The 56,257-nt window shown below is 49.8% G+C and carries 59 protein-coding genes and 1 tRNA gene (1 of these 60 running past the window's edge); 30 read left to right on the top strand and 30 right to left on the bottom strand.

The genetic code is table 11. The annotated features are described in order from the left end of the window. The 9 genes from JNC80_RS09100 to JNC80_RS09060 all read left to right on the top strand — a co-directional run. Positions 1–822 carry the 3' portion of a L,D-transpeptidase family protein gene (locus tag JNC80_RS09100; RefSeq protein ID WP_075655656.1) on the top strand. Its footprint begins 486 nt before the window's first position, so the window shows 822 of its 1,308 coding nt (coding positions 487–1,308); the start codon falls outside the window, past its left edge; its stop codon occupies positions 820–822. Positions 823–1,379: 557 nt separating this feature from the next. After that, a complete protein-coding gene (gene glyA, locus JNC80_RS09095) occupies positions 1,380–2,687 on the top strand; it encodes a serine hydroxymethyltransferase (protein ID WP_022710481.1) in 1,308 nt (435 codons plus the stop codon). A gap of 213 nt (positions 2,688–2,900) precedes the next feature. Continuing rightward, the gene (nrdR, locus tag JNC80_RS09090) at positions 2,901–3,383 is read left to right on the top strand and encodes a transcriptional regulator NrdR (protein ID WP_022710482.1); all 483 of its coding nucleotides are present in this window, start codon (positions 2,901–2,903) and stop codon (positions 3,381–3,383) included. 220 nt (positions 3,384–3,603) lie between these two features. Further along, the gene (ribD, locus tag JNC80_RS09085; RefSeq protein ID WP_022710483.1) at positions 3,604–4,776 is read left to right on the top strand and encodes a bifunctional diaminohydroxyphosphoribosylaminopyrimidine deaminase/5-amino-6-(5-phosphoribosylamino)uracil reductase RibD; all 1,173 of its coding nucleotides are present in this window, start codon (positions 3,604–3,606) and stop codon (positions 4,774–4,776) included. A gap of 26 nt (positions 4,777–4,802) precedes the next feature. After that, a complete protein-coding gene (locus tag JNC80_RS09080; protein ID WP_075655652.1) occupies positions 4,803–5,411 on the top strand; it encodes a riboflavin synthase in 609 nt (202 codons plus the stop codon). A gap of 62 nt (positions 5,412–5,473) precedes the next feature. Then, positions 5,474–5,689 carry a hypothetical protein gene (locus tag JNC80_RS09075; RefSeq protein WP_139316379.1) on the top strand — a complete coding sequence of 72 codons (216 nt, stop codon included), beginning with the start codon at positions 5,474–5,476 and terminating at the stop codon, positions 5,687–5,689. Positions 5,690–5,824: 135 nt separating this feature from the next. Further along, the gene (locus JNC80_RS09070; RefSeq protein ID WP_028233523.1) at positions 5,825–6,286 is read left to right on the top strand and encodes a 6,7-dimethyl-8-ribityllumazine synthase; all 462 of its coding nucleotides are present in this window, start codon (positions 5,825–5,827) and stop codon (positions 6,284–6,286) included. 1 nt (position 6,287) lies between these two features. Further along, positions 6,288–6,794: a transcription antitermination factor NusB gene (gene nusB, locus JNC80_RS09065; protein ID WP_075655648.1), complete on the top strand. Its 507-nt coding sequence runs from the start codon at positions 6,288–6,290 to the stop codon at positions 6,792–6,794. A 448-nt stretch (positions 6,795–7,242) separates the two neighbouring features. Continuing rightward, positions 7,243–9,384: a sodium-translocating pyrophosphatase gene (locus JNC80_RS09060; RefSeq protein WP_116088170.1), complete on the top strand. Its 2,142-nt coding sequence runs from the start codon at positions 7,243–7,245 to the stop codon at positions 9,382–9,384. Between the two features lie 81 nt (positions 9,385–9,465). Here the strand turns inward: JNC80_RS09060 and JNC80_RS09055 are convergent, their stop codons facing one another. Continuing rightward, positions 9,466–9,978 (bottom strand): outer membrane protein assembly factor BamE, encoded by a 513-nt coding sequence (locus JNC80_RS09055; protein ID WP_075655863.1) that lies wholly within the window; start codon positions 9,976–9,978, stop codon positions 9,466–9,468. Positions 9,979–10,067: 89 nt separating this feature from the next. Between JNC80_RS09055 and JNC80_RS09050 the strand changes: the two genes are divergently transcribed. The 6 genes from JNC80_RS09050 to JNC80_RS09025 all read left to right on the top strand — a co-directional run bounded on the left by JNC80_RS09050 (position 10,068) and on the right by JNC80_RS09025 (position 15,456). Then, complete coding sequence (locus JNC80_RS09050) at positions 10,068–10,607, top strand: ubiquinol-cytochrome C chaperone family protein (protein WP_376710141.1); 540 nt, start codon at positions 10,068–10,070, stop codon at positions 10,605–10,607. A gap of 56 nt (positions 10,608–10,663) precedes the next feature. Then, complete coding sequence (locus tag JNC80_RS09045) at positions 10,664–11,239, top strand: YceD family protein (RefSeq protein WP_376710109.1); 576 nt, start codon at positions 10,664–10,666, stop codon at positions 11,237–11,239. Between the two features lie 335 nt (positions 11,240–11,574). Then, positions 11,575–12,651 (top strand): phosphate acyltransferase PlsX, encoded by a 1,077-nt coding sequence (gene plsX / locus JNC80_RS09040; protein WP_022710771.1) that lies wholly within the window; start codon positions 11,575–11,577, stop codon positions 12,649–12,651. Between the two features lie 456 nt (positions 12,652–13,107). Continuing rightward, on the top strand, positions 13,108–14,079 hold the full coding sequence (locus JNC80_RS09035; protein WP_022710772.1) for a beta-ketoacyl-ACP synthase III: 972 nt from the start codon (positions 13,108–13,110) through the stop codon (positions 14,077–14,079). A gap of 147 nt (positions 14,080–14,226) precedes the next feature. Beyond that, a complete protein-coding gene (locus JNC80_RS09030) occupies positions 14,227–14,553 on the top strand; it encodes an integration host factor subunit alpha (protein ID WP_022710773.1) in 327 nt (108 codons plus the stop codon). A 378-nt stretch (positions 14,554–14,931) separates the two neighbouring features. Beyond that, the gene (locus tag JNC80_RS09025) at positions 14,932–15,456 is read left to right on the top strand and encodes a MerR family transcriptional regulator (protein WP_022710774.1); all 525 of its coding nucleotides are present in this window, start codon (positions 14,932–14,934) and stop codon (positions 15,454–15,456) included. Between the two features lie 63 nt (positions 15,457–15,519). Here JNC80_RS09025 and JNC80_RS09020 read toward each other — a convergent pair whose 3' ends face one another. Then, complete coding sequence (locus JNC80_RS09020; protein WP_376710108.1) at positions 15,520–15,939, bottom strand: META domain-containing protein; 420 nt, start codon at positions 15,937–15,939, stop codon at positions 15,520–15,522. A 181-nt stretch (positions 15,940–16,120) separates the two neighbouring features. Between JNC80_RS09020 and JNC80_RS09015 the strand changes: the two genes are divergently transcribed. The 4 genes from JNC80_RS09015 (at position 16,121) to JNC80_RS09000 (ending at position 20,020) form a co-directional block, all read left to right on the top strand. Next, positions 16,121–16,564 carry a MarR family winged helix-turn-helix transcriptional regulator gene (locus JNC80_RS09015; RefSeq protein WP_075655637.1) on the top strand — a complete coding sequence of 148 codons (444 nt, stop codon included), beginning with the start codon at positions 16,121–16,123 and terminating at the stop codon, positions 16,562–16,564. A 283-nt stretch (positions 16,565–16,847) separates the two neighbouring features. Further along, on the top strand, positions 16,848–18,383 hold the full coding sequence (locus JNC80_RS09010; RefSeq protein WP_156831416.1) for an MFS transporter: 1,536 nt from the start codon (positions 16,848–16,850) through the stop codon (positions 18,381–18,383). Between the two features lie 27 nt (positions 18,384–18,410). Beyond that, positions 18,411–19,457 (top strand): HlyD family secretion protein, encoded by a 1,047-nt coding sequence (locus JNC80_RS09005; RefSeq protein WP_376710107.1) that lies wholly within the window; start codon positions 18,411–18,413, stop codon positions 19,455–19,457. A gap of 29 nt (positions 19,458–19,486) precedes the next feature. Further along, entirely contained in the window at positions 19,487–20,020 is a 534-nt protein-coding gene (locus tag JNC80_RS09000; RefSeq protein WP_376710106.1) for a GNAT family N-acetyltransferase, read from the top strand. A 16-nt stretch (positions 20,021–20,036) separates the two neighbouring features. Here JNC80_RS09000 and JNC80_RS08995 read toward each other — a convergent pair whose 3' ends face one another. Then, positions 20,037–20,348, bottom strand: a complete 312-nt coding sequence (locus JNC80_RS08995; RefSeq protein WP_376710105.1) for a hypothetical protein — start codon at positions 20,346–20,348, stop codon at positions 20,037–20,039. An 83-nt stretch (positions 20,349–20,431) separates the two neighbouring features. Next, the gene (locus JNC80_RS08990) at positions 20,432–20,683 is read right to left on the bottom strand and encodes a hypothetical protein (RefSeq protein ID WP_376710104.1); all 252 of its coding nucleotides are present in this window, start codon (positions 20,681–20,683) and stop codon (positions 20,432–20,434) included. A 173-nt stretch (positions 20,684–20,856) separates the two neighbouring features. Here JNC80_RS08990 and JNC80_RS08985 point away from each other — a divergent pair, with 173 nt between their 5' ends. Then, complete coding sequence (locus JNC80_RS08985; RefSeq protein ID WP_376710103.1) at positions 20,857–21,642, top strand: glycosyltransferase family 25 protein; 786 nt, start codon at positions 20,857–20,859, stop codon at positions 21,640–21,642. Positions 21,643–21,644: 2 nt separating this feature from the next. On the opposite strand, the gene JNC80_RS08980 is transcribed toward JNC80_RS08985, so the two are convergent. Next, positions 21,645–22,613, bottom strand: coding sequence for a glycosyltransferase family 8 protein (locus JNC80_RS08980; RefSeq protein WP_376710140.1), 969 nt, complete (start codon positions 22,611–22,613; stop codon positions 21,645–21,647). Positions 22,614–23,117: 504 nt separating this feature from the next. On the opposite strand from JNC80_RS08980, the gene JNC80_RS08975 reads away from it, so the two are divergent. Then, positions 23,118–23,194: transfer RNA gene (locus JNC80_RS08975), tRNA-Pro, on the top strand. 215 nt (positions 23,195–23,409) lie between these two features. Then, on the top strand, positions 23,410–23,694 hold the full coding sequence (locus JNC80_RS08970; RefSeq protein ID WP_022710782.1) for a hypothetical protein: 285 nt from the start codon (positions 23,410–23,412) through the stop codon (positions 23,692–23,694). A gap of 73 nt (positions 23,695–23,767) precedes the next feature. On the opposite strand, the gene JNC80_RS08965 is transcribed toward JNC80_RS08970, so the two are convergent. The 3 genes from JNC80_RS08965 to JNC80_RS08955 form a co-directional block, all read right to left on the bottom strand. Beyond that, positions 23,768–24,286 (bottom strand): DUF3060 domain-containing protein, encoded by a 519-nt coding sequence (locus JNC80_RS08965; RefSeq protein ID WP_376710102.1) that lies wholly within the window; start codon positions 24,284–24,286, stop codon positions 23,768–23,770. Between the two features lie 40 nt (positions 24,287–24,326). After that, complete coding sequence (locus tag JNC80_RS08960; protein WP_225687603.1) at positions 24,327–24,671, bottom strand: DMT family protein; 345 nt, start codon at positions 24,669–24,671, stop codon at positions 24,327–24,329. 247 nt (positions 24,672–24,918) lie between these two features. Next, the gene (locus JNC80_RS08955; protein ID WP_075655621.1) at positions 24,919–25,218 is read right to left on the bottom strand and encodes a hypothetical protein; all 300 of its coding nucleotides are present in this window, start codon (positions 25,216–25,218) and stop codon (positions 24,919–24,921) included. Positions 25,219–25,664: 446 nt separating this feature from the next. On the opposite strand from JNC80_RS08955, the gene JNC80_RS08950 reads away from it, so the two are divergent. Then, on the top strand, positions 25,665–27,299 hold the full coding sequence (locus tag JNC80_RS08950) for a phosphoethanolamine transferase (protein ID WP_376710101.1): 1,635 nt from the start codon (positions 25,665–25,667) through the stop codon (positions 27,297–27,299). Positions 27,300–27,363: 64 nt separating this feature from the next. Here JNC80_RS08950 and JNC80_RS08945 read toward each other — a convergent pair whose 3' ends face one another. Continuing rightward, the gene (locus JNC80_RS08945; protein ID WP_022710787.1) at positions 27,364–27,657 is read right to left on the bottom strand and encodes a hypothetical protein; all 294 of its coding nucleotides are present in this window, start codon (positions 27,655–27,657) and stop codon (positions 27,364–27,366) included. A gap of 53 nt (positions 27,658–27,710) precedes the next feature. Further along, positions 27,711–27,962, bottom strand: coding sequence for a GlsB/YeaQ/YmgE family stress response membrane protein (locus JNC80_RS08940; protein WP_022710788.1), 252 nt, complete (start codon positions 27,960–27,962; stop codon positions 27,711–27,713). Between the two features lie 351 nt (positions 27,963–28,313). Between JNC80_RS08940 and JNC80_RS08935 the strand changes: the two genes are divergently transcribed. Further along, positions 28,314–29,450: a GGDEF domain-containing protein gene (locus JNC80_RS08935; RefSeq protein ID WP_306400741.1), complete on the top strand. Its 1,137-nt coding sequence runs from the start codon at positions 28,314–28,316 to the stop codon at positions 29,448–29,450. 165 nt (positions 29,451–29,615) lie between these two features. Here the strand turns inward: JNC80_RS08935 and JNC80_RS08930 are convergent, their stop codons facing one another. From JNC80_RS08930 to JNC80_RS08915, 4 genes are all read right to left on the bottom strand, one after another. After that, the gene (locus JNC80_RS08930; protein WP_376710100.1) at positions 29,616–30,950 is read right to left on the bottom strand and encodes an O-antigen ligase family protein; all 1,335 of its coding nucleotides are present in this window, start codon (positions 30,948–30,950) and stop codon (positions 29,616–29,618) included. Beyond that, positions 30,947–32,491: an undecaprenyl-phosphate glucose phosphotransferase gene (locus tag JNC80_RS08925; protein WP_022710792.1), complete on the bottom strand. Its 1,545-nt coding sequence runs from the start codon at positions 32,489–32,491 to the stop codon at positions 30,947–30,949. The genes JNC80_RS08930 and JNC80_RS08925 overlap by 4 nt, the downstream gene beginning before the upstream one ends. A 243-nt stretch (positions 32,492–32,734) precedes the next feature. Next, the gene (locus JNC80_RS08920) at positions 32,735–33,874 is read right to left on the bottom strand and encodes a glycosyltransferase family 4 protein (protein WP_376710099.1); all 1,140 of its coding nucleotides are present in this window, start codon (positions 33,872–33,874) and stop codon (positions 32,735–32,737) included. Between the two features lie 46 nt (positions 33,875–33,920). Beyond that, complete coding sequence (locus tag JNC80_RS08915) at positions 33,921–34,484, bottom strand: polysaccharide biosynthesis/export family protein (RefSeq protein WP_116088154.1); 564 nt, start codon at positions 34,482–34,484, stop codon at positions 33,921–33,923. A gap of 437 nt (positions 34,485–34,921) precedes the next feature. On the opposite strand from JNC80_RS08915, the gene JNC80_RS08910 reads away from it, so the two are divergent. Next, positions 34,922–37,144, top strand: coding sequence for a Wzz/FepE/Etk N-terminal domain-containing protein (locus JNC80_RS08910; protein ID WP_376710098.1), 2,223 nt, complete (start codon positions 34,922–34,924; stop codon positions 37,142–37,144). Positions 37,145–37,151: 7 nt separating this feature from the next. Here the strand turns inward: JNC80_RS08910 and JNC80_RS08905 are convergent, their stop codons facing one another. Further along, positions 37,152–38,297 carry a GNAT family N-acetyltransferase gene (locus JNC80_RS08905; RefSeq protein WP_376710097.1) on the bottom strand — a complete coding sequence of 382 codons (1,146 nt, stop codon included), beginning with the start codon at positions 38,295–38,297 and terminating at the stop codon, positions 37,152–37,154. Positions 38,298–38,299: 2 nt separating this feature from the next. Then, entirely contained in the window at positions 38,300–38,512 is a 213-nt protein-coding gene (locus JNC80_RS08900; RefSeq protein WP_075655607.1) for a DUF2842 domain-containing protein, read from the bottom strand. A 264-nt stretch (positions 38,513–38,776) separates the two neighbouring features. Between JNC80_RS08900 and JNC80_RS08895 the strand changes: the two genes are divergently transcribed. Next, positions 38,777–39,790, top strand: coding sequence for a COX15/CtaA family protein (locus JNC80_RS08895; RefSeq protein ID WP_376710139.1), 1,014 nt, complete (start codon positions 38,777–38,779; stop codon positions 39,788–39,790). 30 nt (positions 39,791–39,820) lie between these two features. Here the strand turns inward: JNC80_RS08895 and JNC80_RS08890 are convergent, their stop codons facing one another. The 3 genes from JNC80_RS08890 to speB all read right to left on the bottom strand — a co-directional run bounded on the left by JNC80_RS08890 (position 39,821) and on the right by speB (position 42,764). Continuing rightward, positions 39,821–40,672, bottom strand: coding sequence for an aminoglycoside phosphotransferase family protein (locus JNC80_RS08890; RefSeq protein ID WP_376710096.1), 852 nt, complete (start codon positions 40,670–40,672; stop codon positions 39,821–39,823). 17 nt (positions 40,673–40,689) lie between these two features. Beyond that, positions 40,690–41,622, bottom strand: a complete 933-nt coding sequence (gene argC, locus JNC80_RS08885; protein ID WP_376710095.1) for an N-acetyl-gamma-glutamyl-phosphate reductase — start codon at positions 41,620–41,622, stop codon at positions 40,690–40,692. Between the two features lie 191 nt (positions 41,623–41,813). Continuing rightward, a complete protein-coding gene (gene speB / locus JNC80_RS08880; protein ID WP_376710094.1) occupies positions 41,814–42,764 on the bottom strand; it encodes an agmatinase in 951 nt (316 codons plus the stop codon). 178 nt (positions 42,765–42,942) lie between these two features. Between speB and JNC80_RS08875 the strand changes: the two genes are divergently transcribed. Beyond that, complete coding sequence (locus JNC80_RS08875; RefSeq protein WP_376710093.1) at positions 42,943–43,749, top strand: 5'-nucleotidase, lipoprotein e(P4) family; 807 nt, start codon at positions 42,943–42,945, stop codon at positions 43,747–43,749. Positions 43,750–43,760: 11 nt separating this feature from the next. Here the strand turns inward: JNC80_RS08875 and JNC80_RS08870 are convergent, their stop codons facing one another. The 4 genes from JNC80_RS08870 to rplM form a co-directional block, all read right to left on the bottom strand. Then, positions 43,761–44,219 (bottom strand): GNAT family N-acetyltransferase, encoded by a 459-nt coding sequence (locus tag JNC80_RS08870; protein WP_376710092.1) that lies wholly within the window; start codon positions 44,217–44,219, stop codon positions 43,761–43,763. Beyond that, on the bottom strand, positions 44,216–44,575 hold the full coding sequence (locus tag JNC80_RS08865) for an antibiotic biosynthesis monooxygenase family protein (RefSeq protein WP_376710091.1): 360 nt from the start codon (positions 44,573–44,575) through the stop codon (positions 44,216–44,218). The genes JNC80_RS08870 and JNC80_RS08865 overlap by 4 nt, the downstream gene beginning before the upstream one ends. A gap of 167 nt (positions 44,576–44,742) precedes the next feature. Next, the gene (rpsI, locus tag JNC80_RS08860) at positions 44,743–45,222 is read right to left on the bottom strand and encodes a 30S ribosomal protein S9 (protein WP_022710804.1); all 480 of its coding nucleotides are present in this window, start codon (positions 45,220–45,222) and stop codon (positions 44,743–44,745) included. Then, positions 45,222–45,686, bottom strand: coding sequence for a 50S ribosomal protein L13 (gene rplM, locus JNC80_RS08855; RefSeq protein WP_022710805.1), 465 nt, complete (start codon positions 45,684–45,686; stop codon positions 45,222–45,224). The genes rpsI and rplM overlap by 1 nt, the downstream gene beginning before the upstream one ends. Positions 45,687–46,053: 367 nt before the next feature. Here rplM and JNC80_RS08850 point away from each other — a divergent pair, with 367 nt between their 5' ends. The 3 genes from JNC80_RS08850 (at position 46,054) to JNC80_RS08840 (ending at position 48,295) form a co-directional block, all read left to right on the top strand. After that, positions 46,054–46,470 (top strand): CoA-binding protein, encoded by a 417-nt coding sequence (locus tag JNC80_RS08850; protein WP_376710090.1) that lies wholly within the window; start codon positions 46,054–46,056, stop codon positions 46,468–46,470. 194 nt (positions 46,471–46,664) lie between these two features. Further along, positions 46,665–47,951: an O-acetylhomoserine aminocarboxypropyltransferase gene (locus JNC80_RS08845; RefSeq protein ID WP_151159312.1), complete on the top strand. Its 1,287-nt coding sequence runs from the start codon at positions 46,665–46,667 to the stop codon at positions 47,949–47,951. After that, complete coding sequence (locus JNC80_RS08840; protein ID WP_306400751.1) at positions 47,951–48,295, top strand: cupin domain-containing protein; 345 nt, start codon at positions 47,951–47,953, stop codon at positions 48,293–48,295. Before JNC80_RS08845 ends, JNC80_RS08840 begins: the two co-directional genes overlap by 1 nt. Positions 48,296–48,352: 57 nt before the next feature. On the opposite strand, the gene JNC80_RS08835 is transcribed toward JNC80_RS08840, so the two are convergent. From JNC80_RS08835 to nrdH, 7 genes are all read right to left on the bottom strand, one after another. Further along, entirely contained in the window at positions 48,353–49,609 is a 1,257-nt protein-coding gene (locus JNC80_RS08835; RefSeq protein ID WP_376710089.1) for a cytochrome P450, read from the bottom strand. A 119-nt stretch (positions 49,610–49,728) separates the two neighbouring features. Beyond that, positions 49,729–49,890 (bottom strand): Flp family type IVb pilin, encoded by a 162-nt coding sequence (locus tag JNC80_RS08830; protein ID WP_084664739.1) that lies wholly within the window; start codon positions 49,888–49,890, stop codon positions 49,729–49,731. A 102-nt stretch (positions 49,891–49,992) separates the two neighbouring features. Next, the gene (locus JNC80_RS08825; RefSeq protein WP_022710810.1) at positions 49,993–50,181 is read right to left on the bottom strand and encodes a Flp family type IVb pilin; all 189 of its coding nucleotides are present in this window, start codon (positions 50,179–50,181) and stop codon (positions 49,993–49,995) included. A gap of 325 nt (positions 50,182–50,506) precedes the next feature. Further along, positions 50,507–51,481, bottom strand: coding sequence for a class 1b ribonucleoside-diphosphate reductase subunit beta (nrdF, locus tag JNC80_RS08820; RefSeq protein WP_022710811.1), 975 nt, complete (start codon positions 51,479–51,481; stop codon positions 50,507–50,509). A gap of 69 nt (positions 51,482–51,550) precedes the next feature. Continuing rightward, positions 51,551–53,656 carry a class 1b ribonucleoside-diphosphate reductase subunit alpha gene (gene nrdE, locus JNC80_RS08815; RefSeq protein ID WP_022710812.1) on the bottom strand — a complete coding sequence of 702 codons (2,106 nt, stop codon included), beginning with the start codon at positions 53,654–53,656 and terminating at the stop codon, positions 51,551–51,553. A 257-nt stretch (positions 53,657–53,913) separates the two neighbouring features. Next, on the bottom strand, positions 53,914–54,324 hold the full coding sequence (gene nrdI / locus JNC80_RS08810; protein WP_022710813.1) for a class Ib ribonucleoside-diphosphate reductase assembly flavoprotein NrdI: 411 nt from the start codon (positions 54,322–54,324) through the stop codon (positions 53,914–53,916). A 271-nt stretch (positions 54,325–54,595) separates the two neighbouring features. Beyond that, positions 54,596–54,817, bottom strand: coding sequence for a glutaredoxin-like protein NrdH (gene nrdH, locus JNC80_RS08805; RefSeq protein WP_022710815.1), 222 nt, complete (start codon positions 54,815–54,817; stop codon positions 54,596–54,598). Positions 54,818–56,257: the final 1,440 nt, after the last annotated feature.

Here is a 56,257-nt window from a genome sequence, read left to right as displayed (position 1 = left end):
CTGCCTGCTGACGGCGTGATGGGCGATGTGACCTATAAAGCGCTCAATGTCAGTGCCGATGTCCGTCTTGGTCAGCTGAATACCAATCTGCAGCGTCTTGGCTCGCTGGCCAATGTCGATCAGACACGCTTTGTCATGGTCAATATTCCGGCAGCACAGATCGAGGCGATTGAAAATGGCCGCGTAGTGCAGCGCCATACCGCCGTTGTCGGTAAGATCGATCGCCAGACACCGATCCTGACTTCTAAAATCCATGAAGTGATCCTCAATCCATACTGGACAGCGCCAAAGTCGATCATCCGCAAGGATATCATTCCTTTGATGCGTAAAGATCCGCAATATCTGACCAAGAACAAAATCCGTCTTTACGATGGTCAGGGGCAGGAAGTTCCGCCGGAAACCGTTGACTGGAACACGGAAGATGCAGTGAAGCTGATGTTCCGTCAGGATCCGGGCAAGATCAATGCCATGGCTTCGACCAAGATCAATTTCCATAACAGCCATGCTGTTTATATGCATGATACGCCACAGAAGGGCACTTTCAACAATCTGATGCGTTTCGACTCGTCAGGCTGTATCCGCGTGCAGAATATCCGCGATCTGGATGTGTGGCTGCTGAAAAATACCGGCGGCTGGGATCGTCAGACCATCGAAGACACGATTAAAAGCGGTCAGAATAATCCGATTCAGGTGGCTGACCCTGTGGCACTGTATTTTGTCTATATTTCCGCATGGTCTACCGGTGACGGTATTCCGCAGTTCCGTGATGATATTTACAAGATGGACGGTGCTTCGGAGCTGGCAATCGGTACAGCGATCTGATCTTGCACAGCCTGAGGTCGCAATAATGCTGGTGCAGTTGCAAAAAATGCACCAGCCGGATGGCTAAGCAGAAGCATGGTCTGTTAATAATCGTCTGAATTTAAAGCCGCCTTCGGGCGGCTTTTTTGTATTTAAACGATATAAATGGGACTTTAGCCGTTTTACGTCATGGCATATCGCCTGTTGGCCATGGAGCAGGTGTTACAAGTGTGATATTGCCACCCGACATAGGAATGGGCTAGAGCATTTCCAGCAAAAGTGCGAAGCGGTTTTGCGTAGGATAATGCGTAAAAAAGAGTTAGAGCGGCTCCGATAAATCGTTTACTGCCGGAGCAGCTTCAACCCTTAAACAGCATTGAATTTACGTGCTTTTTGTTTCGCATTTTGATATGCGGACAGACATTGAGCGTATCCCGAAAAGCGGGAACCGGTTTTCGGATAAGATACGCGTCAAAAAAATAGCGAGGAATTCCATGATCGTCGCATACAGGCGGCGGGAATGGTGTCTGATTGACTTTTGACTGGGAAATTGACCGGGAACCGGAAGGGAATAGGATATGTCGCAGGCGAACAGTGCTTCTCTCGAAGCATTCTTTAATAAGGGTCTTGAAGAAGCGGATGCTGAAATTTTCGGCGCAATCCGTAAGGAGCTTGGCCGTCAGCGTCACGAAATCGAGCTGATTGCATCGGAAAATATCGTTTCCCGCGCAGTGCTTGAAGCTCAGGGTTCAATCCTCACCAATAAATATGCCGAAGGTTATCCGGGTAAGCGCTATTATGGCGGCTGCCAGTATGTTGATATCGTTGAAGAACTGGCGATTGAACGTGCGAAGAAACTGTTCGGCGCAGAATTCGTCAACGTGCAGCCAAATTCCGGCAGCCAGATGAATCAGGCTGTATTCCTCGCGCTGTTACAGCCGGGCGATACATTCATGGGTCTGGATCTGAATTCCGGTGGTCACCTGACCCACGGTTCTCCGGTCAATATGTCCGGTAAATGGTTCAATGTCGTATCCTATGGTGTGCGTGAAGACGATCACCTGCTGGATATGGACGAAGTGGCACGTCTTGCCCGCGAACATAAGCCTAAACTGATTTTGGCTGGTGGTACTGCCTATTCCCGTATCTGGGACTGGAAGCGTTTCCGTGAAATCGCCGATGAAGTCGGTGCATATCTGATGGTGGATATGGCGCATATTGCCGGTCTGGTTGCTGCCGGTGTGCATCCGTCACCAGTGCCGCATGCGCATGTCTGCACCACCACCACCCACAAATCCCTGCGCGGCCCGCGCGGTGGTATGATTATGACCAATGATGGTGATCTGGCCAAGAAATTCAACTCGGCTGTATTCCCGGGTCTTCAGGGCGGCCCGCTGATGCACGTGATTGCCGGTAAAGCGGTTGCACTGGCAGAAGCACTGCAGCCTGAATTCAAGCTCTATGCGCAGAATGTTGTGGCAAATGCCAAGGCTCTGGCAGAGAACCTGAAGAAAAACGGTCTCGATATCGTTTCCGGCGGTACCGACAACCATCTGATGCTGGTTGACCTGCGTCCGAAAAATGCGACCGGCAAACGCGCTGAAGCAGCGTTAGGCCGTGCCAATATCACCACCAACAAAAACGGTATTCCGTTCGATCCTGAGAAGCCTTTTGTAACCTCCGGTATCCGTCTCGGCACACCGGCCGGTACGACCCGCGGCTTCGGTATCAAGGAATTCGAACAGATCGGTGATATGATCACTGAAGTGCTCGACGGTCTTAAAGCTGCCAATTCTGATGAAGGCAATGCGGCTGTTGAACAGGCTGTTCAGAAAAAAGTTGTGGAGCTGACCGAAGGCTTCCCGATGTATGGCTATCTGGGCTAAGCCGGTTGTGACTATGTTGTAATTTCAGACGCCGCGTATCACATAAGTGTTACGCGGCGTTTTTGTCTGTGCAGCTTGCCGGACATAGCTGATGACAAAGCAGCCTATCTGCTTTAGATAATTTCAATCTGAGTGAATTATAGTCGTTTACAACCTGTCAGGCTGGAATGGCTGCCGTGCTGCAAGGCGCGGTAACAAGTTGAGAGTTGAGCCATGCGCTGTCCGTTTTGTCAGTCTGAAGATACGCAGGTCAAAGATTCCCGTCCGGCGGAAGACGGTTCAGTCATCCGCAGACGTCGCGTCTGTTCTGTATGTGGCGGCAGGTTCACGACTTTTGAGCGCGTACAATTGCGCGAACTGATGGTGGTCAAGAAAAGCGGCCGCCGTGTGCCTTTCGACCGCGATAAGCTGATGCACTCAGTGCAGGTTGCGCTGCGCAAGCGTGAGGTTGACAGTGACCGCGTGGAACGCGCTGTTTCGGGCATCGTGCGCCAGCTGGAAAGTTCCGGCGAGGTTGAAATTCCGTCGGAAGAGATCGGCCGTCTGGCAATGGAAGCACTGAAGGGCGTGGACGATATCGCCTATATCCGTTTCGCTTCTGTTTATCGCAATTTCAGTGTTGCCAAAGACTTCCACAATGTCATTGATGAGCTTGGCCATCCGGAAAATGCTGCATCATCGAGCAATGAGGATTAAAGTTCAGAGCGCTTAATGTGCTCTGGCTTTGGGCAGAATTCTGCTTTTGAATAAGAATTTGAGGCATGGATGTTCGTTGAACCTGATGCCTCTTGTGAACTGAATGCATATTGGCAACTGAAAATTGTTTCGGGTCAGATGCGTGTTAAAGTAAATAGGTTTTGAATCTGTTTGGCTTAAAGGCAGGCGGTACAAAACACTCCGTACTGGAATTTGGCATATGAATGAACCTCAGAACGCGACAGCCCGTCAGACCCATTCTGGCGAGGGAAGTGCATCGGAGCTTGATAAGCGCTTTATGGCGGCTGCAATCCGCTATTCACGCCGCCATCTTGGTATTACGGGAACCAATCCTTCTGTGGCGACGCTGATAGTGGCGGATAACGGCCACGGGCCGGTGATTGTTGGTCGCGGTGTGACGGCTGAAGGCGGCCGTCCGCATGCCGAAACACAGGCACTGGCTGAAGCCGGAGAACTGGCAAAGGGCGCAACCGCCTATGTCACGCTGGAGCCTTGCGCCCATCACGGCCATACACCGCCTTGCGCATCCGCACTGGTCACTGCAGGCATCAAGCGTGTGGTTGCTTCCAGCAGCGATCCTGATCCGCGTGTTGCAGGGCGTGGTTATCAGATTTTGCGCGATGCAGGGCTGGAAGTTGTCACCGATGTTTGCCGCGAGCAGGGCGACGATGAGCTGGCAGGTTATCTGTCGCGCTCTTTCCGCAAACGTCCGGAAGTGATGCTGAAGCTGGCACTGTCGGTTGACGGCTATGTCGGCTGCGTCGGGCGTGGGCAGATTGCCATTACCGGTGCGGTCAGTATTGCGCAGGTGCATATGCGTCGCGCCCAGACCGATGCGATTATGATCGGTGTCGGAACAGTCATTGCGGATGATCCGGTGCTGAATACCCGTTTGCCGGGGTTGCAGGATCGTTCGCCGATCCGCGTTATTCTCGACAGCGAGTTGCGTATTCCGCTCACATCCAAACTGGTGCGTTCCGCGCGTCAGGTGCCTTTGTGGATTGCTGCCAGCAATAATGCTGATCCGGCAAAACGCCAGCAGCTGATTGAAGCCGGCTGCCGCATTCTGGCGACGGAATGCGAGGATGAAAAAATCGCTCTGCCGGAACTGCTGGATGACCTAGCAGCGCAGGGCATTGCCACAGTCATGGTAGAAGGCGGCGCAGTCGTTGCGCAGGCTTTTCTTGCACAGGGACTGGTTGATAAGCTGATGATTTTTGACGGGCCGAACCCGATCCTTTCCAACGGAGATGGTCAGGCGCTGGCGGTTGAGGGTTTGCAGGCTTTCATTGATGCGGATTTTGTCAAAACCGGCGAAAGCCATTTTGCGTCAGATGTTTTGAGTGAATACAAGCGCAAAGCAGGTTTTTGATAAGCAGGGAATGAGAAGGATTTCTTATGTTTACAGGCATTGTTACAGATATCGGTGAAGTTGCTGAAATCAGCCCGATGGATGAAGGTGTAAGACTGCGTATTGATACGCATTATGACCCGAAAACCATTGAGATCGGTGCATCTATTGCCTGTTCGGGTGTGTGTCTGACTGTGACCCGCCTGCCGGATATTGAAAGCAATGCCTGCTGGTTTGAAGTGGAAGCATGGGAAGAAGCCCTGCGTCTGACCACGATCAGCGAATGGAAAGCCGGACGCAAAATCAATCTGGAGCGTTCGCTGAAGCTTGGCGATGAAATGGGCGGTCATTTGGTATCCGGCCATGTCGATGCCATGGCGGAAATTATCAATATTCAGCAGGAAGGTGAGGCAGTGCGCTTTACCATCCGCGCACCGGAAAATCTGGCGCCGTTTATCGCGCAGAAGGGCTCCGTGGCACTGGACGGCACGTCGCTGACAGTCAATGGCGTTAACGGCAATGAATTTGATGTGCTGCTGATCCGTCATTCGCTGGAAGTGACCACATGGGGCACACGTCAGGTCGGCGATAAGATCAATATCGAGATCGACCAGCTGGCGCGTTATGCAGCCCGCCTTGCGCAGTTTAAGGCATAAATATCTTTTTTGTGACAACCGGACGGAATGCCGCTTATGCAGATAAGCGGCATCTTTGTTTTATGCGTGCGACAAAATCACTGAAAAGCTGCAAACAGGGATTACTTTTCAGCCGCAATGCTGTAGAGCAGCAGTCATTACCGTTCAGGCGTTGCTTTAACTCAGTTGTGCAGATTGATCTGTCGCAGCAGGGTCTCGCTGTTGTTGCGGGCAAAAAGCATATTGAAAAATGTATGGCTGCTTACATTGTAAGTGCCGCAGGTTTCTATAGAATATGATTTATATACGTTCCCGTAAGCAGCCTGTGCCTGCGGGAGAGGATACAGTGTTCTTGACCTGTGGCAGTTTCAGATAAACCGCTCTGGTAGTCGTGGATTCAATTGCTTTAAAGGCAGCTGATTATGGAGAATGAGATGACCGGAAATCTGGCCTATCCGCCGCATATTCTGATTGTTGAAGCCCGTTTTTACGATGCGCTTTCTGACGCGCTTCTGGATGGTGCCAAAGCGGCGCTGGATGAAGCCGGTGCGACTTATGATATTGTGACGGTCATGGGCGCTCTTGAAGTTCCTGCGGCTATCTCTTTCGCTCTCGATGCTGAAGCCGGTGGCGGCACAGAATATGATGGTTATGTTGCGCTTGGCACCGTCATTCGCGGCGAGACCTATCATTTTGAAATCGTTGCCAATGAATCCTCTCGCGCATTGACAGACCTGTCTGTGGCGGAAAGCATTGCGATCGGTAATGGCATTCTCACTGTTGAAAATGAAGAGCAGGCCTGGGCCCGCGCCAAACGCAGTGAAAAAGATAAGGGCGGTTTTGCAGCGCGCGCTGCCCTGACGATGATTGATTTACAGAAAAAATTTGGAGTCTGATATGACCGCCCCTCATGCGACGCCGCAGAATGCGCCGCGCACCGCCAATAAGCGAGGCGTTGCACGCCTTGCTGCCGTTCAGGCACTGTATCAGATGGAAGTCACCGGCACCGGCGTGCTGGACATTGCTGCTGAATATGAAAATTTCCGCCTCGGCAAAGATATTGACGGCGATCAGTATCTGGAAGCTGACCCGCAATGGTTCCGCGCTATTATTGCCGGCGTGGTTGCCGACCAGCGTGTGCTCGATCCGATGATCCGCCAGTCGCTGACCGAAGACTGGCCGCTGTCGCGCCTTGATTCGACCCTGCGTGCGATTTTGCGTGCGGGTATCTGGGAATTGCGCACTAAAAAAGAAGTGCCGACAGCCGTTATCGTCTCGGAATATGTAGATATTGCCAAGGCTTTTTACGAAGAGGACGAGCCGAAACTCGTCAATGCTGTGCTGGATCGTCTGGCATTTGAAATTCGTGGCGAGAGCCGCGGAACCAGAAAAACACCGCGCTGACGGTGTTTGGCAGAGGTGATTGCCTTTGCAATGCATTTTAAAGCCATCAGAGCCGGTACAATATTGTGCCGGCTTTTTTTATATTGCCGGTACTTGCGCTGTTACCGTTTTTAAAACAGGCACTTGACCTTTGTTACAGGCTTTCGCATCCTGCGCACAGAATACCGGAAGACAAGCCTGAAGCATGCTGATCAGACAGATGCTGAACGAAACATAATCCTGAAGACTGAGAGATTTCAGAGCAGGATTATGGGGTAAATCAAACTGCCGGACTCTGAACTGAAATAACTGCCCTCTGTTGCTGTCTGAACAGACTGTGAGCATTTTCAGAAGCGCACTTCGCGCTTTAAATGACTGCTGTACCTTGCTCCATGCCGTCCTCCGTTATCGGGAGATAATCCGGTTCTCATTCCGGAATTATAAAGGCCGAAGAATAAGGGGAATACGCATGGCAGTTCTCATACTCATTCTTATTTGTGGCATTCTCGCACTGGTCTATGCAGGCTGGGCAATCCGCTCGGTGCTGGCATCGGATGCGGGTAATGCGCGGATGCAGGAAATTGCAGGAGCAATCCGCGAGGGTGCACAAGCCTATCTTGCACGCCAATATATGACGATCTTTTTCGTTGGTGCGGTGGTCTTTCTCATTACATGGTGGTTGCTGGGTGCCTATGCGGCCTTCGGTTTTCTCATCGGTGCGGTTCTGTCCGGCGTGGCCGGTTTTATCGGGATGCATGTTTCCGTGCGAGCCAATGTGCGCACAGCACAGGCGGCTTCGATGAGTCTGGCAGGTGGGTTGGAGATAGCGTTTCGCGCCGGTGCAGTCACAGGCATGCTGGTGGCAGGTTTGGCGCTGCTTGGCGTTGCCGGTTATTACACATGGCTCACGGCGATGATGGGCTATGCTTCCGGTGACCGTGTGGTGATTGATGCCTTGGTGGCGCTTGGCTTCGGTGCTTCGCTGATTTCCATCTTTGCCCGTCTCGGTGGCGGTATTTTCACCAAGGGTGCCGATGTCGGCGGCGATCTGGTCGGCAAAGTTGAGGCCGGTATTCCCGAAGATGATCCGCGCAATCCGGCAACGATTGCCGATAATGTCGGCGATAATGTCGGTGACTGTGCCGGTATGGCTGCGGATTTGTTTGAAACCTATGCGGTAACTGTGGTGGCAACCATGGTGCTGGCGGCGATTTTCTTTGCCGGTACGCCATTGCTGCCGGTAATCATTCTCTATCCGCTGGCTATTTGCGGGCTTTGTATTCTCACATCCGTTGCCGGTACATTCTTTGTGCGGCTCGGTACGGATAACTCCATTATGGGGGCTTTGTATAAGGGGTTGATTGCGACCGGCCTGCTGTCAGTGGTGGGGCTTGCAGTAGCAACCACTCTGACCATCGGCTGGGGTGAGGTCGGTACTGTTGCCGGTATTTCCATCACCGGTACAAACCTGTTCATTTGCGGGCTGATTGGTCTGATTGTCACCGGTCTGATCGTGGTGATTACGGAATATTATACCGGCACTAACAAGCGTCCGGTCAACTCGATTGCGCAGGCCTCCGTCAGCGGACATGGCACCAATGTCATTCAGGGACTGGCTGTGTCACTGGAATCAACGGCACTGCCTGCGATTGTCATCGTATTCGGTATTATCACCACCTATCAGCTGGCCGGATTGTTCGGCACAGCGATTGCGGTGACAGCCATGCTCGGCATTGCCGGTATGATCGTGGCGCTCGACGCCTTTGGCCCTGTAACCGACAATGCCGGTGGTATTGCCGAAATGGCAGGGCTTGATCCGGAAGTGCGCAAGGCAACGGATGCGCTGGATGCTGTAGGCAATACGACTAAGGCGGTAACCAAAGGCTATGCGATTGGCTCAGCCGGTCTTGGAGCCTTGGTGCTGTTCGCAGCCTATTCCAATGATTTGGCATTCTTTGCAGCGAATAGTCAGAACTATCCGTATTTCAGCGATATGGGACCAGTCTCTTTTGACCTTTCCAACCCTTATGTGGTTGCAGGACTGATCTTCGGTGGTCTGATCCCTTATCTGTTCGGCGGTATTGCGATGACTGCCGTGGGGAGGGCTGCTGGATCGGTGGTGCAGGAAGTACGTCGTCAGTTCCGTGAAAAGCCGGGTATCATGAGCGGTACGGAGCGGCCGGATTATGCCCGTGCGGTGGATATTCTGACCAAGGCTGCGATCCGCGAGATGATTATCCCGTCTTTGCTGCCTGTGCTGGCGCCATTGGTGGTTTATTTCGGCGTATTGCTGATCTCCGGCTCCAAGGCTTCCGCTTTTGCGGCACTGGGTGCTTCTCTGCTCGGCGTGATCGTTAACGGATTGTTCGTGGCGATTTCCATGACTTCCGGCGGCGGCGCATGGGATAATGCCAAGAAGAGCTTTGAAGATGGCTTTACCGATGCCGATGGTGTGAAGCATATGAAGGGCTCGGAAGCGCATAAGGCTTCGGTTACCGGTGATACTGTCGGCGATCCTTATAAGGATACGGCAGGGCCGGCGGTCAATCCGGCAATCAAGATTACCAATATTGTGGCATTGCTGCTGCTAGCAGTACTGGCGCATCAGTAAAGCGTGCAGGTAAAGAAAAACGCCGGTGAGATATTCTCACCGGCGTTTTTGTTCTTATCACTGCAATCATGCAGAAATATTTTAGATCGTACCCGGCAGGGAGGTCGGCATTTTGCCAACGCCCTGAATGAGCTGACCGATAAAGCTCTGATCTTTACCGCCGGTTGGTGTTGTGCGGGAGATGAAGTCGAAGACTTTACCATCCTGCAGACCATAATGGGCGATCTGAGAAACTTTGCCATCCTTGTTGAAGTAAACAGCAAGAATGCGGCGGTCGATGATTTTAGGCGCCATGAACTGCGCAACACGATAACGCTTCTGCGAAATATAGTAGAAGACTTCATTATCAAATGTAGCAGTTGTTGACGGGGTGCCGAGCGTCAGCAGAACCTGCTCACGGCTGGAACCGACAGGAACAGAATCAAGTGCCTGTTCATCAAGGACGTAACCTTCAGTCAAAGTTTCTGAAGGATTGAGCGTGCTTGCGGTATTGCAACCGGCAAGCCCGAGCGAAAAAAGCACGGCTGCGCCTGTAATGAGCAAGCTTCTGCTGCGGTTTTGTGCGAAAATACGCTGCAACGACGACATCTCCATAACCATTATCCCAACGGTACTTCCGTATCCAGATGAACTTGGGTAAACCACCTTGCATCCGGATGCAACAAAAGCATGGGCGTTAAATGATGATTCTTAATTTATTAAGACGCAAATCCCGAGTAAATGAAGCAATTACACTGTCTGCTTATGAGAAAATCGTGGCGGCAGCACGACAAAAACGCTTTTACGCGGAGTTTCTTGTGCCCGATACGCCGATCGGCCGCTATGAAATGCTGTCTTTACATGTGTTTTTGCTGATGCACCGGCTGAAATCTGAAAATTCCGCGCTGAAAGAACTGACGCAAGACATTGCCGAGGAGTTCTTCAAAGATGTCGACCATTCCCTGCGCGAACTTGGTATCGGCGATCAGGGCGTGCCGAAGCGCATGAAAAAACTGGCGCGCATGTATTATGGCCGCGTACTCAGCTATGCTGAGGCAATCGACAAGAATGACAGCGCGGCATTGGCTGTCGCTCTCGGCCGTAATGTGCGTCCTGATCTGACCGAGGCCGGTAAAGAATGGGAGCATAGTGAGGCAATGGCCGCTTATGTGATGCAGGTTCATGCGCATTTACGTGAGCAGCCGGACAGCAGCTTCCTTGAAGCAAGCTTCAGCTTTGCATAAATAATACAAATACAAATGCCGGTATTGCGCCGGCGTTGAAACGAAATGGACTTATCATGACTAAACATAACGGGTCGGGCAATACAGGCTTAAGCCATCCGGTGCCGGTGGCGCATGTGCCGCCTAAGGGCATGACCGTTAAGATCGAAGCCAATGAGAAAGAGCGTGCTCTTCTGGCTGCCAATCATGAATTGCTGTCGGTTGATTCATTCACAGCAGATTTTCTGATTACACGTTGGAAGAAAGACGGCATTAAACTGCGCGGTCATATTGAAGCGCAGATCGTGCAGGCTTGCGTTGCGACGCTCGAGCCGATCAATGCAACGATCAGTGAAGAAGTGGATACGGTTTTCGTACCGGAAAACTCCCGCCTTGCACGCATCCGTCTGGATGAAAGCGGTGAAATGCTGATTGATGCCGAAGGGCCGGATATGCCGGAAACCTTTGAAGGTGACCGTATTGATATCGGCGCTGTGGCTGAGGAATTCTTTGAACTGGCACTTGATCCTTATCCGCGTAAAGCCGAGGCGGATTATATCGAAATCATCGAAGATGATGAAGATGAAGACACAAGTGACATCAAACCGGATTCGCCTTTTGCCGGTCTGGCCAAGCTGCGTGACAAAAACTGAGATTCTGTTTTCAAACGGCGGATGCCCCGCGTGATTTGAATAGTCAAAGCCTGTAAAGTGCTTTATATTCAAAAACATGCTGTGGGAGCTGCCGTTTCGCGGAATGTTGTCTGCGTGCCAAAATTAAAAATAAGTTGTGCGCGCAGGCAAAAAAGTTATTTTGCAAAATTCAGGGCGGGTTGCAGTGCTGTATAGGGCTGCAACTTCGCAGATGAAGAAGACGAAGATATTCACGTTTGCTGTGCGGGCGCGGAATATACATTTAAATCATGCCGGACAGGCAGCCTTTATGGCAAACCCGTGTGGTTTTGTGAGGACCGGTATAGGACGATCAAGTGGTCACAATTTCTATTGACGCTATGGGGGGCGATTTTGGCCCTGAAGTGGTTATCCCCGCTGCGGCGAATGCACTGGAGCGTCATCCTGACATCCGGTTTGTTTTTTATGGCTTAGCAGGCCAGGTCGAACCTTTTCTGGATAAATTTCCTAAACTGAAAGCTGTATCGGTGCTGCATATCAGCGAAACCGCGGTGCAGATGGACGATAAGCCTAGTCAGGCTTTGCGCAATGGTCGCGGCAAATCCACGATGTGGCAGGCGATTGAAGCAGTGAAAAACGGCGAAGCCGATGTTTGCGTATCTGCAGGCAATACCGGTGCGCTGATGGCAATGGCAAAATTCTGCCTGCGTATGATGGCCAATATTGAACGTCCGGCGATTGCGGCGATCTGGCCGACTACGCGTGGCGAAAGCATTGTACTGGATGTGGGCGCGAGTATTGGTGCGGATGCCCGTCAGCTGATCGATTATTCGGTGATGGGCGCCGGTATGGCACGCGCGCTGTTTGAAATTAAGCGTCCGACAGTCGGTCTGCTCAATGTTGGTGTTGAGGAAGTCAAAGGTCTGGATGCAATCAAGGAAGCGGGCGCTGCCTTGAAAGCAACACCGCTGCCGGGCTTTGAATATAACGGTTTTGTCGAGGGCGATGATATCGGCAAAGGCACCGTGGATGTTGTTGTGACGGAAGGTTTCTCCGGCAATATCGCGCTGAAAACCGCCGAAGGCACAGCCAAGCAGATTTCTGCCTATCTGCGCGGTGCAATGAGCCGCACATGGATGGCGAAGATCGGTTATATTTTTGCCAAAGGCGCGTTTAACCGTCTGAAGGAAAAGATGGATCCGAACAAGGTCAATGGCGGGGTGTTTCTTGGTCTCAATGGCGTGGTCATCAAAAGTCATGGCGGCGCCAATGTTGACGGCTTCTGCTCGGCGATTGAAGTCGGCTATGACATGGTGCGCAACGGTCTTATGCAAAAGATCGAGGCGGATCTGACCACATTCTACAGCCATTACAAAGCTGATGATGCTGAAGCGGCTGGCGATACGACAGACGCAACTGCAAAACCGGCCTGATCCTTTAAGTTCAAGCATTTCACAGTCAAGTTGGATCAACTTGACGGCAGTGATAATGCGACAAACTAAAGAATCTAGAGCGAGCGCCGTGATCCAATCTGGACGTAAATCGCTCTAGAGCATGTTGCGGAAAAGCGGGGATCGGTTTTCCGATAGTGACATGCGCAAAAACAAGGAGATAGAGCGAGTACTGTGATGTAACTTGCATGTAAGCCGCTCTATCGTAAATTCGCCTTATATGATTTCCATATAAGCTTTATTCTGTCAGTCATTGCTTTCCGTTCAGGCATTTGTAATGACTGACACTATATTGCAATTATCCGGCGATAAATTCACGCATGTGTCTCGCCGGACGAGCACGCACAATATCAATATATGTATCCGGTGTCGTCGGATGGCTTGCTTTGCGCCAGATGCCCGACAAGATGCCCGATATGTCAGACAGGAAAATTACTGATGATCAGATCCGTCGTTAAAGGCATTGGTGCAGCCACACCGGAACGCGTTGTAAAAAACGCCGAGCTGGAAGGGGTTGTCGAAACATCTGACGAATGGATCGTTCAGCGTACAGGTATCCGTCAGCGTTATATTGCTGCGGAGAATGAAACGACTGTATCTCTCGGCACCAAAGCCGCACAGGCTGCTCTGGAAAATGCCGGCCTGACTGCGGATGATATTGATCTCATCATTCTGGCGACCTCCACACCAAATCATACATTTCCGGCCAGTGCTGTCGAAATTCAGAATGCGCTGGGCATGAAGCACGGCTTTGCCTTTGATATGCAGGCTGTGTGCAGCGGCTTCGTCTATGCTGTGACAACGGCTGATATGTATATCAAGAGCGGTATGGCCAAGCGCGTATTGGTGATTGGCGCGGAAACATTCTCGCGTCTTCTCGACTGGAAAGACCGCACGACCTGCGTATTGTTTGGTGACGGAGCGGGTGCGCTGGTTCTCGAAGCCGGTGAGGGCAATGGTCTGACCTCTGATCGCGGTGTGCTGACAGCCAACCTGCGCTCTGATGGTTCCCATAAAGAAAAACTCTATGTTGATGGCGGCCCTTCAACAACCGGGACCGTCGGTCACCTGCGTATGGAAGGCCGTGAAGTCTTCAAGCATGCAGTGGGCATGATTACAGATGTGATCGAAGCCTCTTTTGCAACCACCGGTCTGAGCGCTGAGGATATTGACTGGTTCGTTCCGCATCAGGCCAATAAGCGCATTATTGATGCCTCGGCCAAGAAGCTGAACATTGCAGAGCATAAGGTTGTGATCACCGTCGATCAGCACGGCAACACATCAGCAGCTTCCGTGCCGCTGGCTCTGGCGAGTGCTGTAAAAGACGGCCGCATCAAAAAAGGCGACCTTATTTTGCTCGAAGCAATGGGCGGCGGCTTTACCTGGGGTGCGGTTTTGCTGCGCTGGTAGGGCGCTCAAACAGCATTTCAATGGCTTATTGACTGAAAAGAAGTTTCATACGGTACAAAAGTCTGCTTGACCATCGGCGTTGCATCTGTGTAACCTGTTGCACATACAAGATATTATCACCTTTAACGCTAGCCGAGTAGGTTCATCATGGGGGGTAAGACTGTCACGCGTGCCGATCTGGCTGAAGCTGTCTATCGCAAGGTAGGGCTTTCACGTACGGAATCTGCGTCGCTTGTTGAAATGATTCTTGACGAAGTCTGTGATGCCATTGTGAATGGTGAAACTGTTAAGCTTTCATCTTTTGCAACATTTCAGGTCCGCGACAAGAATGAGCGCATTGGCCGTAATCCGAAAACCGGTGAGGAAGTTCCAATTCTGCCGCGTCGGGTTATGACCTTCAAAGCATCAAATGTGCTGAAACAGCGTATTCTGGATCAGCATCTTGCCCGTCAGGGTAATAAGGCCAAGGCCTGATTATCTGCCTTACTTAAAGGCTTCCGATTTTGAAGCACCGGCTGCATATGTGGCCGGTGTTTTGCTTTCTGCGCATGTTATGGCGGATCAGGGTCTGTCTCAGTGCGGTGAGATATACGGATTTTTAACCTTGATAGGTTTTCCGCTTAAGGCATTATGCAGCCTGCGATTTTTGCATTATGGTAGGTGATAATAAGAATCATTATAAATGCCGAACAAAGTGCCGCGGTCAGAACCGGATTCTCGACTTTTTTGTCAGAGATAGGCCTGTTTTTTATATGTTTATATGCGGAATGCCTTGTTTTTGCAGGAAATGTGATTCATTCAAGTTGTGTATCGTTTGAGTGATACTCCTTTACGACCGGAAAGGGGCAGTACATGAATAAAAGTCCTGATGCGTTTAAGACGATCAGTGAGGTGGCGGAAGATCTGGATTTGCCGCAACATGTGCTGCGTTTCTGGGAGACGCGCTTTACCCAGATCAAGCCGATGAAACGCGGCGGCGGACGCCGTTATTACCGTCCGCTGGATGTGGAATTGCTCAAGGGCATCCGTCATCTGCTCTATGATCAGGGCTATACAATCAAAGGCGTGCAGCGTTTGCTGCGTGAAAATAATGCACAATTCATCATTGCGCTCGGCAATGGTGATGTTGCTGCTGTTGAGGCGATAACACGTCAGAAGCAGGCGACAGCTGCGCAGGATGCGGCGATTGATGATTATGATCCGGAAGAACAGCGTCAGTCTTCAGGCGGCCGTAAATTATTCGGCCTGTTGCGCGGTGATGAAGAGGGGCCGATGGGCGCTGATTCCAAACGCCTGAATAAAGACAACCGCACTTTGTTGCAGGAAGCACTTTTCGATTTGCTGGAATGCAAACGCCTGCTCGATCAGGTGCGCTAAAGATAGTTTCTGACTTTAGGAAAACGGGGTGGTGTAAACCGCCCCGTTTTTGTTTTTTGGGTTTCAGGCACGCTTCAGACGAAGCACTTCACGATTTTTTGAATCAATCAGGATCAGTTTGTTTTTGCTGATCTTCCAGCTTGTGACCAGATTGAGTGCGGCGTGAAATTTGGAATCCTGCTGCATCATCGGCGGCGGGCAGGCCATCAGTGTTGCGCCAACCGGCTGCACTTTTACTTTATCGCCTTTAATTTCCATACCGCCCATATAGCGATTGCAGCCGCCACTGCCGGAAATTTTGCCATCCTGCGCAATATCAAGGGTGGATTGCACTTTTGCATGCACTTTATGCCCCTGAATGCGCTCTGTAATCCAGTTGCCGTAAATTCCGGATTCCGCAGCATTGGCGGTGCTGAATCCTGCGAGCATTAATCCTGCAGAAATCACAGCAGATTGAATGAGTTTGGTGGAGCTGAACGCCATATTTGTCCTCGTTATGAAATGATTTGCTTGCGGATAAGGGCATATGAACCCGACTGTCTGATGTTTATCCACCTTAAATACAGTGATGAGTAAACGCTTATCGCGCATATCGGGTTGCAAAATGCTTTAAATAAAATTATATAGCTTAATAATTGTTAGCTTCCTACCTATGTGTGTGCTCATGAAACCTGCAATCATACAGAAACGTGCTGATTTGCTCACGGATATGTCCGTGGCGGGGCGCAAGCTGCGCACTTTATTTGATGCATTCGCCAAAGAGCACGACATGACATTGTCCCGTGCCCGCACGTTGTTTTTGCTTTCAACCCATAAATGCATGACGCAGACAGAACTGGCTGCGGCATTGGAAATTGAAACACCGACACTGGTGCGCCTCATTGACGGGCTGGAAAAGCAGGGGCTGGTCACACGGCGTGCCGTGGAGGGCGACAGACGCGCCAAACACATCATTCTGACCGAAGCGGCGCATGATCAGGTGGAAGAGCTGCACGTTGTCGCTGAGCAATTGCGCATCCGCATTCTTCAGGATCTGAGCGAGGCCGATCTGGATGAGGGTTTACGCATTATGCGGGTAATTTTGAAGAATATGGAAGCAATCAGCTGATTTTATCATGGCAGATATAAGAGTGACCGGAAAGGATGAGCCGAAAGAGGCCGGAGATGATGCTGATGCAGTGCTGCATCCGGCAAAAGCCGGTGTGCAGGAATTTGAAAAGCCATCAGCTGAAGCTGTGCCTTCCGCCTTACAACAGTCGGTGAAACCGGCACTTGTTGAGGAAGCGGTGGAAGCTCCTGCATCTGATGCCCCGCAGGCTCCTGCGGCGCCGCCTGTACCACCGGCAAAACCGTTTCTGCTTTCTGCTGCTTTTGTGTGTGCATCTCTGTTGATGTGGATCACACAGGGCATTGGTCTGAATATGGTTGCAGTCAATATTCCGCAAATACAGGGCGGACTTGGCGCTACGACTGCGGAAACAACATGGCTGCTTGCTGCCTATATGGCGCCGAATGTCAGCCTGACATTGTTCCTGATGAAAATCCGCACGCAATACGGCTTGCGCCGTTTCACAGAACTGGGGCTGCTGACATTTGTGGTGGTCACATCACTGCACTGGTTTATCCATGACCTGAACTCGGCATTGATTGTGCGGTTCTTTTCAGGGGCTGCAGCATCGCCTATGTCGACGCTCGGCTTTTTCTATATGCTTGAGGCATTTCCCCCGAGTAAGAAAATGAGCTGGGGACTGTGTCTTGCTTTGACCTGCACGACACTTGGTGCACCGCTGTCGCGCATTATTTCTCCTATATTGCTGGATGCCGGTCTGTGGCAGCAGCTTTATATGCTGGAAATCGGTCTGGCGATGCTGTGTTTTGCGACGGTCTATACACTCAAGCTGACACCGATCCCGCATCAGAAAGTGCTCGAAAAGCTGGATTTCATCAGCTATCCGCTGATTGCAACCGGTTTCGGGCTTTTGGCGATGATGCTGGTTGTCGGCCGTTTATACTGGTGGCTTGAGGCACCGTGGATCGGCATCTGTCTCGCGGTTGCTTTTGCTGCTCTGGCATTGGCTGCAGCGATTGAATTCAACCGTGAAAATCCGCTGATTAATATCCGCTGGCTGACCAGCAGGCAGACGCTGACTTTTACCGGCATGCTGCTGGTGTTTCGTCTGGTGCTATCGGAGCAGACAGCGGGTGCCACGGGTATGTTTCAGGCGCTCGGCATTTATAATGAGCAAAGCACCGGCCTTTACTGGGTTCTGATTATCAGCTCGTTTATGGGTGGTATCAGTTGCGCGATGGTTATCCGTCCGGGGCGTGAGGCCTATATTTATGCAGTTGCGCTGATATTGATTATGACCGGTGCCTTCATGGATGGTCATGCCAATAATCTGACCCGTCCTGAAATGATGTATCTCAGTCAGGCGATGATTTCATTCGGCGGAGCCTTGTTCTTGCCGCCTGCTATGGCGGCGGGCTTGATGAGTGCACTGAAAAACGGACCGGCTTATATCACCAGCTTTATTGTGATTTTCATTTTCACGCAGAGTGTGGGCGGGCTGTTTGGCTCCGCAGTCTTCGGCAGCTTTGTAACATGGCGGCAGCAGCATCATATGCGTGCGCTTTATGACCAGATTGTACTGACTGATCCTCTGGTGACCTTGCGTATCTCGCAGCTATCGGCAGCCATATCGAAGGTTATCACTGACCCTGCCTATATTCAGGCTGAAGGTGCGATGCTGCTTGGCCAACAAATCATGAAGGAAGCAACTGTGCTCTCCTATAATGATCTGTTTCTGCTTGTTTCCGCTATCGCCGCGCTGACTTTGGCCATTCTGATTATCCGTCGCGCTGTTTTCCCCGTAATCGGGAAACTTTGGCGCTTGATTCACGGACGCGCAATTGCGCAGCCCGCATAAGTTGATTTTGATTTGTGAGTATCTGAAATGCAGAAGATTTTTCGTAATTCGGCAACATTGTTTATTCTGGCTATTGGTCTCTGTGGCGTATTGTTCATCCTTTATGCTTGGCAGCTGCCGCCATTTCGCTCCTCCGTACAGATGACAGAAAACGCCTATGTTCGCGGGCAGGTCACAATTATCAGCCCGCAGCTGGCAGGTTATATAAAGCAAGTGCCGGATCGTGATTATCTGCGTGTGAAAAAAGGCGATGTGTTATTTGCGCTGGATGACCGCATCTATGTGCAGAAGCTGAAGCAGGCTGAGGCCATGCTGGAAACGCAAAAAGCATCTTTGGCAAATTCTGAGCAGGATCGTCTTGCCGCAGAGGCACGGACACGCTCCGGCGAAGCAGTGCTGAACAGTGCGAAAGTGGCGTTGAATGTGGCCGAGGCGAATTATAACCGCGTGACACCTTTGCGTAAAAGCGGGGTGATGACCCAGAGCAATGAAGATCAGTCCTTATCTGCTTTGGAACAGGCGCGCGGTGCTGTCAGTCAGGCTGAGGCTGCGCTGGAAGTGAATAAACAGGATGTACAATCCATCATTGTTCGCAGGCATTCTCTCGAAGCGGCTGTGACAAATGCAGAAGCTGCAGTTGATCTGGCCAGAATTGATCTGAGCAATACAAAAATTATTGCGCCTCAGGATGGTGTACTTGGGGAAATCGGTGCGAAGCCGGGGCAATATGTCAATATTGGTGCACAGCTGACTAATCTGGTGCCTGATAAAAAGTGGATCATTGCCAATTTTAAAGAGACACAGTTTTACGGTATGAAAGCCGGACTGCCGGTGACATTCACCGTGGATGCATTAAACCATGAGAAAATGACCGGTCATATCGAAGCTTTTTCTCCGGCAACAGGCTCGGAATTCAGTGTTTTGAAGGCGGATAATGCTACAGGGAATTTCATCAAGGTAACGCAACGGCTGCCGGTTCGCATTGCTATTGATGGCGGGCAGGAGCAGGTCGAACGTCTGATGCCAGGTATGTCGGTTATCGTAAAGGTTGATACCAGAGTTGCAGTGGAATAATGCTCGCAGGACAACAGAGCGAGGTCTGAATGCAAACTATAGAAATATGTCCGCTTACACGCGACGAGGTGGTATCAGTCTGGCAGATTGAACGGCGCGAGATTGTTCAGGAAGTCTATCGTTTCACTGACGACCGCTTGCAGTTACATTCAGAGTTTTATGATACACGCGACTGGCCGGAAGGAGAGCCTGAGCTCTATACGCCGATCCTGCTGGAATGTTACGATCATGGTGGCACATTTACCGGTGCTTTTGCGGGAGGAAAACTGGTTGCGGTGGCTGTTGTTGATGCGCGGCCGGTTACGGATTATCCGCAATATCGGCAGTTGTCTTTTTTGCATGTCAGTCATGATTGGCGCGGGTGCGGATTAGCCTCGCGCCTCTACCGGAAATCTATGCAAATTGTCAAAGAGCAGGGTGCGGAAGGGTTCTATATTTCTTCAACCTCAACGCGGCATACGGTCGAGTTTTATCTGCATCAGGGCGGCCATCCGATAGAACAGCCGGATCAGAAACTATATGCTCTGGAGCCGGATGATATTCATCTGATCCATCAGTTCTGATCTTCGATGCACGGCTTTATTTTTTGCAGCGTTGTTTTCCAAGCTGAACTTTAAATTGTCTTGGCCCTACCAGTCCGGCCTTTGCCGGGAGCGTGATAATGGTTGCTTTGATTGAGCAATTGCCTGCGACCACCAAATACTGGTCTTCACTCTGATAAACGACTTTGGTGACAGCTTGTTGCGGAGACAGTGTTTCAGTAACCGCAGAGATGACAGCATTCATTTCACTTGCGCGCTGATACTGCGGTGCAAGAGCCGCCAATGATGCTGAACTCAGTACTGTCATCAAAAGTGCTGTTGCAATCATTTTAAGAAATAGAATGCGCATACTGAATCCTTTGCCGGTTATATTACTGCATGAGCTTGCATAAAGGGCGAATGTTCGGTGGATAGTACACAGGAAATCAGACTTTAATCATCACTGAAATCAGGCACTTCGCCAAAGCTTGCTAACAGGCGCGGCGCGTTCATATCGCCGCTTTCTTCATCAACCATCACAGCATAGGCCGCAACACCAATAAACCGGCCGGACATAGATGTGGCAATCTTAATGGCACCTGCCTCACTGGAAGCAGGGCGCATTTCCGCCGCAACAAGTTTCTGATTATTCTTACAAAACGGCATAATGATATATTTTTCAGGGTTTTGTGCGGCGAGAGACATTATAGAATCCTCTGTTTGTTCTTATAATGTTCTTATTTTTAGTTGCGGTCAAGCGCGATTATTGAGGTCTGAATTCAGGAAAGAGATGGCAGTCGAAAGTGGAATGGTTCCATTCTCTTGCCCCCGCTGAGAATAAAATTTAGAAGGAGCAGAATTGTAACGTGAGCCATTCTATGAAAAATCTTGTCATTAATCTGGATAGATCTCCCGACAGGCTAAAACATTGTCATGAGCAATTTGGGCGCTTGAATCTTGATTTTGAACGTGTGGCTGCCATTGATGCGCGTGGTTTGTCTCAAAGTGAACTCGACAATATTGTGTTGCATAAAGATTGGCCAAAGCCGACAAATTCTGAATTTGCATGCTTTATGAGCCATCGGAAATGCTGGGAAATTCTTGTTGCCGGTACGGATGAATATGCCGCAATTTTCGAAGATGATATTATCCTCAGTGATAGCGCAGCTGATTTTCTTGAGAGTTCTGACTGGGTGCCGGCTGATGTGAATATACTGCGTCTCGAAACCTTTAAAACGAAGGTCTATTTTAAACGATGGTGGAGACTTCAGATACGTGATCGACACTTGCTGAAAATGGTCGGTTTTCATGCAGGGGCGGGCGGCTATATTATATCCCGTCGTTTGGCTGTATCTCTGTTAAAAGAGACAGTTAATTATATGCCGGCACCTGTGGATCACTATTTATTTGACCCAGGGTGTGAGGTTTTTGCAAATAATATCATTTTTCAATTAGTACCGGCGGTGTGCGCACAAGAACAAGTTTTATCCGCAGGAACCTTAACTTTGGGTGGCAATATTGAAGATCGTTCTGTTGTTAACTTGATCCAGAAAAAACGCGGCTCTCTTTCCGGAGGTCAGAAAATGCTGCGTGAGCTTAAACGAGGAGTGTATAAACTGAAACGCTTGGCTGTCGATAAAAGAATGATTGTTGATGTGCTGTAATTCTATTTGTGGCGAGAAATATCCTTGGGAAATGTGAATTTTGATCGGATATTTCTTCCGTCAAAATAGATTTCATCCAGTGTTTCAGTGAGTGAAATATCAAATCCGTTTGCTTTGATGTTTTTTATATAAACTCTTCGATCAGCTTCATTTTGTGAGAATGCATTTTTCTCTTTTTGGCTTCGCAATCCAAAAACAGACAGCGCTTTTCGAAGCCTTGTTTTGATCTTCTTGGCAAATTTGGTTGTGATTGCGCGCTCGTGTAAAGAAGGGTCAATGTTAATTTCTGTCAATAAGTCACGGTATATTTTGCCAAAATAGGGATCAAGATTTGTGCTCCCGCTTTCGATCCAGCCATACCATGGTTTCTCTGGTTGGCTGAAATGAACAAAGACAGGGGCAATAGCGTTCGATAGACCGGAGTTAAGCAATACGGCCTGATAGTTGAATATTGGACCGATGTCTGTCCAGTTTCCGTTTAAAAAGGAGGCCAGAAAGTCCTGGTCAAAACAAACTGCATGAGGATATTTATCAAAATACATTTTGAGTTCGGCCGTAAAGTTAATTTCTACCCATTTGGAAACGTCAATTAAGAGTACGCCGGAATTTAGATAGCTGGAGGATGTTACACCTATATGTTGCAACCATTCCGAGCGTGAAAGCTTATCAAAAGGACTTGGCGGTACTTGAAGTGATCCGTAGTCAGTCACTGCACCAACACCGTAAGGAAGTGGTATTGTCCAGATATTTTGTGCTACGCGAATGCTCAGAATATCGGCATCCAAGTATAAAACCCGATTGTAGCTTTTTAAAAATCTGGGCGCGAATAGCCTGAGATAAACAATAAGCGGCCATTTGCTACTATTGGGCAGATTCTGAGGTAGAAATTGCATTAGGAGATTGTAATGGTATTTAATTTTATTTTTATAGTTGACTTCAATATTTGACATATTTTTATTTTGTTTTTCAATAAAAATATGTACGTCGCATGCCTAAGTTTTCGCAATGTGATATGCTTGTGCATTGACGACTTCTACTAAATTTTCATCAATAACGAAATAAAATGCATTCATAGTGCTATTCTCAAAATTGGGGGGGCGTTGAGTGTAATATTAAACAAGATAATTGCTTATAAGGTATTTTTTGTAAAAATTCGCTGTAAGTAAGTTAATATTTGGGTTGATATTTTTCCCTTAAGAAACCCCCTGTGTGGGGGCAGCGTTTCCGGTGAAATATGTGTATAATTATCGTATATTTAAATCTGTGATGTTTGTCTTTCTACGGCTCATAATATTCAATGGTTGCAAAATGCTAAACATGCAAATGGGAGTATAAAATTTCAGCATATTCCTTTTAATGCATTAAAAAATTAAATCGTTTTGGGTAAGTTATATTGCGTTTTGGGGAAGGTGATATCTTTCCACGCTTTAATCCCTTGCCAAAAAAGCCTTTATATTCTAGGGCTTTTAGGTGTTCGGAGCGTAGCGCAGCCAGGTAGCGCACTTGACTGGGGGTCAAGGGGTCGTGGGTTCGAATCCCGCCGCTCCGACCATGTTTTACTGATTTAAATGTGTTTTTCTGCGTAACCGGCTTATTGTTTTAAGACCGGTTTACAGCTTTGTTTTGCTTCATATTACAGCGAAACAGCTCTTAGTTCTGCTATGCAATATTGCTGAACGGCCTATTCATCACACATTCATTGCGACCGGTTTACCTTTGAAATACTCCGATGGGGAGGAAGTATTAACAACAGAGGGAGGACTACCAATGTTTATCAGAGATTTGCTTAAAGTAGTAATGACATCTGCAATTGTTCTTATTCCTGCAGCCGAAGCTTACGCCTATAAAAACATTTCTCAAAAAGACAGCTCCGGCAGAACAGTTCATTGGGTGCGGTGTGATAATGGTTATCAGTTTATTGTCGGAGATGGCAGCAGTGCGCCATCAGCTGCATTTGCTGAGCGTATCTGTGCTAAGCAGGGAAGTGGCCTGACGACAGGTGCAAAAGACAAAGTGAAAGAATTCAAAGGGCTGGAAGCCGTTTCCAAGTAAAAACAGGCATTTGCCCGTCAAATGAATGAAGCCCCGTTCGGGGCTTCATTCATTTTATAAACTATAGGCGAAATCAGTTTGCTTTTTTAACTTCGTGATCGGCACCGTAAATTGAAATCGCCGGATCTTTAACACCTGATGCGACAGACCAGTTGATTTTATGGCCAACCCCGCCCACTTCGATTTTTGTGTCACTTTCCAGGGTAACATTCACCACATTTTGTGCACCGCTCACTTCAAGCTCGGCTCTGTCATTATCATTGGAACGTAATGTGGCTGTAACTTCATGATTGGCCACGTCCACAGAGAGGTCTTTCACACGGCCGCCAGTCACTTTATTGTCGGAGCCGGACACCGAGACATCATCAGCTTCTTCAAATGTAACCTGATGATTGGTGCCGTGAATGACAATATCATCGCATTTACCGGTCAGTTTGATGATATTCTTTGCACCATAAATGCCGATATCATTCGATGAACAGGCAATATCACGTGTAATGCCGGAACCTTCAACTGTCAGTTCTTCTGCGTATGCAGCACCTGAAATAAGAACACTCATTAAAGTGATTGCGGAAATTTTCAGTTTCATCATGTCACTCTCTGTTGAGGGAGGGGAGGTATTCTGTATATCTCTAAAATGGCCCTTTAAATACAAAAAAAGCGCCAAGGCAGATAAATGCGAAACCAATCATATGATTGACGGTTATGCTTTCTCCCAGATACAGCACAGAAAATCCGGCAAATACGCTGAGAGTGATAACCTCCTGAATGGTTTTGAGCTCTGCCGCACTATAGATGCCATGCCCCATCCTGTTGGCTGGAACCGCAAGGCAATATTCAGCAAAAGCAATCAGCCAGCTGACGATGATTACCAGCAAAAGCGGCTTGTTTGTAAATTTGAGATGCCCGTACCAGGCAAATGTCATGAAGATATTGGATGCGCAAAGCAGTAAGATCGGCTTGAGATAATCAGCCATATGTGCCTCGGTGTGATCGGCGGCAGCCGCACTCAGCGTGCAATCATTGTGACGGGCTGAGCGTTCTGGCAGGCCGGAACGGGATAAAAAGATGGTGCGAACAGCAAGATCTTTTATCGGTTTGTTTTACCTTTGAACAGATCGCCCGCGAGGCCGAAAACCCATTTTCACGGACAGAAAAAGACAGACAATTCCTCTGCTTTGTTCTGCCCGTGACGGATTTCTTTAAACAGACAGTTGTTTCCGCTTAAGGAACTTCATCATAGGCAACAATGCCGCCTTCGCTTTCCAGCGTAGAGAGGCGCCGTGCTTCGGATCGTGTAAATTTCAATCTGACGCCGATACCGCCGCCATTTTCCGGAATGAACACGGCTCCGGCATCTTCGAGCGCTTTTTGTAACGCTGCAAGGACAGTCTCGTCCGGTGTTTCAAGTTTACGTTCAAATAACTCAATCACACGGATATCAATGCCTGAGAATGATGACAGTCTTTCACGGCTGAGTTCAATTAATGCGCGGGCAGCTTTAGATTGCGGGCCGGTAATCATTACAAGTCTGTCCTTCTGATTGCGGTGCCGTCGGGAAGATATTGGCGGGCACCGTAAGCGTTTGAGAAATAGAACTTTATTCAATCCATCATAGCTCAGTTGCTGGAAGTTGAAACAAGACTTTTTGAAGCGGCAGGGGAAATTCAGTGAGGTGAATACCGGGGCAGAAAGCTGCTTTGTAAAGCAGGAATTGCAACGGAATATATTCTTATCCTGATTGCAATGTCACAATTTTGCCCGGAAGCAGGCGCTTCAATCTTCGGGAGGAAATCTCAAAATTAAATTTGATAAGTAATTGTAATTTCTGTCTTTTCGTAAAAAATTATTTCAAAAACGCGCATACTTACTTAGCTGGTTTTGATCTGCTTTGTAGCTTGCTCAAAAACGCGTTGTTTCTTGATGAAGATATTGAATCTGTGCGTTTTTAAACGTCGAACAGGTGAGTTATGAAATTCAAAAGAATTTCTGTTGCAAGTAATCTATTATGCTTCATTACAGCCATTTATATTACTGTATTTTTTAACCGCGCAGCTTTTGTTTTCATCGCAGACTATCTCAAAGGAGATTTTCTGAGCACCGGCATTATCGCTGCAACATTGTTTTTATTGACCTATTGTTTGCTGGTTTTATTTTCAGCGCCATATCTCATCAAGCCTGCATTGATTTTCTTTGTTACGGTGTCGGCATCCGCGGCATATTTCATTGATCATTTCGGCGTTTTGATTACGCCGAATATGATTGAAAATGCTGCGACAACCACAAGGGCTGAATCCGGTCACCTGATGAATGCGCATTTTGTAACGAATATGCTGCTTTATGCCGGTTTGCCGTCTTTGCTGATCATTTGGGTTGAGATCAGGCACCGGCCTTTTGTGCAAAAATTATGGGTCAACACACTGCTGATCAGCGGCTGCCTGATTGCCGGTGTTGCTCTGCTTCTGACAAATTTTGGTACTTTTTCTTCGATGTTTCGTGAAAAGAAAGCGGAAATCACCGGCAGGCTCAACCCGCTGGCACCGCTCAGCAGTACCATCCGTTATTTCGTGAAGGTCAATGACGAGCGCACCTATATTGCTCAGCCGCTCGGTACGGATGCTGTACAGACCAAGCCATATCAAGAGGGTAGTAATAAAAAGCGTCTGACGGTGATTGTGGTTGGCGAAACAGCACGCGCACAGAATTTCAGTTTCAATAATTATTACCGCGATACAAATCCGATGCTGCGTGAGCGCGATGTACTGAACTTCACCGATGTCAGCAGTTGCGGAACAGAGACATCTGTTTCTGTGCCATGCATGTTTTCCCCGTTCCCGCGTACGGAATATAGCAGCAAGAAATTCCGCCAGTCTGAAAATCTGCTGGATGTGCTGAAACATGCCGGTATTCAGCCTTTGTGGGTTGAAAATAACACCGGCAGTAAGCGTGTGGCCGATCGTATTGAAACAATTGATATGAGCCAGTTGCAGGAAGGCAATCCGAATTGTGCAGGTGGTGAGTGTTACGATCAAGTGCTGGTAGACACGCTGGCATCTCGTCTCGACAGTTTTAAAACCAATACGGTTGTTGTGTTGCATATGCTTGGCAGCCATGGACCTGCCTATTACCGGCGCTATCCGCCGGAGCAGGAAGTCTTCAAACCTGCCTGCCGCACATCAAATTTTGCTGACTGCACTCAGCAGGAGATTGTAAATGCCTATGATAATACAATCGCTTACACCGACAAAATATTAGCGGAAATCATTGACCTGCTGAAATCGAGAGAAAGCGAGTTTGCTTCATCGATGATCTATATGTCCGATCATGGTGAATCCCTTGGCGAGAAAGGGCTGTATCTTCATGCCATGCCTTATTTCATCGCGCCGCGGGAGCAGACGACGATTCCGTTTATCAGCTGGTTTTCACCGGATTTTCTGAAGGAGAATGATCTGAAACAGGCTTGTCTGAAGATGCTGAGTGATCATCCGGCATCCCATGATAATCTGTTCCATACGGTGCTGGGCTTGATGAATGTGAAGACGACCGTCTATGACAAGGATATGGATATATTCAATAGCTGCCGCGGTGACGGAGCTGCTTCCTGAATATCAAAACAGCGCCGGAATTTCCGGCGCTGTTTTATTGAACTCGCAGGGAGCGTTGCGGCTGTTACCAGCGCGTGTCATTCCGGCAGCTGGCAACCAGAAAACCGAGTACAAAACCGGCAATACCGGCCGTGCTCAGAATGGTTGTTGCGGTGCCCGGATTTTCACGGATGACAGATACGGTTGCCTGTCCCTGTTCTTTGATGGTTGAGGCTGCACGGTTCAGGCGGGTGCGGGCTTCTTCTGCGGCTTCCTCGCCGCGTTGTTTCAAAGATTTGCTCATCGCATCAATCTGCGCGCGCAGTTCTGCAATCTGTTCTTCCATTGCCTGACGGGCATTGTCAGCATTCTCTGCCATTTTCATTCTCCGTTATCTTGACTGTGGAATAGGCGCTTACAAAGGCGTGGGAGTTATCGCCGGATCATGCGCCCCGCTGCAATCAGAATACATGCCCCGATAAAACCGGCGATCAGGTAGCCGAGCCAGCCTCCGAGAACCACACCGAACATGCCGAGCAGGGCATTGGCGACAGCAGCGCCGATAATACCCAGAATAATATTCATGAAAACGCCGTGGTCACTTTTCATGAACATTTCGGCCAGCCAGCCGGCCAGACCACCGATGATAATAGCTGCAATCCAGCCTATCTGAGCATCTTCCATGGTATTTCCCTCATTGTTGACGTTCAGCACATAGTAAAAAGATGGTCTTTGTCTGCCGGAATTTAAGGCGCAGACAAATGCAGCGTTAAATATCTGCTATGAAAGAAAACGTTCAGGGTGCGTTTTGGTTCCCGTAAAGACAGTGATCCATGCATTGAAAGACATGCAGATACTGTTTTGCATAAAATAAATTTTATGTTGCTTGATGAAAGCCGTTAAAATAATTATCAGAAACATAAAGACCGGCATGCGGGAGTGCATTCTGAAATACAGGCGCATGTGGTCGTGAGGATGTGGGATGGGTAAATCCGGTCAGTTTTCCGGCTCAGAGAAAAAGAAAACTGCTTTGCTATGATTTATCTGCCGCCGGTTTTCTTCTTTTTATTTTCGCTGATGTTTTTCGGTGTGTGGTTCCTTGAGCGGACACGGCCGCATCTCGGGCTGTTCGGCTGTGCCTTTCTGCTGGTTTCAATCGGTGTTTTAGCTCAGGTTACATTTACACCTGCAGATATCGGGCAGAATGCAGTATTGTCCGCAACTCTATATGTTGCAGGTGTTCTGTTCTTTTCCCATGGCATTTTAGTCCGGTCAGGCAGACAGCTGCCTTATTGGTTCTATCCTTTGTTTCTGATCTCTATTGTCGGCGGAACGATTTATTATTTTTACATCGATAGAAACCTGTTTTACCGGATCTACATTATCAATCTGGGGGTGGGGACGATTTTTCTGGCCACAGCCCTGCAGGCACGCTTTTTACTGCGCGGGAATTCCGGTGATAAATTACTATTCTGGCTGATATTGGGGCTTGGTCTGCATTTCTTTCCGCGCACAATTCTGACTGCGGAAAGAATGATGACATCACCTGTCATCGAATTTTCTGCCGGTTCGTTCTGGCTGGTGCTGCAATTCACCATTTCTGTGATCGGTGTCGTGACCGGTATCGGACTGCTGGCCGTGACATTTATGGATATGATTGCGGAGTTGCGCAAAGAACGCGACACGGATTCGCTGACCGGTCTGGCAAATCGCCGTCTGTTTTCCCAACATGTTGAGACCATGATGAGCAGGGGACGTTCACAGGGGAAACCCATGTGCTTTGCAATGATCGATGTGGATCATTTCAAACTGTATAATGATATTTACGGACATGCTGCGGGGGATGAGGCTCTGAAACATGTTGCCGGTACAATCAGTGCTACGCTGCGTCGTAGCGAGGATATGGCGGCGAGAATTGGCGGTGAGGAATTCGCACTGTTCTTTTATGATTGTACAACGGAACAAGCCAGACAGTTTCTGGAAAAACTGCGCACGCAGATAGCTGCACTGAAAATCGAGCATGAAGGCTCACAGGTCTCAGCTGTTCTCACAATCAGTGTCGGCGTTGCGGAGCTTGAAAGGAATGAAGACTTTGAAAGCCTTTACCGACGGGCTGACGTGTCACTTTACAGCAGTAAAGCGACCGGCCGCGATCAGGTGACTTTTGCCTGATCTCTGCTGCGGATCAGAAGAAGAAGTACCAGATCAGGACTACGACAAAAAACGGAACCCCCATCATCCACAAAATACCGGCTCTTAACATCTTTGTTCTCCCTGATTGTCTTGATTTGCTTACAGGGATGTAACGCCGGTGCCGGTGTTTTGGTTCCGCAGAAATTAAACCGGTCTTGCAATGCGTGTGTTGCTATACGGGCGTGCTTCGGAAGTCAGATGATGCCGTGCCTGTTGCTGATAGCGTTGTTCAAGCCCTGCACAACCCCAGATAATACCGACGATCAGATAGAAATGCCGCCAGTGATCGATATCGATCACATTGCCGATCAGTATATGGCCGATAAATGCCACATAGGCGCAGAGCAGATACGGCTGCCATGGCCGCTCACGCAGCATCAGCCTGAAGCCGAAACCCAGCGTAAGCATTGTCAGGATGATGAAAGACAGAAAGCCGAGCCAGCCATAATCCAGCAAGGCCTTCAGCCAGATATTATGGGTATCCTCGCCAAACATAGGGCCGAATTCCAGCGGACCAATGCCGAAGGGTTTTTCCATGGACAGAAGAAAACCTAGCCAATGCCGTGCAAAACGTCCCGTACGGGCGCTGTCATAATCTTGTTCAAGGCGCGCACGCTGGGTGAACAATTCGTTGATTTGCGGGATTTGCAGGGCGATCAGTAATGTAAGAGCAAGAAGAACAATTGCTGCAATACTGATCAGGATGATCTTGCCGCGAAAGCGCTGGTTCTTGCTGCCGATAAACAACAGAGCCGGAATGAGCACTAAGGATACGGCATACATGCCCCATGCTGCGCGGGAGAATGACAGCAATACCGCAAGTGTCAGCACCAGAAATAATGCCCAATAGAGTAGGCTTTTCTGAAAAGGGCGGGTCAGAACCTGATAGATGCACCAGTTGATAGGCAGGATCAGAAAAGGGCCGAAGACATTCGGATCCTGAAATGCACCTTTGGCACGACCATAAAGCGTAAACAGATCCGCCGCAGGTATCAGGTTGAGATAACCGCCGATACCCAGCATTCCTGTAATGACGGCAGCCGCCAGATAGCCGGTGAAAAGCGGCTGTAATCTGCGCCAGTCGCTTTCGGTGACAGCGGCGAAAAACACACTGGTCAAGGCCAGAAAATATGAAACGGCAATGTAAAGCGGTGCCTTTTTCAGATCAGCCATCTGAAAAATCGAAAGCACACCGCCAATATTGAACAAGGTGAGCAGGAGCAGCAATGCCAGTGAGTTAACACTCAGCCTGAGGCCGAATAACAGCCACAGGCTGATGAGCACCAGCATCAGTATTTCATAAGGCCCCGGTTCGAAGAGAACGAAGCCGCTGAAAAAGACACCTGTTGCCAGTGACAGCCGTGCAATCCATTGCATTGCAGCTTGTCGCTGACCGCGCTCCGCCAATGCATGGAATGCTGCATCTGATGCGGATGACGCCTGCACAGATCGGGGCACAGGTTGGGACGGATAGCTCAATAGGCGTTTTCCGTGTTCAGCAGGCGCACAGGGGTCAGGAACAGGATTTTCAGGTCGAACAGCAATGACCAGTTCTCAATATAATTGAGATCATATTCCGTACGCATGACGATTTTCTCAGGCTTATCGATTTCGCCGCGCCAGCCATTGATCTGCGCCCAGCCGGTTACGCCCGGTTTAACTTTGTGGCGGGCAAAATAACCGTCAACCACATCATTATAGAGCATGTTGTTGGAATTGGCGCTGATCGCATGCGGGCGAGGGCCGACAAGTGAAAGACTGCCGCCTAAGGAATTGAAAAATTGCGGCAATTCATCAATCGAAGTTTTGCGGATAAAACGCCCGACACGGGTAACACGGCTGTCATTTTTGGTGACGGCCAGTTTTGCAGTCGGATCGCACTGGTCGCTATACATCGAGCGGAATTTCCAGACATTGATCACTTCATTATTAAAGCCGTGCCGCTTCTGTTTGAAGATTACAGGGCCTTTGCTGTCGAGCTTGATCGCAATAGCCGTCGCCAGCATGACCGGTGAGAACAGCACAATTCCGAACAGGCTGAAGACAATATCAAACAAGCGCTTGGCAATCGCATCCCAGTCGTTGATCGGCTTGTCGAGAATATCCAGCATCGGTACCGAGCCGATATAGGAATAAGCACGCGGGCGCAGACGCATATTGGCAGCATGGGCAGAAAGCCGGATATCGACCGGTAATACCCAAAGCTTTTGCATCAGCGTCAAAACCCGTTCTTCCGCTGAGATCGGCAGAGAAACGATCAGCATATCAATGCGGGCAACACGGGCGAATTCGATGAGCTCGGAAATATTGCCGAGTTTCGGATAACCGGCAACAATCGGCGGAGAACGGCGGTCGCCGCGATCATCAAAAATACCGCAGATACGGATGTCATTATCCGGTTGTTTGTTGAGTTCAAGAATAAGATCTTCCGCATTCTGACCGCCGCCGACAATAACCGCGCGTCGTTCCATACGGCCGCTGCGGGCGAGAATACGCATCAGCTTGGCTGCGAGAAAGCGCGATATTGTAAGGGCGATAAAACCGGAAATCACAAATCCGGCAAACCAGATGCGGGAATAAACCGCAGAAATTTTCAGCAGGAAAGCCACAATGGCCAGAACCGCAAAAACGCCGGCCCAGCAGATAATCAGCCGGCCGAGATAACGAAACGGCTTGCGTAGCACAGAAGGGCGATAGCCGGAGCTGAACTGGGCGAAAATAACATAGAGCGCGGCAGCAAGAATATTTGCAAACAAATATTCCAGCATATGGATGCTTTCAGCGCCGACATAGCTGAGATAAACAGCGATGCCGCACAGGGCGACAACAGCAAATTCCCATATGCGCATAAGCCCTGTGAACAGAGCCGGTGAAATACTTTCATTCTTGTATTGAGCGGCCACTTTCATGGCCAGCGGGCTCAATTCAACTTTTTCAGCAGGTGTGGAAGCTGCGCCGGAGTCATGCTGCTTTTGCAGCGCCTTCCTGTCGAAACTTCCTTTATGTTTTTTCTCACTCATGGGTGCACCGGCATATTAAAATTTTGCTCACAAAAAAATATAAGCAATCTATCCGTGATGAGGGTTGCTATTTTCTTATTTTTTTTAAGAGAATGCGCAGTTTAGGCCGCTATACGGGCTTTTTACGTATTGTGGTTGCCGGATAGTAAATATCCGCAATATTGCTTTATTACAGTAAAATTAAACGAATGATATTTGTATTTTAATGAAACAAGGAAGCTTTACATAGTGCTTATATGTAATTTAGTTGATGCGGTAGAATTGTTCAACTGCATGAGCCATATTTTCCCGGCTGAAGCGTGAGCGCAGCAGGAGCGGATCAGGCATGGTTTGCTGATAATTGGCCGGGAAGGTCAGGGCTTCGCACATTTTTGCGGCGATGGCGCCGACGTCAGGTTTGCAAAGGGCATTGCTGTCTGTGCCGAATATTTCAGCAAGACCGCCGACATCTGTGGCGATGATGCTGCGCTGTGCGGCCAGAACTTCCAGCGCAATATATGGCAGAGATTCCGCACGGGAAGGCAACACAAAGATTTGCCCGTGTTTGAGTGCTTCACGCACCGGCATTGCCGGATAAAAACATATGTGGTTTTCCAGTCCGAGTTGCGCAGCAAGAGCCTGATAATTCTGCTTCTGCGGCCCGTCTCCGACCATGGCACCGGTGGCAAGAGGCCGGTTGCTGGCTCTTGCTACCTTGTTCAGCTCAGCCAGCGCGCGGATAAATAAATCCGGTCCTTTCAGGTCGCGCATCATGCCGGTAAAGAGAAAGTCGGCGGCATCGGGTTCCGGTGTAACCGGTGCAAATTCATCTTTGCTGATGCCGTTGCGGATCACAATATGCGCGCAGCGCGGATTTCCGACTTTTTCCTGATAGGTGTTTTCCTCATAGGCCGAGACAAAAATCAGGCCGTTAGTGATCCGTTCTTGCAGACGTTCCGCGGCGAACATGATTTTACCGGCAAGGGTTGCCGGATCAAAATGCAGGCTGCCGCCATGAGGAGAGTAAAATTTATGCAGGCGCTGAGCCTGACTTTTATGGATGTCTATTGTGCCGAGACGGGCATAAGTCCCGCCTTTTGCACCATGTCCGTGTACAATATCCGGCTGCAGCTGCTTCAGTAATTTGCGCGTGCTTAAAATAGCACCGATGTCACTGAGACCTATTTTGCGGCTGATGGGAATGCGGTGCAGACCCAGTGCCAGATCAGGCAGCATGGCAGCAAATTGCTGTTGTTCAAGTGCGCCGTCTTCGCATAATTCGCAAATCACACCGACCTGATGACCGGCTGCATTCTGCATGGCAGCCAGATCGCGTATATGGCGAAACACACCGCCTATAGGGGAACGGAAGCAATGGATAATCCGCAAAGATTTTTGCTTCACAACAGCCTCGTCTCAGGAAGGATGAATTCTGGTCTGTCCGTGATGATCAGAATAACCGTTCACGGACATAGATTGTATCGCCTGGAAGGATAGGATCTGTAATACGTACCCGTCCGGTAAAGATTTTGCCGTTGATCTGGCGGGTAATGTCCACGCTTTCCTGATTGGCGCGCGGTGTAAAGCCGCCGGAAGCTGCAATAGCCGTTTGTGCAGTCATGCCCGGTACGTAAGAATATTGTCCGGCGCCGCCGACTTCACCCATGATGAAGACAGGACGGTAGCGGTCGATTTCCACGCTGACGTCAGGATTGCGGATATAACCGCCGCGCAGTTTTGAAGCGATGGTGGCTTCAAGCTGTTTTACTGTTTTGCCGCGTGCAGGTACGCTGCCGATCAATGGGAAGGCAATATAGCCGGACTGGTCAACGGAATATGTATTGCTTAAACCGGCCTGTTCAAAAACGGTGATGCGCAGACGGTCGCCGGAACCGAGAATATAAGGCTGGTTCAGCGCTTCGTGGAATGCCGGAGGAGCAGGGCGATAGCTGGTGCAGCCTGACAATACCAGACAGGTTACGCCCAAAGCTGCCATAAAAACACGTGTTTTCATTCTGCTCTTTTCCTTATCCCGTTCTGATTGCTTTGGTGTCAGAACCCACCAAAGCATGTCGCAGCTAAATGGATTCATTTAGCGTTCGCGCACATGCGACAATTAAAAGAATCTAGAGCGAGCGCTGTGAATTTGATTAAGCACGACACGCTCTAGTTCATTATTATATATATTCAGGTTCCGTTGCGCATTTCATAGCTGTGCAACGAACATCTGTCTGATGGTGATTATTGAATTATTAGGGTTAATATGGCGTAAAGACTAAAAGCTAAAATCTGTTGTACTGATAAAATTATCTTTAAATACAAACTGCTAAAGTAAAGTCCTGATACGCCCTTAGTATGAAGGGTGAGGGGAAATTGCAGGATTTAACCCTATAGTTACCTTGATGATTTACCATAAGAGTCCTGTGCAGGATTATGGGGATCGGGTCAGTGATGCGTGATGCAGCAGAAAATGCGGAAATTGATATCGGAGCGCTGTTTGCCGCTCTGAAGCGCAACTGGCTGTTCATTCTACTGGGCGCACTCCTGTTTGCTTTGCTGACATGGGGTGTTGCGCAGTTTCTCCCGCCTTATTACCGTTCCGAAGCGCGTATTCTGATTGAAGCACGGGAAACTGTCTTCACGCGCCCGAATGTCGGATCGGAAACGGATCGTCCGCTGCTGGATCCGGAAGCCGTGAAATCGCAGGTAGAGCTGATCAGCTCTGCTAAAATCCTTGCAAAAGTAGCCGCCGATCTGAAGCTTGAAGATTATGCGGAATTCTATCCGAAAACCATGTCGCCGGTGAAACAGGTTCTGGTATTGCTGGGATTGCGCCCTGATCCGCGCACGATTCCGGTATCAGAGCAGGTTCTCACCCGTATGCGCGAGAATTTACAGGTCTATGCTGTAACCGGCTCGCGGGTGATTGTGGTTGAGTTTGTCTCCAAAAATCCGCAAGTCGCAGCCGATGTCGCCGATAAAATTGCGGATGAATATATTGCAGCACAGGCCGCTGCCAAACGCCAGCTGACAGGCGATGCAACCGGCTGGCTGGAGCCGGAAATTGAACGGCTGACGAAGAAGGTGCGTGAGGCAGAAACCAAAGTCGCTGATTTCCGCGCGGCAAGCGATCTCCTCAATACCAGCAGCAATACATCTCTTGCCACGCAGCAAATGTCCGATATTTCATCGGAACTGTCGCGTCTGAAAGCTGAGCGTGCCGCCAGTGAGGCTAAAGCTGAAAGCATTCGCACTGCGCTTAAAAACGGCGTGCCGATCAACAGCCTGCCGGAAGTCATGTCTTCCGGTATTATGCAGCAGCTGAATGAGCGTCGCGGAGCGCTGATGGCCGAGATTGCCAATCTGTCGACAACGCTGCTCGACGGGCATCCGCGTATTCAAGGCTTGCGTGCGCAGCTCGCCGATCTTGACCGGCAAATCCGGCAGGAAGGCAATACAATTCTGAAAAGCCTCGATAATGAGGTGACGACTGCCCGCAGCCGCGAGCAGGAGCAGACCCGTGAACTCAACCGCCTGAAAGCACAGGCCGCCGAGGCTGGCAGTCAGGAAGTTGAACTGCGTGCTTTGGAACGTGATGCTGCTGCCCAGCGCGATTTGTTGCAAGCCTATCTGGCACGCTATCGCGAGGCTTCCAGCATTGCTGATCGTACAGATCAGCCTGCAGATGCACGGATTTTTTCAACGGCAACTGTTGCAGGGGCACCGTATTTCCCTAAAGTGCTGCCTATGGTCAGCATGAGTTTCGTTGCTGGCCTGTTGCTGTTGTCGGTTTTTGTTTTGCTGCGTGAGCTTTTCAGTGGTCGCGCTATGACAACAAATCCTGTCAGAGCTGTCAGGGGACAAAATCTCTGGGGCGATGAATATGGTGCTGTTGCACAGAATTTTAGCCCTGCGCATAATAAAACCGCACAGATTGATAATAAGCTGATTGTGCAGCCGGCTCCCGAGCCTGTTTCCGATAAAAATGAGATGGTAGAGCAGCCTATGGCCCGTCCTGAAATTGATGTTGAAACAATTCAGCGTATCTATGACAGCTATACTGTGTCCGAGCCGGATGCCACGGAAGAACCTGATCCGGCATCGGATGATATTTATGCGCCCAACGGTGTGGCGGCAATTGCCAGCCGTCTGATGTTGCAGGAGCGCCGCCGCATCATTCTGATCTCGCCGGAAGGCGATGCCGGTTCTGCCGGCAGTGTGCATCTGCTGCGTGAACTGGCTGACCGCAGCCTGCGGGTATTGCTCGTGGATATGACCGGCAATGGTGCTGTCAGTCAGGCAATGCTGGATGGCAACAGGCCTGCAGGCATTACCGACCTGCTGCTCAATGTGAAACAGTTCACCGATATTATTCACGGGGATTTATATTCGGATGCGGATGTGATTCCGACAGGTCTTTCTGATCCGAAAACCGCCATGGCACAGGCCGAGCGTCTGCCGGTGATTTTTGAAGCGCTGGAAACAGCCTATGATTTCGTGCTGGTGGAAACCGGTGCATCCTCTGCCGAACAGGCGCTGAACCTCGACAGCGATACATCCGTCTTTGTGATGAATGTGTTTGACAGCGAAGATCAGGCTGTGGCGCAGACGGCACTGGCATTCCATGAGGCGGGTCAGGATGATGTGACCATTCTGATGGTACCGCACGCATAAAAACGGATTAAGCGCTTCTACGCAGCTTGCTGCGCAGTTTTTTCACCAGCGGCCAGAGATGTTTGTTGGTTTTAATACGATAGACAAGACCTGAGCGCAGCTGATTGAATGTTGCGCTCAACCGGCCTTTGAATGTCAGCGCGATATGGCTGTCATAAAGCGGCTGCTCAATATCGCACCAGTCGCGTTTGTATTTCTCCTCGCCGATACCGAAGCTGAAATAATCCAGCTTGTCATCAATGGCAGCGGCAATCGCTTCGTAAAACAGAAAATCTCCGGGACTGGCGGTGACCAGATCATCATCGGCAAAGGCACCGAATTCCACAGTCAGACCGCGTTGCAGTGGTGTCTGACTGTCAGGGCTTTGCCAATAGGCGCAGCCAATGACCGCACGCGGTTTTCCGGCAACTTCAAGAACATGCAGGCGATATTGTCTGCGCGTGTCATTTTCCGGTGCAGCGAAGAGTTTCTGGAAAAAACGGTTCAGATCATCGCCGGTAAAGCTGTTGGCAATGCCCTGTTTGGCAAAGCGCTGGCTTTTCATCGCATAAAAATCATTGAATGCAGCGCTGTTTTCCGCATCACCTTCTGCGGTGTAAATCCGCCATGCACCTGTTTCATCATAACGGCGGGCATGCTGGCGGTGCTTTTTGCGTTTGCGCGAGGCATTGCTGCGCTCAAGCACAGTGTCAAAACTGTCTGGCAGAGTGGCAATCAGCGCCGGATTCGGATTGCGCTGATGGGGGAGGATGAGCAGCGGATTATTATATCCGAGCCAGCTCTGCATCTGACGGGTGAGGGATAGCAGCGTAATATCCGGCCGCGCTTCTTTCAGGCAGGCAATCAGTGCAGTGATATGGTCTTTGCTGATGTGTTGCGCAAAGGCCGGAAACAGAACCGGAAAATTGCAATTGGCATGGGAACCGCCGGCAAAGCGCGCAACATGCTTGTGGTTTTGTTTGATAACCTCAAGCGGCAATAACAAAGCAGGGCTGTCATCTATAAACAGCGCCAGCACAAGACAGTCAGGATTCACATTTTGCTGCCAGAGCCGAGTCCAGAGAGCGGACTGGGCTATACCATGCACCGTCTTGTCATTGCTCCAGAGTGGCAGAGCCTCATGAATGTCGGAATAACAGACTGTGCGGATCATAATCAGCGGGCTTTAGGCGGCTGAACCATCCACCACAACAGATACATGGCCGGAAGTATCCACAAAAAGCCGGTGAAGAAGAAATAAGCAAGCTGTACCCAGACCGAAGACTGGCCAAGATGGGCAACCGCAATCATGGTTGCAAGCAGCGCATAAACTGCAATCAGCAGAACAAGCAGCACAGTTCCGATCAGTTTTTTCAGTCTTACAGGCATATTTCTCTCTCCGTCACCACTCTCATACACCAGACAGCCCTGAATCTGAAATGATTTTCGTCTCCGCTTCGTCACTGCATTTATGAAAGGGGTAATAAAAACAGCGTCTGCGTGTCGCGTGTTGTTGTCTTGTATTCGCGGTGCGCATGCGGCATGTATCTGCGGGGGTAAAACTCAGTCGGAGCAGGATTGATGATAACAGATTATGCCGCATTACCGGCAACACAACAGCCGGTCAGTGCCAACCACGACAAGAACCGCAAGATGGTGCGGTGGTGGCTTTATGCGGTATTCGTTGTACTGATCGCAATTGTCATGGTGGGCGGTGCAACCCGTATGACCGGCTCCGGTCTGTCTATCACCGAATGGAAGCCTATCCATGGCGTTATCCCGCCGCTGAACCATGCGGAATGGCTGGAAGAATTCGATAAATACCGCCAGATCCCGCAATATCAGCAGATCAACAAGGGTATGGCACTGGAAGAGTTCCAGTTCATTTTCTGGTGGGAATGGGCGCATCGTATGCTGGCGCGTTTCGTCGGCTTTCTGGTGGCTGTTCCGCTGATTTTCTTTTGGGTAACAGGCCGCCTGCAGGACGGCTTGAAAGCACGGATGCTCGGCATTCTGGCGCTGGGCGGCTTGCAGGGCGCTATCGGCTGGTGGATGGTGGCATCGGGCTTGAGTGTGCTGACATCGGTGAGCCAGTATCGCTTAGCTGTGCATCTCACTATGGCCTGTGTAATTATTACTGCCGTGTTTTATGTTGCGCGCGGGCTTGCTGAATATACGGAAAAACCAGCGCCGCGTGGCTTGCAACGCTTTGCAGGCTGGCTGGTTCTGGCAATTCTGGTGCAGATTTATCTTGGCGGGCTGGTTGCGGGGCTGCATGCCGGTCTGACCTATAATACATGGCCGCTGATGGACGGCGCGATTATCCCTTCAGACCTGTTCATCAACCAGCCTTACTGGCGCAACCTGTTTGAAAATCCGAAGACTGTGCAATTCATTCACCGGATGTTTGCCTATACGGTGCTGGTGCTGGCTGTGCTGCACGCTGTGCAGGCGCATCGCCATGCTGCCGGTACAACTCACGCGCGACGCTCTGTTGTGCTGCTCGGCCTGATCCTGATGCAGGCGGCGATCGGAATTATCGCCTTGCTGACAATGGTGCCGATTGAATGGGGGCTGGCGCATCAGGGCTTTGCATTGGTGGTGCTGAGCTTTGCTGTCGCTCATTGGCGCGCCTGTAAAGGTGCATATGAAATGCGTGCAGCGTAACAAAAAAAGCCCCGCAAATGCGGGGCTTTTTTATGGATACAACTGATGTCTTAATCTACGCAGTACGGCAGCGATTTTCAGTTCACGTTCCTCATCTGCAGCATTGCCGTCTTCATGATGCCATGCGGCTGAGAGGCAGCCATAGCAGAAGGCATAATCGAGAATATAGGCTGCAGGCTTGTCGATGATCCCTGCGAAATATTGCGCCATTTCTGCAGCACGCTGCATATTAAGGCACAAATCATCACGGTCGAGCGGATTGTAGAACAGATTGGCGCAATCAAAGGCAGCATCACCGCATAATCCGTGCGGATCAATTGCCAGCCAGCCCCGTGCACTGCGAATGATATTCTCATGATGAAGATCGCCATGCAGGGCGATGATTTCATGAGGTTGTCTGAGCAGGGATGCCGCGAGATCGGCTGCTTCCGTGTAAATATCCGCTTTCTTTCCCGCCAGATCAAACAGGCTTTTGAAATGCTTGAGCAGCGGCTGTAATTCAGACGGCAGAACCCGACCGGAGGGACTGTGTAAAGCGCGGATCACTTCGCCGGCAATGCGGATGGCATCTGCATCATGTCCGGCTTCAAGATGGGCTTTGAGGTCATAGTCACCGGCATATTCCAGCAACATCATCACCGGATCATGCGTGAGGCCGAGCAGCCTGATCGCACCATGTCCGTCACGCTCGCGCAGATAATAAGCGCCGCGCAATTCTTCATGGCCGGCAGGCTTGAGAACTTTAACAATCACCGGAGACTGTTCCTCTCCGGTGATTATTGCTTTCCAGATATGGCTGGAATTGGTGTCAGCGAGCAGTGTTGCAGAGGCAATCTGCCAATGTGCCGGAAATACCGGCTTTATCACTGCTTGCTGTTCCATAGTAATGAATGCTCCGGTTAACGCAGCCCCAGCATCAGGTTCATATTCTGCACGGCTGCACCCGATGCACCTTTGCCGAGATTATCCAGCACGGCGACCAGATTGATCTGCTTGCCGCCTTCGGAGCCGAAGACATAAAGATTCATACCATCTGTATCTGCCAGCATTTCGGCATCCACACGCGCCATGGCGCTGCTTTCTTCAAGCGGGACAACACGCACGATTTTCTGACCGGAATAATGTGCCTTCAGCTCATTATGCACGTCTTCCGATGTCGGTTTGCCTTTGAGCAGATCGAGATGGACCGGAACCTGCACAATCATACCCTGCGCAAAACGGCCGACACTTGGTGCAAAAATCGGCGCATGGTCGAGTTTGCCATACATCTGCATTTCCGGCAGATGCTTGTGCTTGAGTGTCAGGCCATAGAGGAAGTTATTTTCCTTCATATGTTCCGGATGGTTCACATCTTCCATCTGGGCAATCATCTGCTTGCCGCCGCCGGTGTAGCCGGAGACTGCATTGACGGTGACAGGGTAATCGCTGTTCATCAGCCCTGCATCGCGTAGCGGGCGGATGAGCGAGATTGCACCGGTCGGATAGCAACCCGGATTGGCAACCAGACGGGCTTCGCGGATACGCTGCGCCTGCAATGCTTCGAGCTCTGCAAAACCATAGACCCAGTTGGAATGGGTACGGTGCGCGGTGGACGTGTCGATAATACGCGTGGAATGGCCTTCAAGCAGGATTACTGCTTCACGCGAGGCATCATCCGGCAGGCAGAGAATAGCAATATCAGCCGAGCGCAGCAGATCAGCGCGCAAATCTTTATTGCGTCGTTCTTCTTCCGGAATAGAAAGGACTTCCAGATCAGTGCGACCGGCAAGGCGGGTACGGATCTGCAGACCCGTTGTGCCATGTTCGCCGTCAATAAAGATTTTCGGTTTCATTTGAATTTTGCCTTAATGGTAGAGAATTCAGAGTGTTAGGAGTTATTGCTGAATCATTCTGTCAAACAGTTGATTCATTTTGTGAGACTAAAGCATTTCCGGCAAAAGCGGGAACCGGTTTTGCCTGAGGACAATGCGTAAAATCAAACAGTCGGAGCAGTGCCAGTGATTCAATATTCACCGGAACCGCTTTAACGTGCGGCTTTCTTTTCCGCAAGCAGACCCAGATAATGCATGGCAATTGTCGCGCCTGCAATGGCTGTTATATCGGCATGGTCATAGGCCGGTGCAACCTCTACAATATCAGCGCCGACAATATCAATTTTGCCGAGCTGACGCAGCACCGAGAGCATTTTTGCCGAGGACGGGCCGCCCGCAACCGGTGTGCCTGTACCGGGTGCATAGGCCGGATCAAGGCAATCAATGTCGAAAGTGACATAGGTTTTGCGCCCCTGTGTACGGGTTTCAATCGCCTGCACAATGTCTCTGGCGCTCATATCTTCAACATCATGGCCATAGAGAATCTGAATGCCGCAATCTTCCGGTGCATGGGTGCGGATACCGATCTGGATGGATGCGGTTGGGTCAATAATGCCGTCGCGTACAGCACGGGCAACAAATGAGCCATGATCGATACGCTTGCCGTCATCAAACCAGGTGTCCTGATGGGCATCAAACTGCACTAAGGCTAGCGGGCCATATTTCGCGGCATGGGCTTTGAGGATCGGCCATGTCACAAAATGATCGCCGCCAAGCGACACCAGAAAAGCATCATTGGCGATCAGTTTGGCGGCTTCCTGCTCAATGGTGGCCGGTGTCAGATGATGATTGCCGTAATCGAGCAGGCAGTCGCCGTAATCAATTACCGCCAGATTTTCAAACAGATCGCGCTGAAACGGATATTGCGGGTCATTATCAAAAATCGCTGCGGCACGGCGGATAGCCTGTGGACCGAAACGGGCGCCCGGCCTGTTGGAAACAGCTGCATCAAACGGAATGCCCCAGACCACCGCATCAGCATTGCTCACATCTTTACTATAGAGACGCCGCATAAAGGAGAGGGCACCGGCATGAGTAGGGTCGGTTGCGGCTCCTTTGATCGTCTGAGCCGTAAAAGCATTGTCGATGGATTTATGCGCCATGAAGTAACACCGTAAGCTGAAACAAAACTGACGATACAAGCTGTAGCGTCTTTTGGCGGGCTGATAAAGCGGGCGTCCGATATTTAAATTGCTGAGAATTATCGGGCGCAGAGTTGCGATTGTGATGTGTCCCGTTCTGCCTGCAGATAGTGCTTTTCTATTCATCCGAGGGGACATTATGCAAAGCAGGGTAATCAATGTTTTTGTGGTTTCAGCACTGGCGGTTTTAACAGCAGGCTGTGTCACGGATCAGAAAGCGGCGCAGGCTCAACTTGAGCAGCAGGCCGTGCTGGGTTTGAACTGGGTGCAGCAATCAGGTGAATATGAGGCACTGGCTTATCAGGCTTTCAATACTGCCCGCAGAGCGTTTGACACGGCAAAGGTGGAAGACGGACGTAAGAAGGCTGTGATTGTTGATCTGGACGAGACAATGATTGACAATTCCGCCTATGCCGCATGGCGGGTGGAGAATGGTGTGCCTTATACCAAGCCGACATGGGCGCGCTGGATGGCGGCGCGACAGGCAACGGCTATTGCCGGAGCGGTGTCTTTCGCCCGTTATGTTAATTCCCATGGCGGGCGGATATTCTATATCTCCAATCGTGACGACACATCCTATGCAGCGACTGTCAGTAATCTGCAAAAACTCGGTTTTCCCGGTGTATCGCGTGAAACGGTTTTTCTGCGGACTGAACAGTCAAACAAGCAGGCGCGTTTCGATCGGGTAAAATCCAAGGGCTATGATGTTGTGGTTTACGCCGGTGACAATCTCAATGATTTTGGCGCACAGTTCTACGACAAGAATAATAGTGAGCGCCGGTTGCTGGTTGCTGCACAACAGAACAAGTTCGGCTCAAAATTCATCATGCTGCCAAATCCGAATTACGGTGACTGGATCAGCGGTATGGCTGATGATTATTACAAGCAGACACCGGCAAAACAGCTGGAAATCAACCGTGAGAATTTAAAAGTCTGGAAGGGCTGATTTGGATAAGTTCAGGAACCGGCTCTGCGCCATTCATAGAGCATATCCGGTTCTTTTTCTTCATTGCCGCTGCCGTCGGTTTTACCAATCGCGATAAAACCGTGTTTCTCATAGAATTGCTGTGCCTGAATATTGCGCTGAAATGTCCATAATTGCAGATGCGGAAATGTTGTTTGTGCCTGTTTGAGTAAAGCACTGCCAATACCGCGACCTTGAAAATCCGGCAGAATATAGAGCTGCTCAATCCAGCCTGTTTTAAAGGCAATAATACCAGCCATATCAGGGGAAAATACTGCCCAGACCTCACATTGCGGAAAGACGCAGTTCTCGTAAAACCATTGGTCTTCTTGTGGTGTATGCAGGCCTTTCAGCCATGGCAAAGTGTTATCGAAGGATGCCCGGTGGATGCGGGAAGCCTGTGCCATATCCTGCAAGTCCAGACGCCGGAACGTAAAACGATTGGCTGTCATCGGGCTTGTGTCCCGTGCGTATTGAAGCCATAGGCGCGTTCAACGCGGGCAATCCGTAAAGCATAGGTTTCATACCATGCTGCGCGTCCCTGTTTCTGCGCTGCCAGATGGTCGACATTGCGCTTCCAGTTGCGAATGCTTTCTTCATCGCGCCAGTAGGAGTTGGTAATGCCGAAGCCACTTGCATCCCGCACACTCTCCACGCCGAGAAATCCGTCCTGCTTTTCCGCCAGCTCAACCATCTGACCGGCCATCTCACCATAGCCTGCATCATCATCCGCCGTGCGCTGCGATGAAAACGCAACGATATAATAAGGCGGTTGAGGAAGGGTAGCGAACGGAGAGCGATTATACATGAAAAAGAATCCTGCGGCTTGATGATGTCGAACATAAGAGACACAAGACGCAGGAGACAGCGACTATGCTGTCGCATGAAATAAAAAAGCGGATCCGAAGATCCGCTTTTCTGTCGTTCGTAAGCGATAAAAGATTAACGCTTGGAGAACTAAGCCCCAGAGCGCGATTAGCGCTTGGAGAACTGGAAGCTACGACGGGCTTTCGCCTTACCGTATTTCTTACGTTCTACAACACGGCTGTCGCGTGTCAGGAAGCCGCCTTTTTTCAGCACTGCGCGCAGAGCTGGTTCGTAGTAGGTCAGGGCTTTTGAAATGCCGTGACGAACCGCACCAGCCTGACCGGACAGACCACCGCCGGCAACAGTCGCAATAATGTCAAACTGACCAGTGCGGTTTGTTGCAACGATTGGCTGCTGCAGAACCATCTGCAGAACCGGACGAGCAAAATATGCGTTGAACTCTTTGCCGTTCACGATGATTTTGCCTGTGCCTGGCTTTACCCAAACGCGTGCAATCGCATCTTTACGCTTACCGGTCGCATAAGAACGTCCGAGAGCGTCGACTTTTTTAACGTGAACAGGAGCTTCAGGAGCAGCAGCTGCTGCAACTGTGCCAAGTTCTTCGAGCGAGTTGAGCTGCTCAGCCATTATGCGTTCCTCTTATTTTTGCTGTTCAAAGCGCCGATGTCGAGGACTTCTGGCTGCTGTGCTTCGTGCTGGTGGTCAGCGCCTGCATAAACGCGCAGGTTTTTCATCTGACGACGGCCGAGCGGACCGCGCGGAACCATACGTTCAATCGCCTTCTCAACGACGCGTTCCGGGAAACGGCCTTCGAGGATCTGACGAGCTGTACGTTCTTTAATACCGCCTGGGTGGCCAGTGTGCCAGTAGTAAACCTTGTCGGTGTACTTCTTGCCGGTCAGAACAACCTTGTCAGCATTGATGATGATGACATTGTCACCGTCGTCAACGTGTGGGGTAAAGGTTGGTTTGTTCTTACCGCGCAGAATGTTGGCGACCTGAGAAGCGAGACGACCGAGAACAACGCCTTCAGCGTCGATCAGGATCCACTTCTTCACCACTTCTGCTGGCTTCTGGGAAAAAGTTGCCATTGAAGTTATCCTTGGAAATAATCCTTGCAACAGAGACTGGAGCAAGGCTTTTTTTGTTGCTTGTGTTGCGGCAGAAATCTGCGCGTAACAAATGAAAACCGCTCATCTTTGACAGATGCACGCTTTCTGGCTGTCCAATACAGTGCCTGTGAGTGGGCGTCAAGTGTATTGAATTTGCATATCCTTGTAATTATCTTTTAAAATCAATGCGTTAAAATTGCGGTATTATATTACCCTATAAAAATCCGGTGATTTTTACTCTATATTTCCGTCCGGCCTGTCGCATCACTTCAATTGCCCGCATTTTATGCCTAGATTATATCTTCTGCACAATGTGATGCATAGCAGCATGAAAACGGAGAATGCCATGAATGAAACGGAAGTCAGATCTATCCTGCAAACCAAACATGTGATCGCGCTGGTCGGCGCTTCTCCGAATGAGGATCGTCCAAGCTTTGGTGTGATGAAATATCTGCTGGAGCATGGTTATAAAGTTATTCCGGTCAATCCGGGGCAGGCGGGTAAGCAGATATTGGGGCAGACAGTTTATGCCTCGCTCTCCGATATTCCGGAGAAGATTGATATTGTCGATGTCTTTCGCGCTTCCAATGCTGTGCCTGCAATTGTCGATGAAATTCTGGCATTGAATACACAGCCGGATGTTTTGTGGTTGCAGCTTGAAATCACTCATGAAGAGGCTGAAGCCAAAGCCCGCGCTGCCGGAATAAAGGTGGTGACAAATATGTGCACCAAACAGCAGCATCAGCGTCTGATCGGCGCCTGATTTTAGCTTTATGTGACATTGCGGTTCAAAATTTCTGTTTTGCCGCAATGTAAATCTGCGGGTAATTTATAGATGTACCTGCGGAAAAAGATAATAGTTTGCGTGTATTATAGTTATAAGCGGAATCTTTTTCTTTGCTTGTGCGGGAGTAAAATTCTAACCTGACCCAAATTGTTTATTTTGGGGAGTAGAGAATGTCTAAGCGCAGCCCGGGTTTTGATACACTTGCTATTCATGCAGGCGCAAAACCGGATCCGACAACCGGTGCCCGCACCACGCCGATTTATCAGACTGCATCCTATGTTTTTGATGATGTGGATCATGCTGCCGCTTTGTTCGGCCTGCAGGCATTCGGCAATATCTATACCCGTCTGACCAACCCGACCACTGCGGTTCTGGAAGAGCGCGTTGCAGCGCTTGAAGGCGGTACAGCTGCTGTTGCGACGGCATCCGGCCATGCTGCTCAGTTGCTGGTTTTCCATAATCTGCTGCGCACCGGCGATAATTTCATCGCTGCGAACAAGCTTTATGGCGGTTCGATCAATCAGTTCGGCAATGCTTTCAAGTCTTTCGGCTGGGAAGTGCGCTGGGGTGATGTGGACGATGTTTCCAGCTTCGAGAAACAGATCGACGACAAAACCCGTGCGATCTTTGTTGAAAGTCTGGCCAATCCGGGCGGTATCGTTGTTGATATCGCAGCGATTGCGGAAATCGCGCATAAGCACGGTCTGCCGCTGATCGTTGATAATACAATGGCATCGCCATATCTGATCCGTCCGATCGAGCATGGTGCAGATATTGTTGTGCATTCTCTGACCAAATTCATCGGCGGTCATGGCAATTCCATGGGCGGTATTCTCGTCGATGGCGGTACATTCGACTGGTCGAAATCCGGCAATTATCCGATGCTGAGCGAGCCACGCCCTGAATATGCCGGTGCGGAACTGCACAAAACTTTCGGCAATATTGCTTTTGCCATTGCAGCACGCACACTCGGTTTGCGTGACTTTGGTCCGGCGATTTCTCCTTTCAACTCGTTCCAGATTCTGGCCGGTATTGAAACTCTGCCGCTGCGTATGCAGCGTCATTGCGACAATGCGCTGAAAGTAGCGAAATGGCTGGAAAAGCACGAGAAAGTTTCATGGGTGCGTTATGCCGGTCTGCCGACTGACAAATATCATGCTTTGCAGCAGAAATATTCGCCTAAGGGCGGCGGCGCTGTTTTCACCTTCGGTCTGAAGGGCGGTTATGAAGCCGGTAAGACTTTTGCGAACTCGCTGGAACTGTTCTCACTGCTGGCCAATATCGGCGATACGCGCTCGCTGGTTATTCATCCGGCATCCACGACGCATCGCCAGCTGACTGACGAACAAAAAGTTGCTGCCGGTGCAGGTCCTGAAGTGGTGCGTTTGTCGATCGGTATTGAAGATGCTGACGATATTATTGCTGATCTTGAACAGGCTTTGGCAAAGATCGCCTGATGAAGTCGCTGTTGCTGCCAGTCAATACAGAGTCTGAACCGGAAATTGGTGCGCCCGCAGAAGGGCGTATCATTTTTGGTGATCCGCAGTTCAGAACATGGAATGCGGAGGAGACCTCAGACGGGCTTTATGCCGGTATCTGGGAGTCGACGGTTGGTAAATGGCATGTCGCTTATGATGAGTGGGAGTTCTTCCAGCTGATCAGCGGTGTGTCTGTGCTGACCGAAGAGGGCAAAGAGCCGGTCACTTTGCGGGCAGGCAATAGTTTCATCATCAGACCGGGCTTTAAAGGCACGTGGGAAGTGATTGAAACGACTCGTAAAACCTATGTGATAAAGCTTTAAACTTATATTGTCTGAAATAGAAAACGCCGCGTTCCATAGGACGCGGCGTTTTTGTTTTTACCATTCCAGTTTCAGGCTTTGCATGCCGTGGAAATGATAGGTGTCGCCATAAAGCGGTGGCTCGGCAAAGCGGATATTCGGCAGACGTTTGAACAATGTCGCCAGTGAGACCTGCATTTCCAGACGTGCCAGTGGTGCGCCGATGCAGAAATGGATACCGGCTCCGAAGGAGACGTTCTTCTGATCCGGACGTTCCGGCCAGAAACGATCCGGCTGCTCAAAAGCTTGATAATCGCGGTTGCCGGAACCAAGTAGCAGACCAAGTTGTTCACCGGCTTTCAGCGTTACGCCTTCAGCAATTTCAGTCTCATTATAGGCGTAACGGGTGAACATATGCAGCGGTGCATCAAAGCGCAAGCTTTCTTCAACCACAGCCGCAGTTGATTCCGGCGTGGCAAACAGAGCGCGATGATCCAGTCCGCTTTGCAGAATGGTTTTCACTGCATTGCCTGTCTGATTGACCGTTGCTTCATGGCCGGCATTGAGCAGCAGGATACAAGTGGTAATCAGCTCGTCTTCCGAGAGCTTGGCACCGTTTTCTTCTGCGGCAAGCAACAGGCTTAACAGATCATCACCTGGGTTTTTGCGGCGCTGCGCAGCATAGTCACGCAAATAGTCGGAGAATTCTTTGGCCGCCTGATTGGCACTGTCTTCCACTTCACGGGTGGCATTGTGCATATACATGTTGACCATGCGATGCGACCAGTCGAGCAACTGCGGGGCATTGTCAGTCGGTACGCCCAGCATTTCGGCAATCACAACAACCGGAATAGGGGTGGCGAAAGCCGGCATCAGATCAACATGGCCCTGATGTTCAAAACCGTCAATCAACTCATTGGCAAGTTTTTCGATACGCGGGCGCAGACGCTCTACCTGACGGGAGACAAAAGCACGGTTGACGAGGGTGCGCAGGCGGGTATGTACCGGCGGTTCAATCTCGAGCATGGAGTGGCGCTCAACACCGTCGAAATCTTTGAGATGTTCGCGATTGATTGCATTGGCACGATAACCGCCCGGTTCTTCACGACCAAAACGGCGGTCGCGGAACAGCTTGTTGATGTCGTCATAACCGGCAAAGCACCAGAAACCGTAATCTTCCCAAAAAAACACCCGCGCATTGTGATGCAACCATGCGTAAGCCGCATAGGGATTCTGTACAAAATCCGGCTGATGGGGATCAATGCGTACATGGCGGGTAGCAGGATCGAAATGAAGATAATCGGGTTTTACAGGGGCATTCGGGAAATGACTCATCAGGCTTTCATCGCATTGGCATTAAAAGAGAATTTGCTATGCGACTATAAAGGCAGATGGCGAGAAAATGCAGCGTGACAAAGCGCGGCATGGGGAATTCAACCCAGCCTGCTTTAATATTATTTTGCCAGAGTGTCCGAGAGTATTTTCATAATCGTATTAAACGATGTACCGGTCAGAAGTAGTGAAGCAGAAATAAGGAGCGCTATTAGCGCAACAATCAATCCGTATTCAACGGCTGTAGCGCCTGTTTCTGATTTTAAAAAAAATCGTTTTCTCATTTTGCTCAGTTCATTGTTGTGCTTCGTAGACTACTGATAAATAAAACCGCCCGACACAATTGCCGGACGGTTTTATTTTACAAATTTCAAACCTTAAGAGGGTTATGGAGTAGGTGCTTTATTAGAAGTTTGAACTGCCGAGCCGATTGTTTTGAAAGTTGCACTCAGCTGTGTTCCAACAAATGTTACCATGCCGATAATAACAACAGCGATCAGAGCGGCAATCAGGCCGTATTCGATTGCAGTTGCACCGTCTTCATTTTTGCGGAAGCGCTTAAAAATTGCTTTCATTGCCTTAACTCCAGATAGTTCTTTTCGTTATGGTCTTGCTGACCTGTTACGACTTATAGCCTGAAGAGTGTTTTTCAAGGCTTAAATTACATAGTAAATGAAGTTTAAGCATTGAACTTGCTTAACGAATTACTTTTATTACGCCTGTCGTGAATTGTTTTTTATATTCACAAAGTAAAATGTGATTGTGTTTTCAATATCTTAAATGATGTGTCTAAAAAGAAATGCCCCTGAGACGTTGCTTGGTCTCAGGAGCATAAATATTCGGATCATCGGAAAGCAGACGGAATATCAATGAAAAACCGTTTATTTCCTGACGGAAGAATTAAAAATCCCAGTCATCATCTTCTGTAGCAACAGCTTTACCGATCACATAACTGGAGCCGGAGCCGGAGAAGAAGTCGTGATTCTCATCAGCATTCGGTGAAAGCGATGACAGGATCGCCGGATTAACATTGGTCACAGTGCTCGGGAACAGCGGTTCGTAACCAAGATTCATCAGCGCTTTGTTCGCATTATAGTGCAGGAATTTTTTGACATCTTCGGTCAGACCGGTGCCGTCATAAAGCGCTTCTGTATATTTGGTTTCAACTTCATAGAGATCGAGCAGCATCGAGAAGGCGAAATCTTTCAGCTCTTCCTTGCGGGCTTCACTCTCTTTTTCCAAAGCCACCTGATATTTATAGCCGATATAGTAACCGTGTACGGCCTCGTCACGGATAATCAGGCGGATAAGATCGGCAGTATTGGTCAGTTTGGCGCGGCTCGACCAGTACATTGGCAGATAGAAGCCGGAATAGAACAGAAAACTTTCCAGATACACGCTGGCGATTTTGCGTTTCATCGGATCATCAGATTTATACTCATTGATGATCAGAGCTGCTTTGCGCTGCAGATGCGGGTTTTCCTCACTCCAGCGATAGGCATCATCCACATCCGGTGTCGAGCACAGAGTGGAGAAGATCGAGGAATAGGAGCGGGCATGAACCGCTTCCATGAAGCTGATATTCGACAGAACAGCTTCTTCATGCGGGGTCACAGCATCCGGCATCAGGCTGATTGAGCCGATAGTGTTCTGGATAGTGTCCAGCAGTGTCAGACCGGTGAAAACACGGATGGTCAGTGTTTTCTCTGCCGGTGTCAGCGTGCCCCAGGACGGAATGTCATTGGACAGCGGAACTTTTTCCGGCAGCCAGAAATTACCGGTCAGACGGTTCCATACTTCGAGATCTTTATCATCCTCGATACGGTTCCAGTTAACAGCCTTGGTGGCGCAGACGAGTTTAGGTTGGGCGTTCATAACGTGCTCTGATCTGTTCGGATGAACCGTCTGCGCTGTAGCAGACGGTTTGATATAAAAGGATAGGGTTTACAGGGTGCAGGAAACGCAGCCTTCTACCTGTGTGCCTTCCAGAGCCATCTGGCGCAGGCGGATATAGTAGATTGTCTTGATTCCCTTACGCCATGCATAGATCTGCGCCTTGTTGATATCGCGTGTTGTTGCAGTATCGCGGAAGAACAGTGTGAGCGACAGACCCTGATCCACATGCTGCGTTGCCGCTGCATAGGTATCGATGATTTTTTCCGCGCCGATCTCATAGGCATCCTGATAATAATCGAGATTATCATTGCTCATGAACGGGGCAGGGTAATAAACGCGGCCGATCTTACCTTCCTTGCGGATTTCAATCTTGGACGCAATCGGATGGATCGAAGAGGTCGAATTGTTGATGTAGGAAATCGAACCTGTCGGCGGAACAGCCTGAAGGTTACGGTTATACATACCATGCGCCATCACAGATTTGCGCAGCTCTTCCCAGTCTGCCTGTGTCGGGATCGCAACGCCTGCTGTTTCAAACAGTTCACGAACGCGGGCAGTTTCCGGTTCCCAGACCTTGTCAGTATATTTGTCGAAGAATGTGCCGTCGGCATATTTTGAATCTTCAAAACCGACAAAGCTCGACTTGCGATCCATCGCAATGCGGTTGGACGCTTTAATCGCGTGATAGGTCACGGTGTAGAAATAGATATTGGTGAAATCCACACCTTCTTCAGAACCGTAGAAAATGCGTTCACGCGCCAGATAGCCGTGCAGATTCATCTGACCAAGGCCAATCGCGTGTGATTCATCATTGCCGCGGGCAATCGATGGCACGGAATTGATCTTGCTCATATCCGACACAGCGGTCAGCGCACGGATTGATGTTTCAACGGTCTTGCCGAAATCCGGTGAGTCCATGGTCATCGCAATATTGAGCGAGCCGAGGTTACAGGAAATATCCTTGCCGATATGTTCGTAATTCAGATCGTCTTTATAGGTGCTGGCTTCGCTGACCTGAAGAATTTCCGAGCAGAGATTGCTCATGGTGATGCGGCCGGCAATCGGATTGGCTGCATTCACGGTGTCTTCGAACATGATATACGGATAGCCGGATTCGAACTGAATTTCCGCCAGTGTCTGGAAGAAGGCGCGTGCCTTGATCTTCTGCTTGCGGATACGGCCGTCATCAACCATTTCGCGATATTTGTCGCTCACGGAAATTTCCGTGAAAGGTACACCGTAAACGCGTTCCACATCATATGGCGAGAACAGATACATATCCTCGTCGTTCTTCGCCAGTTCAAAGGTGATATCCGGAATCACCACGCCGAGCGACAGGGTTTTAATGCGGATTTTTTCATCGGCATTCTCGCGCTTGGTGTCGAGGAAGCGCATAATGTCCGGATGGTGGGCATTGAGATAAACTGCACCGGCACCCTGACGTGCACCGAGCTGGTTCGCATAGGAGAATGCATCTTCGAGCAGCTTCATGATCGGAATAATACCGGAAGACTGATTCTCGATCATTTTGATCGGCGCGCCATGTTCACGGATATTGGTGAGCGAGAAGGCCACACCACCGCCGCGCTTGGAAAGCTGCAGCGCGGAATTGATCGAACGGCCGATCGATTCCATATTGTCTTCCATGCGCAGCAGGAAGCAGGAAACCAGCTCGCCGCGCTGTTTTTTACCGGCATTGAGGAAGGTCGGTGTCGCAGGCTGGAAACGGCCGGACAGCACTTCTTCCATGATCGAGATCGCCAGAGCCTCGTCGCCGTCGGCAAGTGCCAATGCAACCATGCAAACGCGGTCTTCATAACGTTCCAGATAGCGCAGACCATCAAAAGTCTTCAGCGTATAGCTGGTGTAATATTTGAACGCGCCGAGGAAGGTCGGGAAGCGGAACTTCTTTTTATAAGCGAGATTGAAGAGATTCTGGACGAATTCAAAAGAATACAGATCCAGCACTTCTTTTTCGTAATAATTCTGGGTCACCAGATAATCGAGCTTCTCTTCCAGATTGTGGAAGAAAACCGTGTTCTGGTTCACATGCTGGAGAAAATACTGGCGAACGGCCTTGCGATCCATATCAAACTGGATCTCACCATTCGGACCGAACAGGTTCAGCATGGCATTCAGCGCATGATAGTCCATTGCCGGAGTGTCCTTTTTAGAACTCCCGTTGTTTGAACTGTTGGTATTGTTCTTTTCTGTCCGTTCAAGCTCAAGAGTCGCCACAGTTTTTCCAATTCATTTTTCGGCCAATATGTGTTGGCCAATTTATTTGTCGGTATGTGCAAAACAAAGACCGGCTTCGCTTTCACATCTGTTCACAATACTGATCCGGCTTTTCGTTTGAGAAAGCGGACAGCAATTTAATCTCGTTGTTGAACCCTGTATGGGCTCAGAAGTCAGGCAGCGAGGTCTGCCTGCCAGAATTTTCGCAGACCATTCCGCACATTGATAACGTCATCATCCGTTCCGGCCAGCTCATAGCGATACAGAAACGGCACCTGACATTTCTCGGATATGACATTGCCGGCAAGACAATAGGTTGCACCGAAATTACGGTTGCCACCGGCAATCACACCGCGAATAAAGGAACGGTTGGCACTGTCATTCAGAAAACGGATCACAGGCTTGGGAACAGCACCGCGTCCGTCCCCGCCGGCATAGGTTGCGACAACCAGCACAAAAGGTTGTGTCACCTGTAAAAGATCGGCCTTCATGCTGCACGGAATACGCAGAGCAGGCAGTCCGGTTTTTGTGACAAAGCGATGCGTATTTTGCGTGCCGCTTGAAAAATAGACGAGCATGCTCATAGCCACTTCCTCATGTTAAATCTCCAGTGAGACACTGAAGTCAAACAAAGACCCTCTATATATAGTGGCACCAGTCCGGCTTTGCAGCCAATGCTGTGCATTATACAGGAAGAGGGCATAGCTTTTGTGATTTGCCTGAAATGCCGTTTCTGGTTCCGGCTTCTGCCCGTCTTGCAAAGTGAAAGACGGGCAGAGAATTACCGGCCAGATTGAACAGTCAGGCGGATTGTCCGGATATGACAGTCAAACCGGAACGCTCAGGCCATTATAATTAAGCCAGCGCGCTGATCATGTCAGGGCGGAAGCCTGCCCAATGTGTGTCACCGGCAACAACAACCGGAACCTGCATATAACCGAGACGTTTAACTGTGTCGTAGCCTTCTGCATCTGCAGAAATATCAATGATGTTGAAATCGATTCCCTGACGTTCCAGAGCGCGATAGGTGGCGGTGCACTGAACGCAGGCTGGCTTGCTGTAAACAGTAATGGACATCGGATTCCTCGTTTCTTGATCGCCCTGATATTTTTCAGAGACTGATATGCGTTATATGCCTGTTGATTATTCCGGAGAGAATAGTCAGCGGACATTGTAGCGGGGGCTACAGTTTCCCTTGGCAGGGCCTCATTGGTCTGCACCTTGCGGTGCCTTCTTGTATCTGCACCTGACGGTGCTCTTCTCTTTTGCACCTTGCGGTGCGGGATTCTTCGTTCTCCGGAGCGTTGTGCCCTCAAAGAACTTCTTGTTTACGCTTCCCTGTATTCCTCACCGGTATGGTTCATCCAGAGACGCACCGGCGGTGATAAATCCGAGCATTGTGGTTCCGCCGCTTTTGAAACGAGAGGGCGGAGGCCTTTCAGGTGCAAAGAGCACCTTTAAATTTGCTGCACAAACTGCGGTTATTCCGCAAAACGCATGCTGAACTTGCTTAAACTGATAAGAACGGAACGGACGGCGGGAGAGGCTGGAAGGAACAGCTCACAGAGGAGCCGGATGCGGCATCAGAGATGGTCGTATAAAGCCATCGGGCGAAGATTCGCTCTGACCGCTGACAAATCTGCTGAAACAGGTTTCTGAACGACAGATGCAGATATCTGTTTGTTTTCCGATTCCTGAAAAGCAGCTCTGACCTTGCGCATAACCTGATTCCTGTTGCCTTGCTGAACTGTGATCTGTGTGCCTGCGATACTGAAAACAACACCGGCGCAACGGATCACATTTCTTCCGTCTTCAACATTCCCGGAGCCTGTTGATAACAACAAGTTCCGATTCTCCGCCGGAAAGGAGTTGCCTCCTGAGAACCGGCAAAAATTTCGACGCAACTATCCCGGATCGCATTGCGTATCGCCGGTTTCATTGTGCCTGATAAAGCCGTTTTGAGCGTGGTTACGAAGCTGCGGTTTGCAGAATCGAAGAACTGCTCAAGACACTATATATGGTATATGTTATGAATTTTTCGTCAATACCTATGGTGTCTCTCTGATAATTTTACCCGCTATACACAGGGCTGAATTAATATGTGGAGATGTGCCAAAAGGGCATCAGCAGGGTCGGCAGGCGTGCTGCCACCGCTCAGCTTGATTCTTAACCGCAGCATATAAGATATGAGCGGTTTTGGGGCGGAATCTTTGCTGTTTCCGGGCAGATTCTTTTCTTTACAAAAGCGGTCGGAGCGGGCAGGCGATTCTTAAATGAGGCGGAGAAGAAGTGCAGAAAGGAAGATGTGAGGATAGAGCATTTCACAGTCAAGTTGGATCAACTTGACGCCCGTGATAATGCGATCAAATAAAGAATCTAGAGCGAGCACTGTGATTCAATCTGGACTTAAACCGCTCTAGTCAGCCATGAGACTGCGATTCTGCATGAAACAATTTCCGCTGAAAATCAGCGCAAGATACAAAATGTTGATTTGCAGAAGAGGGGAGGAAATGGTGG

Source organism: Pseudochrobactrum lubricantis (genome assembly GCF_041929865.1).
Taxonomy (GTDB): domain Bacteria; phylum Pseudomonadota; class Alphaproteobacteria; order Rhizobiales; family Rhizobiaceae; genus Pseudochrobactrum; species Pseudochrobactrum saccharolyticum.
Note: the sequence above shows the minus strand (reverse complement) of the source record. Positions and strands in the feature narration are given on the sequence as shown.

Coding starts and splice junctions, on each gene's coding strand:
- glyA (WP_022710481.1), top strand. CDS start 1,380: ATGTCGCAGGCGAACAGTGCTTCTCTCGAAGCATTCTTTAATAAGGGT.
- JNC80_RS09020 (WP_376710108.1), bottom strand. CDS start 15,939: ATGGCGTTCAGCTCCACCAAACTCATTCAATCTGCTGTGATTTCTGCA.
- argC (WP_376710095.1), bottom strand. CDS start 41,622: ATGAAACCGAAAATCTTTATTGACGGCGAACATGGCACAACGGGTCTG.
- JNC80_RS08850 (WP_376710090.1), top strand. CDS start 46,054: ATGAATGAAACGGAAGTCAGATCTATCCTGCAAACCAAACATGTGATC.
- JNC80_RS08890 (WP_376710096.1), bottom strand. CDS start 40,672: ATGGAACAGCAAGCAGTGATAAAGCCGGTATTTCCGGCACATTGGCAG.
- JNC80_RS09035 (WP_022710772.1), top strand. CDS start 13,108: ATGATCAGATCCGTCGTTAAAGGCATTGGTGCAGCCACACCGGAACGC.
- JNC80_RS08965 (WP_376710102.1), bottom strand. CDS start 24,286: ATGATGAAACTGAAAATTTCCGCAATCACTTTAATGAGTGTTCTTATT.
- JNC80_RS08940 (WP_022710788.1), bottom strand. CDS start 27,962: ATGGAAGATGCTCAGATAGGCTGGATTGCAGCTATTATCATCGGTGGT.
- JNC80_RS09015 (WP_075655637.1), top strand. CDS start 16,121: ATGAAACCTGCAATCATACAGAAACGTGCTGATTTGCTCACGGATATG.
- JNC80_RS09045 (WP_376710109.1), top strand. CDS start 10,664: ATGACTAAACATAACGGGTCGGGCAATACAGGCTTAAGCCATCCGGTG.
- JNC80_RS08895 (WP_376710139.1), top strand. CDS start 38,777: ATGGTGCGGTGGTGGCTTTATGCGGTATTCGTTGTACTGATCGCAATT.
- nrdH (WP_022710815.1), bottom strand. CDS start 54,817: ATGTCCATTACTGTTTACAGCAAGCCAGCCTGCGTTCAGTGCACCGCC.
- JNC80_RS08875 (WP_376710093.1), top strand. CDS start 42,943: ATGCAAAGCAGGGTAATCAATGTTTTTGTGGTTTCAGCACTGGCGGTT.
- JNC80_RS09070 (WP_028233523.1), top strand. CDS start 5,825: ATGACCGGAAATCTGGCCTATCCGCCGCATATTCTGATTGTTGAAGCC.
- JNC80_RS08865 (WP_376710091.1), bottom strand. CDS start 44,575: ATGTATAATCGCTCTCCGTTCGCTACCCTTCCTCAACCGCCTTATTAT.
- JNC80_RS08955 (WP_075655621.1), bottom strand. CDS start 25,218: ATGATTACCGGCCCGCAATCTAAAGCTGCCCGCGCATTAATTGAACTC.
- JNC80_RS08825 (WP_022710810.1), bottom strand. CDS start 50,181: ATGAAAGCAATTTTTAAGCGCTTCCGCAAAAATGAAGACGGTGCAACT.
- nrdI (WP_022710813.1), bottom strand. CDS start 54,324: ATGAGCATGCTCGTCTATTTTTCAAGCGGCACGCAAAATACGCATCGC.
- rplM (WP_022710805.1), bottom strand. CDS start 45,686: ATGGCAACTTTTTCCCAGAAGCCAGCAGAAGTGGTGAAGAAGTGGATC.
- rpsI (WP_022710804.1), bottom strand. CDS start 45,222: ATGGCTGAGCAGCTCAACTCGCTCGAAGAACTTGGCACAGTTGCAGCA.
- JNC80_RS09005 (WP_376710107.1), top strand. CDS start 18,411: ATGCAGAAGATTTTTCGTAATTCGGCAACATTGTTTATTCTGGCTATT.
- JNC80_RS08830 (WP_084664739.1), bottom strand. CDS start 49,890: ATGAGAAAACGATTTTTTTTAAAATCAGAAACAGGCGCTACAGCCGTT.
- JNC80_RS09075 (WP_139316379.1), top strand. CDS start 5,474: ATGCGTGCGACAAAATCACTGAAAAGCTGCAAACAGGGATTACTTTTC.
- speB (WP_376710094.1), bottom strand. CDS start 42,764: ATGGCGCATAAATCCATCGACAATGCTTTTACGGCTCAGACGATCAAA.
- nusB (WP_075655648.1), top strand. CDS start 6,288: ATGACCGCCCCTCATGCGACGCCGCAGAATGCGCCGCGCACCGCCAAT.
- JNC80_RS09000 (WP_376710106.1), top strand. CDS start 19,487: ATGCAAACTATAGAAATATGTCCGCTTACACGCGACGAGGTGGTATCA.
- JNC80_RS09080 (WP_075655652.1), top strand. CDS start 4,803: ATGTTTACAGGCATTGTTACAGATATCGGTGAAGTTGCTGAAATCAGC.
- JNC80_RS08840 (WP_306400751.1), top strand. CDS start 47,951: ATGAAGTCGCTGTTGCTGCCAGTCAATACAGAGTCTGAACCGGAAATT.
- JNC80_RS08935 (WP_306400741.1), top strand. CDS start 28,314: ATGATTTATCTGCCGCCGGTTTTCTTCTTTTTATTTTCGCTGATGTTT.
- JNC80_RS08960 (WP_225687603.1), bottom strand. CDS start 24,671: ATGGCTGATTATCTCAAGCCGATCTTACTGCTTTGCGCATCCAATATC.
- JNC80_RS08970 (WP_022710782.1), top strand. CDS start 23,410: ATGTTTATCAGAGATTTGCTTAAAGTAGTAATGACATCTGCAATTGTT.
- JNC80_RS09030 (WP_022710773.1), top strand. CDS start 14,227: ATGGGGGGTAAGACTGTCACGCGTGCCGATCTGGCTGAAGCTGTCTAT.
- JNC80_RS09010 (WP_156831416.1), top strand. CDS start 16,848: ATGTGGATCACACAGGGCATTGGTCTGAATATGGTTGCAGTCAATATT.
- JNC80_RS09055 (WP_075655863.1), bottom strand. CDS start 9,978: ATGGAGATGTCGTCGTTGCAGCGTATTTTCGCACAAAACCGCAGCAGA.
- JNC80_RS09060 (WP_116088170.1), top strand. CDS start 7,243: ATGGCAGTTCTCATACTCATTCTTATTTGTGGCATTCTCGCACTGGTC.
- JNC80_RS08845 (WP_151159312.1), top strand. CDS start 46,665: ATGTCTAAGCGCAGCCCGGGTTTTGATACACTTGCTATTCATGCAGGC.
- JNC80_RS08870 (WP_376710092.1), bottom strand. CDS start 44,219: ATGACAGCCAATCGTTTTACGTTCCGGCGTCTGGACTTGCAGGATATG.
- JNC80_RS08835 (WP_376710089.1), bottom strand. CDS start 49,609: ATGAGTCATTTCCCGAATGCCCCTGTAAAACCCGATTATCTTCATTTC.
- JNC80_RS09025 (WP_022710774.1), top strand. CDS start 14,932: ATGAATAAAAGTCCTGATGCGTTTAAGACGATCAGTGAGGTGGCGGAA.
- JNC80_RS08915 (WP_116088154.1), bottom strand. CDS start 34,484: ATGAAAACACGTGTTTTTATGGCAGCTTTGGGCGTAACCTGTCTGGTA.
- JNC80_RS08950 (WP_376710101.1), top strand. CDS start 25,665: ATGAAATTCAAAAGAATTTCTGTTGCAAGTAATCTATTATGCTTCATT.
- JNC80_RS08990 (WP_376710104.1), bottom strand. CDS start 20,683: ATGTCTCTCGCCGCACAAAACCCTGAAAAATATATCATTATGCCGTTT.
- JNC80_RS08945 (WP_022710787.1), bottom strand. CDS start 27,657: ATGGCAGAGAATGCTGACAATGCCCGTCAGGCAATGGAAGAACAGATT.
- JNC80_RS08910 (WP_376710098.1), top strand. CDS start 34,922: ATGCGTGATGCAGCAGAAAATGCGGAAATTGATATCGGAGCGCTGTTT.
- nrdE (WP_022710812.1), bottom strand. CDS start 53,656: ATGGACTATCATGCGCTGAATGCCATGCTGAACCTGTTCGGTCCGAAT.
- ribD (WP_022710483.1), top strand. CDS start 3,604: ATGAATGAACCTCAGAACGCGACAGCCCGTCAGACCCATTCTGGCGAG.
- nrdR (WP_022710482.1), top strand. CDS start 2,901: ATGCGCTGTCCGTTTTGTCAGTCTGAAGATACGCAGGTCAAAGATTCC.
- JNC80_RS08905 (WP_376710097.1), bottom strand. CDS start 38,297: ATGATCCGCACAGTCTGTTATTCCGACATTCATGAGGCTCTGCCACTC.
- JNC80_RS08900 (WP_075655607.1), bottom strand. CDS start 38,512: ATGCCTGTAAGACTGAAAAAACTGATCGGAACTGTGCTGCTTGTTCTG.
- nrdF (WP_022710811.1), bottom strand. CDS start 51,481: ATGAACGCCCAACCTAAACTCGTCTGCGCCACCAAGGCTGTTAACTGG.
- JNC80_RS09050 (WP_376710141.1), top strand. CDS start 10,068: ATGATTCTTAATTTATTAAGACGCAAATCCCGAGTAAATGAAGCAATT.
- JNC80_RS08995 (WP_376710105.1), bottom strand. CDS start 20,348: ATGCGCATTCTATTTCTTAAAATGATTGCAACAGCACTTTTGATGACA.
- JNC80_RS08985 (WP_376710103.1), top strand. CDS start 20,857: ATGAAAAATCTTGTCATTAATCTGGATAGATCTCCCGACAGGCTAAAA.
- JNC80_RS08925 (WP_022710792.1), bottom strand. CDS start 32,491: ATGAGTGAGAAAAAACATAAAGGAAGTTTCGACAGGAAGGCGCTGCAA.